Source organism: candidate division WOR-3 bacterium, assembly GCA_029858255.1.
Lineage (GTDB): Bacteria > Hydrothermota > Tepidihabitantia > SM23-42 > SM23-42 > SM23-42.
This window is the reverse complement of the sequence record JAOUFJ010000002.1, coordinates 115344-173014: the sequence shown is the minus strand read 5'-3', so window position 1 is coordinate 173014 and position 57671 is coordinate 115344. Positions and strand designations below refer to the sequence as shown.

At 46.7% G+C, this 57671-nt stretch carries 47 protein-coding genes and 2 tRNA genes (2 of these 49 cut by a window edge); 25 read left to right on the top strand and 24 right to left on the bottom strand.

The features are described 5' to 3' along the window. The 6 genes from lysS to OEV79_01955 form a co-directional block, all read left to right on the top strand. On the top strand, window positions 1-81 hold the 3' end of the coding sequence (lysS, locus tag OEV79_01980; GenBank protein ID MDH4210201.1) for a lysine--tRNA ligase. The gene continues 1359 nt to the left of window position 1, outside the view; the window shows 81 of its 1440 coding nt (coding positions 1360-1440); its start codon lies beyond the left edge, outside the window; it ends in the stop codon at window positions 79-81. A gap of 88 nt (window positions 82-169) precedes the next feature. After that, the gene (locus OEV79_01975; protein MDH4210200.1) at window positions 170-1366 is read left to right on the top strand and encodes an ABC transporter permease; all 1197 of its coding nucleotides are present in this window, start codon (window positions 170-172) and stop codon (window positions 1364-1366) included. Beyond that, the gene (locus tag OEV79_01970) at window positions 1359-2036 is read left to right on the top strand and encodes an ABC transporter ATP-binding protein (GenBank protein MDH4210199.1); all 678 of its coding nucleotides are present in this window, start codon (window positions 1359-1361) and stop codon (window positions 2034-2036) included. The genes OEV79_01975 and OEV79_01970 overlap by 8 nt, the downstream gene beginning before the upstream one ends. Further along, window positions 2026-2499, top strand: coding sequence for a UvrB/UvrC motif-containing protein (locus OEV79_01965; GenBank protein ID MDH4210198.1), 474 nt, complete (start codon window positions 2026-2028; stop codon window positions 2497-2499). The genes OEV79_01970 and OEV79_01965 overlap by 11 nt, the downstream gene beginning before the upstream one ends. Further along, the gene (locus tag OEV79_01960) at window positions 2492-3547 is read left to right on the top strand and encodes a protein arginine kinase (GenBank protein MDH4210197.1); all 1056 of its coding nucleotides are present in this window, start codon (window positions 2492-2494) and stop codon (window positions 3545-3547) included. Before OEV79_01965 ends, OEV79_01960 begins: the two co-directional genes overlap by 8 nt. Window positions 3548-3590: 43 nt before the next feature. Continuing rightward, a complete protein-coding gene (locus tag OEV79_01955; protein ID MDH4210196.1) occupies window positions 3591-4439 on the top strand; it encodes an MBL fold metallo-hydrolase in 849 nt (282 codons plus the stop codon). Between the two features lie 60 nt (window positions 4440-4499). Here the strand turns inward: OEV79_01955 and OEV79_01950 are convergent, their stop codons facing one another. Next, entirely contained in the window at window positions 4500-5333 is an 834-nt protein-coding gene (locus OEV79_01950) for a radical SAM protein (protein MDH4210195.1), read from the bottom strand. A 211-nt stretch (window positions 5334-5544) separates the two neighbouring features. Between OEV79_01950 and OEV79_01945 the strand changes: the two genes are divergently transcribed. The 11 genes from OEV79_01945 (at window position 5545) to OEV79_01895 (ending at window position 15699) form a co-directional block, all read left to right on the top strand. Beyond that, a tRNA-Ile gene (locus OEV79_01945) sits at window positions 5545-5618 on the top strand. 118 nt (window positions 5619-5736) lie between these two features. After that, complete coding sequence (locus tag OEV79_01940; protein MDH4210194.1) at window positions 5737-6177, top strand: hypothetical protein; 441 nt, start codon at window positions 5737-5739, stop codon at window positions 6175-6177. Further along, window positions 6164-7651 (top strand): DHH family phosphoesterase, encoded by a 1488-nt coding sequence (locus OEV79_01935; GenBank protein ID MDH4210193.1) that lies wholly within the window; start codon window positions 6164-6166, stop codon window positions 7649-7651. Before OEV79_01940 ends, OEV79_01935 begins: the two co-directional genes overlap by 14 nt. A 3-nt stretch (window positions 7652-7654) precedes the next feature. Continuing rightward, window positions 7655-8251 carry a GTPase domain-containing protein gene (locus OEV79_01930; GenBank protein ID MDH4210192.1) on the top strand — a complete coding sequence of 199 codons (597 nt, stop codon included), beginning with the start codon at window positions 7655-7657 and terminating at the stop codon, window positions 8249-8251. 63 nt (window positions 8252-8314) lie between these two features. Then, a complete protein-coding gene (locus OEV79_01925; protein ID MDH4210191.1) occupies window positions 8315-9199 on the top strand; it encodes a glycosyltransferase family 2 protein in 885 nt (294 codons plus the stop codon). Then, window positions 9180-10127 (top strand): flippase-like domain-containing protein, encoded by a 948-nt coding sequence (locus tag OEV79_01920; GenBank protein ID MDH4210190.1) that lies wholly within the window; start codon window positions 9180-9182, stop codon window positions 10125-10127. Before OEV79_01925 ends, OEV79_01920 begins: the two co-directional genes overlap by 20 nt. A 42-nt stretch (window positions 10128-10169) precedes the next feature. Then, window positions 10170-11459, top strand: coding sequence for a UDP-glucose/GDP-mannose dehydrogenase family protein (locus OEV79_01915; protein ID MDH4210189.1), 1290 nt, complete (start codon window positions 10170-10172; stop codon window positions 11457-11459). Further along, complete coding sequence (locus OEV79_01910) at window positions 11456-12388, top strand: SDR family oxidoreductase (GenBank protein MDH4210188.1); 933 nt, start codon at window positions 11456-11458, stop codon at window positions 12386-12388. Before OEV79_01915 ends, OEV79_01910 begins: the two co-directional genes overlap by 4 nt. After that, window positions 12381-13220, top strand: coding sequence for a mechanosensitive ion channel family protein (locus OEV79_01905; GenBank protein ID MDH4210187.1), 840 nt, complete (start codon window positions 12381-12383; stop codon window positions 13218-13220). The genes OEV79_01910 and OEV79_01905 overlap by 8 nt, the downstream gene beginning before the upstream one ends. A 61-nt stretch (window positions 13221-13281) precedes the next feature. Continuing rightward, window positions 13282-15336 (top strand): TonB family protein, encoded by a 2055-nt coding sequence (locus OEV79_01900; protein MDH4210186.1) that lies wholly within the window; start codon window positions 13282-13284, stop codon window positions 15334-15336. Window positions 15337-15540: 204 nt separating this feature from the next. Next, entirely contained in the window at window positions 15541-15699 is a 159-nt protein-coding gene (locus OEV79_01895; protein MDH4210185.1) for a hypothetical protein, read from the top strand. A 176-nt stretch (window positions 15700-15875) separates the two neighbouring features. Here OEV79_01895 and OEV79_01890 read toward each other — a convergent pair whose 3' ends face one another. From OEV79_01890 to OEV79_01840, 11 genes are all read right to left on the bottom strand, one after another. Continuing rightward, window positions 15876-17384 (bottom strand): response regulator, encoded by a 1509-nt coding sequence (locus tag OEV79_01890; GenBank protein MDH4210184.1) that lies wholly within the window; start codon window positions 17382-17384, stop codon window positions 15876-15878. Next, window positions 17365-18522, bottom strand: a complete 1158-nt coding sequence (locus OEV79_01885) for a HAMP domain-containing histidine kinase (GenBank protein ID MDH4210183.1) — start codon at window positions 18520-18522, stop codon at window positions 17365-17367. The genes OEV79_01890 and OEV79_01885 overlap by 20 nt, the downstream gene beginning before the upstream one ends. Window positions 18523-18525: 3 nt before the next feature. Then, a complete protein-coding gene (locus tag OEV79_01880; protein MDH4210182.1) occupies window positions 18526-19269 on the bottom strand; it encodes a hypothetical protein in 744 nt (247 codons plus the stop codon). Beyond that, entirely contained in the window at window positions 19266-20480 is a 1215-nt protein-coding gene (gene clpX, locus OEV79_01875; protein MDH4210181.1) for an ATP-dependent Clp protease ATP-binding subunit ClpX, read from the bottom strand. Before clpX ends, OEV79_01880 begins: the two co-directional genes overlap by 4 nt. Then, window positions 20481-21068: an ATP-dependent Clp endopeptidase proteolytic subunit ClpP gene (clpP, locus tag OEV79_01870; GenBank protein ID MDH4210180.1), complete on the bottom strand. Its 588-nt coding sequence runs from the start codon at window positions 21066-21068 to the stop codon at window positions 20481-20483. Continuing rightward, window positions 21043-22254: a trigger factor gene (tig, locus tag OEV79_01865; GenBank protein MDH4210179.1), complete on the bottom strand. Its 1212-nt coding sequence runs from the start codon at window positions 22252-22254 to the stop codon at window positions 21043-21045. Before tig ends, clpP begins: the two co-directional genes overlap by 26 nt. Before the next feature lie 18 nt (window positions 22255-22272). Continuing rightward, a tRNA-Leu gene (locus OEV79_01860) sits at window positions 22273-22355 on the bottom strand. Between the two features lie 160 nt (window positions 22356-22515). Continuing rightward, on the bottom strand, window positions 22516-23427 hold the full coding sequence (locus OEV79_01855) for a CdaR family protein (GenBank protein MDH4210178.1): 912 nt from the start codon (window positions 23425-23427) through the stop codon (window positions 22516-22518). An 89-nt stretch (window positions 23428-23516) separates the two neighbouring features. After that, window positions 23517-24788 carry an SLC13 family permease gene (locus OEV79_01850; protein ID MDH4210177.1) on the bottom strand — a complete coding sequence of 424 codons (1272 nt, stop codon included), beginning with the start codon at window positions 24786-24788 and terminating at the stop codon, window positions 23517-23519. 7 nt (window positions 24789-24795) lie between these two features. Then, on the bottom strand, window positions 24796-25698 hold the full coding sequence (argF, locus tag OEV79_01845) for an ornithine carbamoyltransferase (GenBank protein MDH4210176.1): 903 nt from the start codon (window positions 25696-25698) through the stop codon (window positions 24796-24798). A gap of 157 nt (window positions 25699-25855) precedes the next feature. Continuing rightward, complete coding sequence (locus OEV79_01840) at window positions 25856-26419, bottom strand: flavin reductase family protein (protein ID MDH4210175.1); 564 nt, start codon at window positions 26417-26419, stop codon at window positions 25856-25858. A 122-nt stretch (window positions 26420-26541) separates the two neighbouring features. Here OEV79_01840 and OEV79_01835 point away from each other — a divergent pair, with 122 nt between their 5' ends. The 6 genes from OEV79_01835 (at window position 26542) to OEV79_01810 (ending at window position 33635) form a co-directional block, all read left to right on the top strand. Then, window positions 26542-28461 (top strand): ATP-binding protein, encoded by a 1920-nt coding sequence (locus tag OEV79_01835; protein MDH4210174.1) that lies wholly within the window; start codon window positions 26542-26544, stop codon window positions 28459-28461. A gap of 200 nt (window positions 28462-28661) precedes the next feature. Beyond that, window positions 28662-29813: a KamA family radical SAM protein gene (locus OEV79_01830; protein MDH4210173.1), complete on the top strand. Its 1152-nt coding sequence runs from the start codon at window positions 28662-28664 to the stop codon at window positions 29811-29813. 39 nt (window positions 29814-29852) lie between these two features. Continuing rightward, the gene (locus OEV79_01825; GenBank protein ID MDH4210172.1) at window positions 29853-30536 is read left to right on the top strand and encodes a class I SAM-dependent methyltransferase; all 684 of its coding nucleotides are present in this window, start codon (window positions 29853-29855) and stop codon (window positions 30534-30536) included. Window positions 30537-30684: 148 nt separating this feature from the next. After that, complete coding sequence (locus OEV79_01820; protein MDH4210171.1) at window positions 30685-31239, top strand: manganese efflux pump MntP family protein; 555 nt, start codon at window positions 30685-30687, stop codon at window positions 31237-31239. Window positions 31240-31368: 129 nt separating this feature from the next. Next, complete coding sequence (locus OEV79_01815) at window positions 31369-32733, top strand: TldD/PmbA family protein (protein ID MDH4210170.1); 1365 nt, start codon at window positions 31369-31371, stop codon at window positions 32731-32733. A 38-nt stretch (window positions 32734-32771) separates the two neighbouring features. Then, window positions 32772-33635, top strand: a complete 864-nt coding sequence (locus tag OEV79_01810) for a decaprenyl-phosphate phosphoribosyltransferase (protein ID MDH4210169.1) — start codon at window positions 32772-32774, stop codon at window positions 33633-33635. Window positions 33636-33659: 24 nt separating this feature from the next. Here the strand turns inward: OEV79_01810 and OEV79_01805 are convergent, their stop codons facing one another. From OEV79_01805 to pgsB, 12 genes are all read right to left on the bottom strand, one after another. Continuing rightward, window positions 33660-35162, bottom strand: coding sequence for a M14 family zinc carboxypeptidase (locus OEV79_01805; protein ID MDH4210168.1), 1503 nt, complete (start codon window positions 35160-35162; stop codon window positions 33660-33662). Next, window positions 35159-38221: a C25 family cysteine peptidase gene (locus OEV79_01800; protein ID MDH4210167.1), complete on the bottom strand. Its 3063-nt coding sequence runs from the start codon at window positions 38219-38221 to the stop codon at window positions 35159-35161. The genes OEV79_01805 and OEV79_01800 overlap by 4 nt, the downstream gene beginning before the upstream one ends. 102 nt (window positions 38222-38323) lie before the next feature. Next, the gene (locus tag OEV79_01795) at window positions 38324-41317 is read right to left on the bottom strand and encodes a C25 family cysteine peptidase (protein MDH4210166.1); all 2994 of its coding nucleotides are present in this window, start codon (window positions 41315-41317) and stop codon (window positions 38324-38326) included. A gap of 39 nt (window positions 41318-41356) precedes the next feature. Next, on the bottom strand, window positions 41357-44347 hold the full coding sequence (locus tag OEV79_01790) for a C25 family cysteine peptidase (protein ID MDH4210165.1): 2991 nt from the start codon (window positions 44345-44347) through the stop codon (window positions 41357-41359). Window positions 44348-44367: 20 nt separating this feature from the next. Further along, window positions 44368-45648, bottom strand: coding sequence for a YCF48-related protein (locus tag OEV79_01785; GenBank protein ID MDH4210164.1), 1281 nt, complete (start codon window positions 45646-45648; stop codon window positions 44368-44370). 87 nt (window positions 45649-45735) lie between these two features. Beyond that, window positions 45736-49191 (bottom strand): C25 family cysteine peptidase, encoded by a 3456-nt coding sequence (locus tag OEV79_01780; GenBank protein MDH4210163.1) that lies wholly within the window; start codon window positions 49189-49191, stop codon window positions 45736-45738. Further along, entirely contained in the window at window positions 49191-50144 is a 954-nt protein-coding gene (locus tag OEV79_01775) for a hypothetical protein (protein ID MDH4210162.1), read from the bottom strand. The genes OEV79_01780 and OEV79_01775 overlap by 1 nt, the downstream gene beginning before the upstream one ends. An 8-nt stretch (window positions 50145-50152) precedes the next feature. Then, on the bottom strand, window positions 50153-51145 hold the full coding sequence (locus OEV79_01770) for a hypothetical protein (protein MDH4210161.1): 993 nt from the start codon (window positions 51143-51145) through the stop codon (window positions 50153-50155). Further along, window positions 51142-51972, bottom strand: a complete 831-nt coding sequence (locus OEV79_01765; GenBank protein ID MDH4210160.1) for a hypothetical protein — start codon at window positions 51970-51972, stop codon at window positions 51142-51144. The genes OEV79_01770 and OEV79_01765 overlap by 4 nt, the downstream gene beginning before the upstream one ends. Next, window positions 51965-53041, bottom strand: a complete 1077-nt coding sequence (gene pgsW / locus OEV79_01760) for a poly-gamma-glutamate system protein (protein MDH4210159.1) — start codon at window positions 53039-53041, stop codon at window positions 51965-51967. Before pgsW ends, OEV79_01765 begins: the two co-directional genes overlap by 8 nt. Then, entirely contained in the window at window positions 53038-53460 is a 423-nt protein-coding gene (gene pgsC / locus OEV79_01755; protein MDH4210158.1) for a poly-gamma-glutamate biosynthesis protein PgsC, read from the bottom strand. Before pgsC ends, pgsW begins: the two co-directional genes overlap by 4 nt. Window positions 53461-53486: 26 nt before the next feature. After that, a complete protein-coding gene (gene pgsB / locus OEV79_01750) occupies window positions 53487-54656 on the bottom strand; it encodes a poly-gamma-glutamate synthase PgsB (GenBank protein ID MDH4210157.1) in 1170 nt (389 codons plus the stop codon). Window positions 54657-54759: 103 nt separating this feature from the next. On the opposite strand from pgsB, the gene OEV79_01745 reads away from it, so the two are divergent. Continuing rightward, the gene (locus OEV79_01745; GenBank protein ID MDH4210156.1) at window positions 54760-57156 is read left to right on the top strand and encodes an AAA family ATPase; all 2397 of its coding nucleotides are present in this window, start codon (window positions 54760-54762) and stop codon (window positions 57154-57156) included. 162 nt (window positions 57157-57318) lie between these two features. Next, window positions 57319-57671: the start of a PQQ-binding-like beta-propeller repeat protein gene (locus OEV79_01740; GenBank protein MDH4210155.1), read on the top strand. The gene runs 2539 nt beyond the window's last position; 353 of the gene's 2892 nt are visible here — the first part of the coding sequence; the start codon lies at window positions 57319-57321; its stop codon lies beyond the right edge, outside the window.

Here is a 57671-nt window from a genome sequence, read left to right as displayed (position 1 = left end):
ATGGTTCTCCTCAACCTTCCATCGATCCGCGATGTCATACTCTTTCCGCAATTGCGGAAGGAAACCACGGATAATCCTTGATTGCCTTCAAACGCCCCATCATGTTTTCTACGTGTTCATGTCATATAACCGTCAATTGCCTTAGATTGCCCTTCGGGCCTCGTGTTTAGTGAACACTGAATTCTTTGTCGCACGTCGTTACCTGCTGTCACGCAGGAGAAAATTCCTTTCGTTCTCTACGATAATTGCCATCGGCGGGATTTTCGTCGGTGTTGCCGCGCTCTTGATTACACTTTCGATGATGAACGGTTTCCAGAACGAACTGCGTCGACGGATACTTGGCGGAACACCGCACATTATTGTTCGCAAATACTTCAACGAACCCATTCGCGATTATGGCAGTGTGATGCAAACATTGGAAAAATACGATTTTATTCAAGCCTCGGCGCCATTTGTGTACCAGAAGTCGGTCATCAAATACAGGCAACACCTTGACGGGGTTGTCATAAAGGGTGTTGATGATAAGTTGGAGACGGATATCACCGAGATAGGGCAGAAGATGATCAGTGGAGCCTTCAAACTTGACGGCGGCTGTGTCATCGGAGTTGAACTCGCCCATAGTCTTGGCGTGAGTATTGGCGATTCGCTTGTTATCGCCTTGCCTTTCGGGGATCAACTTGGTTTGGTGCCTCGGGCGAAAAGAGTTATTCTCAACGGTATATTCGATTTTGGTTATTATGATTACAATGCCACTCTAATTTTCATGGATCTGAAGGATGTCCAGTCATTATTCGAAATGGGCAAAAGCATAAGCGGTGTTGCGGTGAAGGTCGATGATATATACAGAGCTCCGCAATATTCCCGGCGTATTGAGAACGACCTTGGCTATCCGTACCGTGCACAAGATTGGATTGAATCCAACCGGTCTGTTTTTGCCGCACTGAAGATAGAAAAAATCATTACTTTTATTGTGTTGGTCTTGATCATAATAGTTGCTGGTTTCAATATTGTGGGCACGCTAATAAATATGGTGAAGAAGAAGACAAAAGAGATAGGAATCATGCGGTCGTTTGGTTTTACTGCCCGGCAGATCATGCGGGTGTTCATATATCATGGTAGCATCATCGGTCTCATCGGGACAACTCTCGGGTTGGCGTTCGCATTTTTCGCGTGTACGATTCTTGATAAGTATCAGGTTTCTTTGCCTGGCGATATCTATTTCATTGAAACACTACCTGTGGAAATGGATGTGAATGACTTCATTATAACTGCAGTGGCAGCGATCTTGATAAGTTTTGTTTCGACCATATACCCGGCAAAAAGAGCGACCGAACTCACCGCCGTTGAGGCATTGCGTAATGAGTGATATCATCCTCGACACCTCCGATCTTAGCAAGACATATTATCTGAAGAACGAGACTATCGATGTTCTCCATGGTGTTGACCTTAAGGTCAAGAAAGGCAGTTTTGTAGTGATTCTCGGCCCTTCGGGGAGCGGCAAATCGACCTTGTTGCATCTAATAAGTGGTCTTGACCGGCCGACCGGCGGGACCGTTGTCTTTGATTCTGTTGATATCACTTCTCACGATGATATTCGTCTATCGCAGGTCAGGAATAAAAAGATGGGATTCGTCTTTCAGTTTCATCACCTTCTATCCGAATTTTCATGTCTGGAAAATGTCGCTTTACCGGCATTGGTCAACGGCGTTACGCCGCCGATCGCGTATCAAAAAGCACTCGATTTGCTGGAGAGATTCGACATCGGAGATAAACAGCACCGTCTACCCGATGAGATCTCCGGTGGGGAGCGTCAGCGAGTGGCAATAGCCAGGGCGATGGTCAATGACCCTCTGATAATCTTCGCTGATGAGCCGACAGGCAATCTCGACGAGGGTAATACGAATAAACTGCTCGAAGTATTTGGCAGTCTAAAAGACGAAGATAGGACGATCGTCCTTGTTACACATTCGTTGGATATTGCGAAGGTGGGCACTCAGGTTTACAGGTTGAAGGAAGGAAGGCTATATGCTGTGTGACGACTGTAAGAACAAGCCGGCCTCGATTTTTTTTAAGGAAGTACTGCCCGATAAAACTGTTGAATTGCATCTCTGCGATGAGTGTGCATCCAAACGAGGACTGCTTGGAACTAAGAAATTATCGCCCCTGGAGATTCTTCAGAAGCTGCTTAGGCAGAAGAGTGCCCAGGACGAAAAAGTGATCTGCCCGAGTTGTTACATGTCTTTGGCTGAATTCAAGAGAGTGGGACGGTTCGGTTGTGCTCAATGCGTTGCTACGTTTGATGATCACATCAGGCATCTAATCAAGCAGATCCATCAGAGCGATCGTCATATAGGCAGGAAGTCTTCTTCCGGCACCAAGGAAGGGTTTGAGATCTACAAGTTACGAGAAGACCTCAAGAAAGCCCTGGACAGTGAAGCGTATGAAGATGCTGCTAAGATAAGGGATAAACTCAAGGGCTATGGTGTCGAAGATGTTTGATAATATCCGCTGGCTGATCCCCTCATCGGACAAAACACTGCCGTGCGGGGAGGAGAGTGAGATCGTCGTGTCATCACGCATAAGAATCGCCCGGAACCTTGACAGTATTCCTTTTGAATTGAAGATGAAACAATCCGATGCTGAATATCTGATCGGTTTGATACGTTCGATAATAGATGGCAAAATAAATGGTGAGTTCCTGAATTTGCGTGAGTTGAAACCGTTGGAGAGAGAATCACTACTCGAATGCCATCTTGTTTCGCCTGGTTTTATCACCAAGGAGAAACCCACAAGCGTATTCATAAGTGAGGGCGGAAATCTTTCAGTGATGATAAATGAAGAAGACCACTTGCGGTTTCAAGGCATCGGTTGCGGCCTGAATTTCACCAATCTCTCAAGCGAAGTGTTCAGAACCGAAGAGTTCATCGGTGACAACGTCAGTTTTGCATATAATGATGGCTATGGTTTTCTTACCTCATGCCTCACCAATATCGGGACGGGGATGAGGGCATCGGTGTTCATGCATCTTCCCGGTCTGGTTTTTACGAATGAGGTCGAGAAGGTATTGAAGGGTGCACTTCAGATAGGTATGACCGTTAGAGGCATTTATGGAGAGGGAAGTGAGATCAGGGGAAGCCTTTTTCAAATATCGAACCAGTATACGATTGGTTTCAAAGAGGATGATCTGCTCGAGAGAATAACGAAACTGGCGAAGATGATTATCGATATTGAGAAAAAAGCTCGTGATGTCATAATGACGAAGGCACGCAGTGAGTTTGAAGACAAGATTTTTCGCAGCGTGGCGATTCTAAGAGCTGCACGGACCATTAACAGTATCGAAGTTCTCAATTTGCTGTCTGCGTTAAGGTTCGGTGTCGGCGTTGGGATTGTCAAAGACATAACACTACAGACGCTCAATGAAATAATGGTCATATCAAGGCCAGCAAACATTCAACTTTATTTCGGCGAGTTATTGGAAGAACAGGACAGGGACATCAGACGCGCCGAATACATTAGAAAACGACTCGGTACTGATGGGCAGTCCTGAGATCGCAGAGTTCATTAACTGACACTTTACCGCAACTTAACGGATGAAAAAAACATCGGGGAAGAAAAGAATAACCGGACCGTCGGCTAATAACAATCTGGAACGTGCCGATACAGACGAGATTGTTTTTCTTGGTACTGGCGGCGCGCGATATGTAATCGCTAAGCAGTTAAGGGCAACTGGTGGTATGTTGTTCAGAATCGGGGGCAGGAATGTGCTCGTTGATCCTGGTCCCGAATCACTGTATCGGCTTCTGACCTACCTGCCAGAATTCAGCCCAGAAAGAATCGACGCCATAATCCTTACACACAAGCACATCGACCACAGTGGGGATGTTAACGTCTATCTCGATGTCATGACCAAGGGCGGTAATAACAGACGTGGTCTTTTGTTGGCTCCTTCTGATGCCTTTGGAGAAGATGGCGTCATTCATAAATACCTTCTCGGATTTCTCGATGAGACCATTATTATCAGAAAGGACCTTAACTTCAGACTTGGAAACCTACAATTCCTATTTCCTGTCAGACATGAGCACCGTGTGGAAACTTACGGATTCAGACTTTCGTATAAGGAACACACCATCTCCTACGTAACAGATACGAAGTATTTCCCAGAACTCATTTCCGCGTATCGGGCGGACGTGATCATAATGAATTTGATTAAGTTGGGGCCCTCTGAGATAGACCATTTATCTGTCGATGATTGTGCCGAAATAATATCCGGGATCAAGCCAAAGGTGGCGATCATCACACATTTCGGCATGACGATGTTAAGAACTGGCCCTTGGAATGTTGCGCGGCAATTGAAAGAAAGAACCGGGATCACCGTGCTGGCGGCAGAGGACGGGAAGCATTATACGATTGAGAAATTGCTTTCCTACGGGGAGTCATGACGATTCCGGTAGATCAACGGTATTTGCACATACGATATCCGGCAACGCTGACAGGGGTGACTAAAAAGCGAATCTGTAGTCTATGCGATATTTCTCTCCGAGACTACGGATCCTTTCCCGCAAGCGCACTTTGTACATTTTCCGGTTTGTATAATACGTATTGAAGGATTCGAATTTGTCAGGAAATTGGTTCTTAACGAGCCTCTGGACATTGCGCCACACCTTTGGGTAAGGATTCAGAGTATCAAACATCACATAATCGGCGCCGGCACTTCTGGCTGCTTTAAAGATATCAGCAATTGCAGTGGGCGAATCAGAGATATAGGGGATGACAGGTGCGACAAATACGCTGGTGTTTATCCCATCCTGACTGAGTGTTCGGAGCGCCTTGAATCTCATTTCTGCTGAAGGCGTGGCCGGCTCAAATACTTTTCTGACCTTCTCTTCCATAGATGTTATTGTGAAACTAACCCTTACCTTGTAAAGCCTACGCAGAACGTCGGCATCACGAATGACGATCGCCGACTTTGTCAAAATGGATACACGATGGCGGTAAGGTATTAATATTTCAAGACATTTTCGAGTTATTTGATATTTTAATTCAAGTGGTTGGTAAGGGTCGCAGACTGTGCCGAATGAGATCCGGCTGCGCTTTTTCAGTCTTTGGAGCTGCTGTGCCAGCACTTCCGGACCGTTCACCTTTGCATCGACAAAGTCACCCCAAGGTTCTGTATGTCCGGTGAATCTCTTCATGAAGACGGCATAGCAGTATTGGCATTTGTGGGCACATCCATAATAGGGGTTAATTGCGTAGTCAATGACTGAAATGCCTGATTTATTGAGTATTGATTTGCATTTGACTTCGTTTACTAACATTGGCTTAGCCTGGGACATTATAAAACAATACGAGTGCTAGTCAAGACGGCCTCACCCGAGTTAATTAGGCCAATGGCTATGGCTGGCCAAGCCAAGTCCTAAATCAGAAATTCTAAATACTAAACAAATACGAATCTCAAAATTCAAATGATCAAAACAGCATCTTCTAGATTTTGAGTGGTTGATTGACAAAACTCTGTTCTTGACTATAATTTGCCGTATGGTAGTGGGGCCTGTAGCTCAGTTGGTTAGAGCAGCTGACTCATAATCAGCGGGTCGGGGGTTCGAGTCCCTCCGGGCCCATTTTCTATGGGTTTTCTTATCTCCTTATCTATCTTGATGATTTCAGAGTTTTGAGTTAGGAATGCTAAAACAGAGTATAGACGACTATCATGGTGGGAAATAGCACAAGGCAAAGCCTATGAATTGGAATGTACATCCTGCCAAGCGGAATCTCAACAAAGCAGTGTTGAGTGCTATTTTCATCGTCGCCTTCGTTGTCATCGTGGCTGTGTTTTACGGTCTTTTCTGGAGTCTCTTTGGTTTCATCATACTCTTCGTATCCGTGCATTCTTATTTCTTCCCAACTGCGTATGATATCAACGATGAGGAGATCATAATAAAGAATATTTTCATGACTCAGAAACGAAAATTATCGGAATTCAGACGGGTTTATGTGGGAAAGAATGGGGTACTTCTCAGCCCGTTTCGCCGCAAGACGTTTCTGAATCAATTCAGGGGCGTGTTCGTACTCATGCCCGAGGAACACGAAGAGATACTGACTTTCCTCCGGGCGCGTATTGAGCCCGACAAGTCAGGGGAAGGTAAATCGCGGGAGTTAGGCAAAAATGTCACTGCGTGATGCCGACAAAATGCTCGTTGAAAAATATGCCACCGATTTTTCGATTCCGCGGGAGGTGGCAGAAATTATTGCCCGACGCTATCCAGAGTATAGCGAGGCAAAAAGGTATCTCTATCCGGATTCTTCACAGCTCCACGATCCTGGTTTGTTGCCGGACATCGCCCGTGCTGCTGAAGAGATCATAACCGCGGCAAAAGGTGGGGAGGGGATACTCATTTACACGCACGACGATGTAGACGGATATACATCGGCCGCAGTCATGTACAAGGCATTGGATGATATTACCAAGGGCAGCGGCGCCGTGCATGTTTACCCGATCATTCGTGAGAAGGATGGTTACGTATTGAATCCTCAGGTTCTTTCTTCGTATCGAGAGAAGGGAGTTAGGTTGCTTCTGACCGTAGATTTTGGCATCAGCAATGAAGAGAACTTTCGTATTGCCGAACAAGAGGGATTGAAGGCGATTATTTGCGACCACCATGAGACTAAGCGCACCGATTTTCCGATTGCTGCAGTGAACCCGAAGCGACAGGATTCACGATATCCTTTCCGGGACCTGGCTGGTGTTGGTGTTGCCTTTAAACTCGCGCAGTTCCTCTATCAGGAGTTTTTCAGCATGAGCGCGAATGAATTCTATGGTTTGAAGAAATCATTCTATCCCATCGTTTGTATCGGCACTTTTGCAGACCGTGTCGCGTTATGTGACGAGAACAGGGTATTCTGTATCCATGGGTTGAGTTTGGTCAATCATGTCGATGAAGCGTGGGCTGTGTGTCTTAGAGAGTATGGTGAGGTCGAAATGCACAGGGTACTCAAAGAAGTCTTGCCGACAATCGGCTCGGCAGCTTATATCGATCCGAGATTGGGTGTCGATTTCTTTGTTGAAAATGATTTGAGTAGGGTCCGAGACATCTACTCTACTCTGAAAGACACGGATCAAAGACGCCGGCAGGAAATTGACAACATGTTCAGTGAGGTGATATCGAGTGCCGAGGTGACGTCGAGGCTGGTTATTTCGCTCGTGCCCCTTTCTAAGCAGCACTTTCTTGGTTCTGTTGCAGCGCGTCTACGCGATTATTTTAAGCGCAATTCTTTGATAATTGGCATAAGAAATGAAAAATGCATAGGTGAATTACGGAGTTGCGATTTCGACCTGTACAAGTTGCTCTACCGGATGCGAAAGTTTTTCCTGGATTTCGGAGGGCATAAGAAAGCGGCTGGTTTTTCGATGGAGAAAAGGTATCTTGAAGTTTTCCTTCGTGAGTTCAAAGAATATGTAGAGCATCAAGCTCCTGATATTTTGGATGACTGTAAATCGATGGAGCCTAAACCCGAGGCTTTCTTGCGTAAATCAGACGTGGCCATGCTCAAGACCCTGGTGCCTTTTGGAGAAGGTAACCCGGCACCGGTCCTGACCGACGGTATTAGTACGTTTACGGTGGATAATTCACTTAATCTTGTTGAAATAACCTGAACTATGGCGAACTTAAACTACGCCAATAAAGAGCTCAACCTCAAGATCGTGTACTACGGGACGAGCCTGGGTGGCAAGACGACCAATTTGCGTTCGATATATGCTAAATTATCGTCTGACCGAAAGGGCCAGATGATGAGTCTTGCAACCGATCTGGACCAAACAATATTCTTTGATTTCCTGCCTATTGATGTGGGTGAGATCAAGGGTTGGAAACTACGGTTCCATCTGTATACGGTACCTGGTCAGGTTTACTATAATGCATCGCGCAGACTGGTTTTGAGAAACGTCGATGGATTGGTTTTTGTGGTCGATTCTCAGCGGGAACGGTTGGAGGAGAACATCGAGAGTATGTACAACCTGCAGGATAATCTGAGAGCGTATGATTTAATCCTGAAGGATATTCCGATGATAATTCAGTACAACAAACGTGATCTACCGAACATCATGGAGATCAAAGAGCTCCAAACACAATTGAATAATGAAGATTATCAGTATTTCGAGAGCGTCGCAATTAGAAACATCGGTATATTAGAGACGCTCAAGAGGATCTGTCAGCTTACCATCATAGCGCTGTCAGATACTTTGCCTGCTGTATGAGAAGTGAAAGCTGTATTTTTGGTTCTCCTCTTGACTAAGTAACGAGATTTCATATAATCAGACATGAAGGTTTCTGTTGTAGTTCCTGCATATAATGAAGCAGTAAACATACCGCTTCTCATCGAGGAATTCGACAAATTTGTTGAAAAGAAGCGAAACTATGAGGTTATCTTAGTCGACGACGGCTCCGAAGACGGAACGTCCGATATATTGAAAAAGCATAAGAGACGTTATTTACGTTGCGTCCGGCATAAAAGGAATATGGGCAAAACGCAAGCTATAATGTCCGGAGCGAAGGCGGCGAAAGGCGATGTCATAGTGATATTTGACGCCGATATGCAATATGACCCAAACGACATTCCCAGATTGATCGCGCTGATCGATAACGGATTCGATATTGCCACAGGTTGGAAACAAGGGAAATACGATAAGAAATTTGTGTCAAATACGTATAATTTATGGGCGAAGAAGCTGTTCGGTCTCGAGGTACACGATATGAACGCGATCAAAGCGGTAAGGAAAGATGTTCTTAACGATATACCGCTGCGCAAGGATTGGCATCGCTTTCTGGTGCCTCTGGCAAAGGAAGCCGGCTACCGGATCGGTGAAATAAAAGTGGACATTCGCCCCCGGAAGTACGGTCTTCCGAAATACCAGCAGAAGTCACGCATTTTAATTGGGTTCTTTGATTTGCTTGCAGTGAAATTTCAGCTGTCTTTCATGAAGAAACCTTTGCTCTATTTTGGCACCATCGGTCTTTTCTCGGTCCTTGCAGGAGTTGCCGTAGGAATTTTGTCGATCGTCCTGAGGCTTTTTGGATATGGCTTTCGTCCTCTCCTGTATCTGGTTATTCTATTAGTTATATCTGGCATCCTTTTCTTTTCACTGGCGCTAATAGGAGAATCGATACGCGCTATACTGGACCATCTTGAAAAACCCAAAGTTTAGAACATTGTTGACGATTGCCCGGGTCGTTGTTGGTTTAGGCCTGATCATATTCCTTTTCTGGGCACTCGATATAAAGGAAATACTGGTAAATATTCGTGGTGTCAGCGGAAGGTATCTTCTTTATGCGTCGGTACCTTATCTTATTTTTATCCTCGTTTCAGCATGGCGCTGGCAAGTGTTGCTTGATTTCAAAAAATTCAACATACCTTTTGGGCGTACGCTGGTGATATACTTTATTTCTCTTTTTTTCAACAACTTTCTACCGACAACAGTCGGCGGTGATATGATGCGTGTAGTATATACAATGAAGGACCGCCGAGCTGATTCACTGGCAACGGTTATCGTCGATCGAATACTGGGTTTTGTCGGTCTGTTCATTTTTGCTCTGATTGCGGTTTTTTATCTGTTAGTAATGAGAAACGATACTGAATTTCTTCCTTTCATGGTAGTTGGACTGAGTATTGTTCTGCTGGTTACATACGTTTTCTTTTCACAAAAAGCTTACAATACTTTCTCACCGCTTATCAGCAGGATGAGGTTATTACAACTCGGTGAGAGGCTCAACCGGTTACATGCGGCAGGAACCGAATTCGGTGGAGCTTGGGGTACGATCGCATTGTGTATTGTTCATTCAGTCATCATACAAACAACACTGGCGATCGCCCCGTTCTTTGTCTTGTTGGGCATGGGGCATACCGAGGTCGGGATCATTCCTTTTTTTCTTTATGTTCCCATCATAAACGTCGTATCCATGATCCCGGTGTCACTTAATGGACTCGGTATACGGGAGAATTCCTATGTTCTTCTATTTTCGCGAGTAGGGCTTGACGGTGAGGTTTCTCTGGCTATGTCGCTATTATCATTTTTTATTATTTTTGTCTATTCCCTCATCGGCGGTGTGTTGTTTCTGTTTTACAGACGGCGTTAAAATTGGATTATTGAACAAGATTATATTGGAAGGAGGATTTTGATGAAGGTGTGCATGATAGGCACGGGTTATGTTGGTCTTGTTTCGGGAACTTGCTTTGCTGAGATCGGTCACGAAGTCATTTGTGTTGATAACGACACAAGTAAAATCGATGTGTTGAAAAACGGCGGTATACCCATCTATGAGCCGGGGCTTGAGGAATTGGTGAAGAAGAACGTGAAAGCCGGCAGGCTCAGTTTCACGAGCAATACTGGTGAAGGTGTCGATAAGTCATTCTTCGTATTCATTGCCGTGGGTACTCCTCCCAAGGATAATGGAGAACCTGATCTGTCGAGCATCGAACAGGTGGCGATAGAGATCGGCGCAGCTATGCGTGATTACAAGATCATAATCGAGAAGAGTACGGTACCCGTACAGACAGGTCAATGGGTACGCATGGTGGTCGAAAGATTTAACAAACACGGTAGCGAGTTCGATGTGGCTTCGAATCCTGAGTTCCTGCGGGAAGGTTCTGCAATAAATGATTTCTTATACGCGGACCGGATCGTTCTGGGTGTTGAAAGCAAACGGGCAGAGGAGAAACTCCTTGAGCTTTACCGTCCCATTGAATCGCCGAAGATAGTCACTGATATAGCGAGTGCCGAGTTGATAAAGCACGCATCAAATTCTTTTCTTTCAACTAAGATATCCTTCATGAACGCGCTTTCGATCATTTGTGAGAGATCGGGTGGCGATGTTACAAAGGTAGCCGAAGGAATGGGGTTGGACAAGAGAATCGGACGTGATTTTTTGAACGCCGGTGCTGGTTTCGGTGGATTCTGTTTTCCCAAGGATCTGAAGGCTTTCATCGGCATATCAGCAAAACTTGGTTATGACTTTCGTCTTTTGAAAGAAGTTGAAAATATCAATGAGGAACAGATGCGCAGGGTCGTCAAGAAGACCGAAGAATTGCTGTGGAATCTCAGGGGCAAGAAGATTGGAGTTTTGGGCCTTGCTTTCAAACCCAACACAGATGACATGAGATTTGCGCCGTCTATTACGATTATTAGCCAATTAATGAGCGAGGGTGCGACCGTCAAAGCGTACGATCCTGTGGCCATGGAAAGAGCAAAGAAAATAATGCCGGATATCGATTATTGTGATAATGCTTATGATGTAGCAGAGGATGTCGATGCGATAGTGCTCGTTACCGAATGGGCGGAATTTGAAAAAATGGATTTACAGAAGGTGAAGAAAGCCATGCGTCAACCAGTATTTGTCGACGGGCGTAATGTATTTCAACCGGAGAAGATGAAGGAGTTGGGGTTCATCTATAGTGGAATAGGCCGATGAAGGTTTTGATAACAGGTGGCGCAGGTTTCATCGGATCACATCTTGTTGATCATTATGTTGCGGCTGGTGATGAGGTGATTGTCATTGACAGTCTGATTACCGGGCGCAGGGAGAACATTGCAGACCACTTGAACAGAGGGAGCATCACTTTTCTCGAGGAAGATGTTTGTAATGTTGATATGATCTCGGATGGGATCGATGTCATTATGCATCTTGCATCGCCCGCCAGTCCGTTTGACTACCTAAGATATCCGATCGAAACAATGCGTACCTCATCAGTGGGGACATTCAACATGCTTGAACTAAGCAGGCGGGAACATGCAAAGTTTCTGCTGGCTTCGACTAGCGAGGTTTATGGCGATCCCGAGCAACACCCACAGAAAGAAGATTACTGGGGAAACGTTAATCCGGTTGGACCGAGAGCGGTATATGATGAAGGGAAGAGATTTGCTGAAGCGCTGACTGCTGCGTATAACCGGGAGCATAAGGTGGAAACAACGATCGTCAGGATATTCAACACCTACGGCGAACGGATGAAGGAAGAAGATGGACGGGTAGTCCCGACTTTCATCAGTCAGGCATTGAAGAACGAGCCGCTGACAATTTTCGGCGATGGCAAACAAACCAGGAGTTTCTGCTACATCAGCGATATGGTTGAGGCCATAACAAAGGCGGTCAAAATTGGATATGCCTATCCGATTAACATTGGTAATCCAAAGGAATACACCATGCTTGAGGTCGCTGATATCATAAAGAAGTTGTGCTTAAGCACATCGGGATTGGAATTCCTGCCACTGCCGGAAAATGACCCTAAGAGGAGAAAACCTGATATAGCGAAAGCAAAAGAGATACTTGGTTGGACCCCCAAGGTCGACCTGAATGCCGGTTTGATCCGGATCATTGAATGGTTCAGGAGGAAAGATGATTGAATGGCTGCAAGCTTTTGGCATTAAGATCGCCATTATCGTCGTTTTGGGATTTGTCGGCTGGTTGTTGTCGACACGTTTAGTTCCTCGTGTTATTAGGCGAACGATTCATTTCAGGATGAGAGACAAACCAGAAATAATGATAAAAACCAGGAGCAAGACGATTTCGCATGTTATAACCAACACAATTGGAATAGTGATTGGTGTGATAGTGCTCTTCACGGTATTGGGACAGATCGGTGTGAATATCGGACCTGCTTTGGCCAGTCTTGGCGTCGTCGGACTGGCTATTAGTTTCGGGGCACAGGGTTTGATAAAGGATGTCTTAAACGGTCTTTTCATATTACTGGAAAATCAGTACGGAATCGGCGATGTTGTAAAGGTGGGAGGTGTCAGCGGTCTAGTTGAGGAGGTCAATCTGCGGCGGACTGTTCTTCGCGATCTTGATGGTATTGTCCACTATATTCCGAACAGCGAGATTTCTATTGCGAGTAATTTCACCAAGGAATACTCCCGCGTGAATTTGAATATCTCAGTTGGTTATGGCGAGGATCTAGAGCGTGTTATCGGTGTCATCAACCGCGTATGCCTTCAGATGTACGAGGAGCCTGACTGGAAAAAGAAAATAATCAAGGCACCACAGGTTCTGAGGGTAGATGCACTTGGCAGTTCAGGCATTGATATCAAGATTCTTGGGGACACAAAGCCGCTCGTGCAGTGGGAAGTCATGGGTGAATTGCGCAAGCGCATAAAAACAGAATTTGACCGGGAAGGTATTGAGATACCGTGGCCCCATATGAAGGTCTTTTTCGGTAATAAGATGGTCGAGAATTAAGTCTCTTGACATAATTCATATCCCCAATATAATTTGATTAGATAGGATGAAGGAGGCTGATATGCGACGTTTGCCAATTGCCACTGTGCTTCTTGTATTCGTGTTTTTTTCCTGCCAGGGTAAGGTCGAAAGATTCGACGGTGAGCCCGGTGGAATTTTGACTGTAGGTACTATGGAAATCCCTGCGGTAATCAGTCCGCTTGAACCGTCGGTATTCACGTCCAATGAAATCCTCGACTTACTTTTCTTGCGCCTCCATGAGATCGATCCGGGAACCGGCAAAATGAGGCCAGTTCTTGCTGAGTCATGGGAATTTTCGGAAGACTTGAAATCAATTACGTATTATTTAAGAAAAGGTGTTGAATGGTGGGATGGGGAACCGGTGACAGCGTATGATGTGCTCTACACTTACGAGCAGATGAAGGAGCCCTCGAATAATTATCCGAATATCAATGCGCTCCGTTTTATTAATAAGGTTGAGGTGCTCGGTGATTACGCGATAAAATTCACATTTGACAAGGTATACGCGGATATTTTGACTGATTCGGACATCATGCCAGTGCCCAGACATATCAACGAACAACTCGGTAGTGAGTTCGGTGCATCGCCTACTGGTAATGGACCTTATCGTGTGGAAGAATGGGTTCGGGGTTCAGTGATGATACTGGTTGCCAACGAAACCTATTATGACGGCCGGCCACCCCTAGATGAGATACGGATCAGGCATTACAGGAGCACAAATGAAATGCTGGAAGATTTTCGGGACGGCGATCTGGAAATGATGTTTAATATTACACCCAGTACTGCAGAAGCAATTAGGAATAATGATAATGTCGGTATCTATTCTGAACCTGGTAGTTCCTATCTTTATATTGGATGGAACCTGACTCATCCGTTTCTGAAGGATGTGCGCGTGCGTAAGGCATTAGCGATGGCTATTGACAGACAGCGGATACTGAGCGACATCTACGGCAGTAGGGGGGAGATTTCATTGGGACCGTTACCCCCATCGTCGTGGGCATATAATTCTGAAGTTCATCCTATTATCTATGATATAGAAGGAGCCCGTTCTCTATTGCGGGAACAGGGTTTCGTGGACTACAATCGTAATAGGGTAATTGACAAGGATCGAACGGACTTTACGGTCAGAATCATCACCAACTCGGAAAACCCTGACCGACTCGCCATATTGCGCTACATTGCAGATGATCTGCAGAAGATTGGTATAAGAGTGATTACGCAGACACTCGCGGCAAATGATTTTGTGAACGTTCTTGTGGACAGGCAATTCGATGGTTTCGTGATGGGCTGGCGCGTCGGTGATAAAATCGACCCGACCCTGTATTGGCATTCAAAAGGTCGGTATAACCTTGTGTCCTATTCCAACGCGCTTGTAGATTCATTAATCGATGCAGGCATTTCCATGCTGGATCGTAATAAGGCAAGAGCCGTCTGGAATGAGTTCCAGAAGGTCGTTTATGAGGAACAACCCTATTCTTTTCTTGTAGTACCTGACAGGATCGCCGCGACTTACAAGCGAGTAAGGGGTATTGACCATGAGGTGCGATTGGCGAACGCAACCGAGTATTGGATCCCTGAAGCAGAACGTAGAGTCAGCCTGGCATCGGCAATTCCTCCAACCGAGACGTCAACAGAAGGGACGTCGGGTGTTACATCTCTGCCAGCTGTCCTCGAAACCACAGGAACGGCCAGGGAGGAACCGCCTTCAGTGATCGCACCTGAGAGACTTCTTGAGGCAGCAGCACAAAGTGATACAGCGGTTGCCGATACCGGGTCCGCGTCGCTTGTGGCCGAGCTGCCGCCCGCACCTCCTAAACCTTCCGTCATCACACGTGCGGAGGCTGTCAGGCGCGTCCAGCCCAAGTATCCTGCTGCCGCTCTCGAGTTTGCAGCTTCTGGTACGATTGTTGTACGAGTTCTCGTTGGTACTAACGGGTCGGTCAAGGATGCTACAATCATCAAGAGTTTTGGCAATCCAGCGTGTGAGCAGGCTGCACTGGCTGCCGCCCGTCAGTGGGAATTCAATCCTGCTACGAAAGACGGCACTTCTTTTGAACAGAGGGTGTCAATTCCTTTCACTTTTGCTCCAGAATAGAAAATCGGGGTCTCTACTTTATTTTTTTGGTAATTTGATATTTCGCCCTCCGGTAGAGACCCCACATTTTTGACAGGCGACATTGGGCGGTTACGGTAACGAAACCCGGGACCTCAAATCCGAAATCCTAATATCGAATTACTAAACAAATTCAAAATCTTAAATACAAATGACATAAACAACGACGTTTTGCCCGTTAATATCGTGGCGCATGGGGAGCCAGATATAATCGGCACCAATAATGACGCAGATGGTTGTTGGGTCGGGACGTTCAAAACGAATCGTGTAACGCTTGACGGTTCGGAGAAGCGATACGGTTTCGTAATCGTTGATCGTATTTCGTATTCGTATTACTTCAGGTAGTGAAAGATACTAGATACGTGCAGGTTCAATATCGTGAATCGAGATCCGGTTTTCCAACGGGAATAACGATACTAACGAGATTAACGAAACTGGCGGTGTGTTATTGTGCCGTGAGACGTCAGACGATGCCGTTGTCCGATTCGTTTTTCGAAACCATTATCCGTGTAACGATCTGTTTATCTTGGTTTCAGTATTCCTACCGGAAGGATCATTTCCTCGGTGGATATACCGCCGTGCTGGAATGTGTACTTGAATTCCCTTTCGTACTCGGTCGGCTTCGTTGGATAGATGAAGTAGTGATCTTCTTTGGCAATGGCAAATCGGACCGAAGGATCTTCACTCGGCAAGCAGATGTCTCCTGGACTGTTCAGGAGCAACGCAGTTTTCTTGTCTACCCTCAAAGCCGGGCCGTATTTGTAGCGAAGGTTTGGCGATATCTCGCGTCCCCCGTAGATAATGGTAGGCCGGCGCACCCTTATGAAACCATGGTCGGTGGTCAGTATGACCCTCCTATCATTGACCAGTAGACTCTTGAATAATTCGAAAATCGGCGACAGGGGGAACCAATATGCCAGTATATTCAGCAGTACACGTTCATCGTCAAGTATACCTTTCATATCGCCTCTGCCGGGAATGGAATGGATAAGCATGTCAAAGAAGTTAATGACTATGATGACTATCTCGGTTGATTCTCCCTTTATTTTTTCAATGCTTCTCTCTATTTCGGAAATTGACGATAGTTTGTAGAAGGAGAAATTAACCCGTAAGTTGTTGCGCTTCAATTGCTCATTGAACAGATCGCGTTCGAATCTGTTCTGCCCTTTCTCATCGTAAGTCCAGTATTGAGGATACAGCTGTACAATATCGAGAGGCAGCAATCCTGCGAATATAGAGTTCCTTGAGTACGGTGTGGCAGTCGGCAGTATCGAATAGTAGTAGTGATTGTTTATCTCATAGTAGTCTTTCAGAAAGGGGATCAACTTCATGTACTGGTCGAGGCGCATCGAATCAAAGATTACAAAGTAGATTGGCCCGTCGTTTAATGTAGGAAAAACAAGGTGCGAGAAGATCTGGTGAGACAAGATGGGTCCTTTGCCTTTGAGAAAACTGGAGTACTGGCTCTCAATGAATTTGGCGAAGCCGGCGTTGCCTTCCCGTTTTTTCTCCTCATGGATCGTCTTAAGATCTTTGCTTCCGAATTCTAAAAGGCGCGTGTCCCATGATACAATATTTCGATAATATTCAATCCAGTCGCTATATCCGGTCGGTTCTATCATTGTCCGTAGCTGGGTTGAATACTCTTCCGCCATTTTTTCTTCGATAATCACGCGGCGTTTTAATGTGCGATTCAATACTGAAAGTAACTGGTTGAAACTGAATGGTTTTGTTATATAGTCATCGACCCAACCGCCATATGCCTGAGTCATCAGATCTTCTTCTTCGCTTTTTGTAACCATTACAACGAGTTGTTGTGAGCTCTCGCTTTTTATTTTTCTAAGCACCTCCAGACCGTCAACTCCGGGCATTATTTCATCTAAGAAAATCAGGTCAAATTGTTCCTTGTTTGCCATATTCACACCGTCTTCTCCGCTGGGTGCTGTTTTCACCTCGTAGCCCTCTTTCTGCAGGAGGTAGATGAATGGTTTCAGCAGATCTATTTCGTCATCAATCCAAAGAATTTTCATTTTTCACTCCCGGTATGTAGATTTCAAAACATGTTCCCTTTGAACTTGTTTCCTTTAGAGATAATTTTCCTTCGTGGTATTCCTCGATGATCCTCTTTGTAAGAACCAGACCCAGTCCCCACCCGTACTTCTTCGTCGTATAACCCGGTTTGAATATGTTCCCGCTGCTTTTGATGCCCCTCCCAGTGTCCGTTATCTCGATAATCGCTCCAGAAGTTTCATATTTTCTGGTTTTAATTGATATTTCACCGGACTGGTCACCAATTGCATCCAACCCGTTTTTCAAAATATTTTCTATTGCCCATCCAAGTAGAACATCATCGAATCTGACTGCGGGCAATCGTCCGTATTTCTCGGTGAATTTTATTTTTGAATGGGCACGTCTCCTTATGTAGTCCACCGAGTTTTTCACCGCGTCGGTTGGGTCTTTCTCAACTAATCGCGGCGGGAGACCGATACGGGAGAATTTCTCGAGAACTTCACGCATCCGCATAGCGTCTTCATGAATCCCCTTGTATACCTCAATATCTATGTTTCCTTTTATCGTCTCAAGCCAGCCAATGAGCGAAGACAAAGGTGTTGCCAGTTGATGAGCCGTTTCTTTTGCGAGGGAATTCCAAATTTTTTCTTCGATGCTCTTGCGGTAAATCAGATAGCCCCAAAAGCCAAGAAAGAGAAAAGCTATCAGAAATACGGTTTCAACAAATGGCAGGATCTGCAGTGATTTGGTGAAGGGGGACAATCCCCAGTGCACGTGGCCGAGTAGTGTCGAATCTGCACCCTGTCGGATCACCATGGGGATTGGTCTTTGCACGCGATCCAGCTTCTCCACGGCTTTGTCCAGGTCTTTTTCTTCTACATTCTTGGATGAATAGGGTGTCCCTTCGGCATCGGTCAGTATCACGGGAAAATCGATCCGCTTGATAACCATTTCGTAGAATAGCTCCAGAAGACGCTCTTCGTCGATACTGGGTCCACGTGCAAATTCTGCGAAGAGGCGTGAAGTCGTTTCCGTTTCCGTTCTTATGCGCTGAATCAGGTAGTTCGAATAAATGTAAGTAACGATGCCTATGAGTGCAATGCCGATCAGGAAGTATATTGCCAGGGCTCTTGAACTCAAGCGGTGTCTGATTATCATGATCTACTTCTTCACTATTTCCTTGTTATGTAGCAAAGCAAATTCGTAGAAAGCATCCTGCTTACCATAATAGGCGTCGGCGATATACAAAACCTTCCAGATTTCTGGATCATCGGGCATTATGTCTTTTCCGACGATAATGCTACCACCATCCCAATCAATCGGGGTGGCTTCGTTGATGAATAGTAACGGACGTGATTTATGGATGTTCTTTTCGGTTGTTTTCAGTTCACGGCTGTAAAAGTGGAACATTTCTTGACCATTTGTTGATTCAATGTCAAAAAATTCCAGCAAGGATGTATAGCTGTCTTTTACAAGGATGTTGTAATAAGGAAAGATGTTTTTGTCAAAGAATGATACCCTCCTCTGGATATTGCCGAGGTAGGGCAGTGATACGTTCGCCGGTTGGTTCAGTTCGATGAGAAAATGGAAATGTCGGTTACCAAGTTGTACGGCCACGCGTTTATAATCCTCTGAGAAGAGGGACGGTTTCTTCTCGTATAGAATTATTTCGAATTGTTTCGTTTTCATAAACGATCGTATGGTTTCAAGGTTCTTTGGCATCAACATAACGACACTTCCAATCTTGCTCAGACCTACCAGAAAAGGCGTCGCTCTGAAGAATTCCGCAGGGCTTCCGGGGACAGATACCAGGTGCCACAATTTTTTCTTTGTCCCGAGGGGTTTAAAAGGGCGGTAAAACCTTTTCTTACTCAGTTTGAGATAGAGCGGCATGAAGATGTTCATAGTGCTTTTTTCCTTTTCTTCGCAATGTATTCCGGGTTTGCTTTTCGTTGCAGGACCTCGCGTGTGATGATGCACTTCTCAACACCCTTCTTATCAGGAAGATGGAACATTACGTCCAGCATATGATTTTCCATTATTGACCTTAGAGCTCTTGCTCCTGTGTTATACTTCAGTGCTTGTTCAGTTAGTTCATCGATCGCATCGTCGGTAAATTCGAGGACCACGCCTTCCATCTGGAAATATCTTGAATACTGTCTCAGCAAGGAGTTCTTTGGCTTGACGAGGATTTCAGCCAGTGCATCCTTTGACAACTTGTGGAGAGTAGCAATCACGGGGACCCGTCCTACGAATTCCGGAAGCAATCCGTACTTCACCAGGTCATCCGGTTCTATAGATTCGATAACCTGGTCGTAGTTGTTTTTTCTGTCATTTGTTATACCCAAAAATCCCATGGCCGAGCGGTCGAGTCTCCTCGAGATTGTTTCCTCGATACCCGTGAATGTCCCGCCCAGGATGAATAATATATTAGATGTGTTGATCCGGATGTACTCCTGTTCAGGATGTTTCCTTCCTCCTTGCGGGGGAACGTTAGCTTCCGTGCCTTCGAGGATTTTTAGAAGAGCCTGCTGCACGCCCTCGCCGGATACATCCCTGGTGATCGATGGCGAGTCGGATTTTCTTGTGATTTTGTCGATCTCATCGAGGTAAATGATGCCGATCTCAGCGTTTTGTATATTGTAGTTCGCAGCCTGGAGTAGCCGGAGCAGAATATTCTCAACATCCTCGCCAACATAACCGGCTTCGGTAAGCGGTGTCGCATCGGAGATGGAAAAAGGCACATGCAGTAAACGGGCAAGTGTCTGTGCGATAAGCGTTTTACCCGTACCGGTGGGACCCATCAGCAATATGTTGCTTTTCTGTATTTCAATATCATTCTTCCTATTTTTGATCCTTTTGTAGTGATTATATACTGAAACCGAGATCGCCTTTTTTGCCCTTTCCTGTCCGATCACGTATTGATCAAGAAAAGATTTGATTTCAGCAGGTTTCGGCAGAATAAAATCACTCAGGGGGGAGAATTCTGTCTCATCTTTCATGATACTGCTGCAAACCTTAATACACTCGTCGCAAATATAAGACCGGTGACCACGAAACATTCTTTTGACCACTGGTTTTGGTCTTTGACAGAACGAACAAACGATACGTGGCACTTATTGTTTCCCCTTGTCGAGGATCTCGTCGATTATGCCATATTTCTTCGCTTCTAGTGCAGACATAAAGTAGTTGCGGTCGGTATCCTTGCCTATCTTGTCCTCTGTCTGCCCGGTGTGCTTCGCGAATAGGTTGTTCAATACTTCCCTGATCGTCAGTACTTCTTTTGCGTGGATAGCAATATCTGATGCCTGTCCCTGAAAGGCTCCCTCTGGTTGATGTATCATCACTCGTGCGTGCGGTAATGCATATCTTTTGCCGGTGGCGCCAGCTGTCAATAGCAGTGCGGCCATGCTTGCCGCCATGCCAATACATATCGTCGAAACTTGGGGCTTAACGAATTGCATTGTATCATATACTGCCAATCCCGATGAGACAATGCCTCCTGGCGAATTAATGTAGAGGTTGATATCCTTTGCAGCATCCTCCGCTGCGAGGAAAAGTAATTGAGCCATTACTAGGTTCGCGATATTATCATCTATCGGCGTTCCGATGAAAATGATCCGTTCTTTGAGAAGGCGGGAGTAGATATCGTATGCACGCTCACCCCGACCGGTTTGCTCAATGACGAACGGTATGGGTATCATCAGCTACCTCCTTTGGAGTCAAAATGCGACTCTTCTCACTGATCTTGGCATTCTTATAGAGGAAGTCCAGTGTTTTTTCCCTGTTAAGAAGACTGCCAAGATATTCAACGACATCGCTACGGTTCTGGTCGTTTAGCTTTATCCCAATCTTTGTAACAAGATCCATTATTTCTGGTTCACCTACCTGGAGGTTCTCTTTTGCAGTGATTTTGTTCAGTATAAGATTAAATCGTATCCTTTTTTCGGCAACGGTCCAGAATCTTTCCTTGTTTGATTCGGAGTCAGGAATACCGTAATCCTTGAGGATTTTTTCGTATTCCTTATTTGTCAGGGTGTCTGGCACCTTGAATTTTATTCTTTCCAGAAGGATCTCAGAGATTGACTCCTTCAAGTCTTCTTCAATCCTTTTTTCTTCCTGTTGCTTGACGCTTTCGAGGATTTTCTTCTTGAGCTCTTCCGCATCGGCCAATTTCAGTTTGCTGGCGAATTCATCATCGATCTTTGGTTGGATTTTCTCCTCGATTTTCTTGACCGAAATCACGTAGTCTTTTTCTTCGATCTTGACCTCTTTTTTTTCTGATGTTTTCATGCCAACGAGCGTTCTGTTCAATTCATCGGGAAGAGAACGATCGCCTATTCGCACGGTCTGGTCAGATTCCTTTCTGGAATTGCCTTTTTCCTTGATTTCTATGTCCATTGTTACGAGGTCGTCTACCACTGCCGGTCGGTCGACCGCCTTTATTGTTGCATGCTGCTCTCTCAATGCGTTCATGCCCTGTTGAAGAAGGAAATCATCAGGAGAAGGTGCTTCTTTGAAAATTTCGATATTTAGGTAGCTATCGACATTAAATTCAGGTATTACTTCAACGTAGAGTGTGATGCTTATTGGGTCGGTATCTTCAATATTCCTGATTTCAGATTGCCCGGCGATCTGCCATTCTTTTTCTCTGACAACGGAGAGATACGCCTGCCTGGCGAGTCTATCCATGGCCTGTGCTTTGAGACTGTCTGCATACTTGCTTCTTATCAAAGTTCTGGGGACACGGCCTTTGCGGAATCCATCGATAGTCAGATCTTTGCGAACACTATCGGTTTCCTCGTTGATGAGTCTTTCGAGCTCGGCGCGGGGAACGGTTATTTCGATTTCCTTAGTTGTATCTGTTTCCTTCAATATTTTGTATTCCAAAGATTTTTCTCCTCAATGTGCGAGGAGGGGGAGTTGAACCCCCATCCCTGTTCGGGGCTGGATCCTAAATCCAGTGCGTCTGCCTGTTCCGCCATCCTCGCGAATGTAATTGCGGCAACAATTCCATCAAAATTATAATCCAAAACCCAAGGATGTCAAGTTTCCCCGGTCTGGGATGCAAAGTAGATACCCTTTTCGCATTCAAACTAGCTATACTGTGTTGGGGTCTAGGCTGAATCTATGAAATATATGTGTGTATTCTCAGTAGATCGTGATCTTGAATTTTTGCGGAACAGATTTCACCGGTGTGACATATTCGGGTGGATCAATCTCGGCTGGCAGCAGGTACTCGCCTGGCCCAAGCTTTGTTAGTTTGACCCTAACTTCGATGTCAGTATTCGATAGTCGATTTATTCGCTCCGTCGTACCCTCAACGATCAAAGTATCGAGGGCATCTCTTTCTGACCTTGCACTTTGTCCAGGTGCGTATATGAGGACCAGTGGTATGTCGGTCAACGTCTTTCTCATGCTTTCTTTAATTATTGTCTTTACCTTGACACTTTTCTTCTTAACGTCAAGCATGGGGGAAGGTATTTCAAGTCTCAGGTCTTTTTCGAAAGAAATGCTTCGATTTCGTACATTCAGCGACTCGGTCATGAGTTCACTGACCTGGTCGAGCACTTCTTGGGGGCCGGTCAGGTCTATTGTATCAAGAACGATCATATCGCTGATCGCGTATCCCTTTTTTAAAGTACCCTTTATCGGAACTCGCACCGCGATCGTTTTCATGATCTTTCGATCAATTGATACTGCTAACGCAGGTTTGTCAAAATCAACTCTGAGAGGTCCGTAGCCCACTGGTATTTTTAGGTCTTTTGTAGATATCTCAAATTGCCCGCTTTCCTTTTCCCTCAGGTCACACTGTGCCTTTGGCGGAGCAGCCCATATACTGAAAAGAGCACCACCACGACCGGAAAAAGTCACTTTGATACTGGACACTGAATCTACAATGATGAGAGTGTCAGACAGGTTGGTGTACACTACCTTTATCTGCTTTTGATATGAGTAGTTGTTGCCGATCGCCACGTATATCCATAGGCCGAAGGCGAATATAGTAGCGAATATTTTTCTCATTGGATCCCGCGTGATATAGGATATGATATTATACAGCATCGAGAAAATTATATATATCAGTGGTCATAAATCAAGTAGTATATCCAAAACAAGGGCGATCATGATCGGTGGCAGCGATGACAATTGTGCTACGCCCAGAATATCCAGACAAAGATTGCTCCTGCGGCGACTGCGAAAATTGAGAAGGGGAGGCCTATCCTTATGAAATCATAAAAGTTCACAGCATGGCCATGTTTCTTTAGTAGCCCTACACCAACAATATTTGCTGATGCTCCGATCGGTGTTATATTTCCACCGACGGTCGTTCCGATTATTGCACCGAACAGCAGAAGGTGCACCGGGTATCCATATGACGAGGCAAGCATCGGTATTATGCCGACCAGAGCGGTAAAATAGGGGACATTGTCAACAAACGCCGAGATGAAAACCGAAAACACCACCAGGATAAGATAGGTCACTACCAGATTACCTGAAGTCAATTTGCCTACAGCATGGGCAAGGAAAGTGGTAGTTTCAGTTTCGGTCAATGAGCCGACAATGCCGAATATTGCAGCCAGAAAAAAAAGGGTTTCCCAATCCATGTCTCTGAGTATGTGAAATGTCTTGATCTTAGCAGAAAAGAAGCTCCAGGCTATGCCGATGGCACCAAAGATCAGGCACACAAGACCACCCAGATAGTCCATGAATCCACCAAAGAATGATGCGATAGCAAGAGCCAGGATTAGACCGATAAGCAGAAAACCAGGGAATTTGCTGACGATTTTCTCCGGGCGGATAGGCTGGATGGGCTCCTTGTGTTTTCTAAAGAGAAAATACAGAACGATGAGTGAAACGATCGCGGCAACCTCGACTGCGAAGAAAAGGCCAGGTCGTCCATTGAAGAAGAAGAAGTCGTTAAACGTCATACGTGTATAACTTGCAAGTATCATGCTGGGTGGGTCACCAACCAGCGTTGCTGTACCCTGGAGATTCGAGGAGAGGCAGATACCGAGGATGAAGGGTACTGGTGAAACCTTTAGTTTGCGGGAAACCTCAAATGCAATCGGTGCTACGATCATAACAGTAGCTACATTCTCGACAAATGCCGAAATTACGCCACTGAAGGCCGAGAGCCAGATTATCGCCCAGACAAGATTCTTCGACCGGTCGATGATTATTTCTGCAAGATATGCTGGTATTCTTGAGTGTATGAATAGTTCAGCGACAACGAGGCTGCCCCAGAATATGCCGAGTATATTCCAGTTAATATACTGGAGCAGTTTGGGAGGAGACAGGATGCCGAAAATTAATATGAAACCAATCCCGATCCAGGCTATGAGAAATTTGTACTTGTGGAATGAAATTATCGCGACATAGGTGATTACGAAGATTATGAGACAGAGTATCTGTTGGGCCGACATAACGTGATTAGCGTTGTTGAACGAGCCAGGCCATTATGCTTTTCTGAACATGCAGTCTGTTCTCCGCTTCATCGAACACAATCGAATGCGGTCCGTCAATTACTTCATCGGTAATTTCCTCACCACGGTGTGCAGGCAGACAATGCATTACGAGATACTCTTTTTTCGCGTGCGTCAGCAGTTCGGCGTTGAGCTGAAACCTATTGAATATCTTTTTCCTCTGGGCAGCCTCTTTTTCCTGTCCCATGGAAGCCCATACATCGGTGTATACGATATCGGCATCGGTCACTGCGTCACGTGGATCAGTCGTCAGGGTCGTGGTCCTTGCCTTCGCGGTATAGTCATTGTTCGGCTCATAACCAGCTGGTGTTGCGATCTTGAGTCTGAAGCCGAGTACTATGGAAGCTGCCACGAATGAATTACATACGTTGTTACCATCGCCCACGTACGCAAGGGTGATATTGTCGAGGTGTTCCTTCTTTTCGATTATGGTGAAAAGGTCGGCCATGACCTGGCATGGATGCTCCAGATCAGAAAGGCCGTTAATTACCGGTATCATTGCATTTTCTGCCAAATCTTCAACCGTTTTATGAGCAAAGACACGGGCCATGACCATGTCAACCCAGCGGGAAAGGTTATGAGCAGCGTCAGGCACAGATTCGCGTTTTCCCAGCTGGATATCAGAAGGTGCAAGGTATATTGCGTGTCCGCCAAGCTGCGTCATGCCTGTTTCAAATGTCACCCTGGTTCTCAGGGAGGGTTTTTCAAAGACCATGGCCAGGGTTTTGTCTTTGAGAATACGATGTTCCACTCCTTTCTTCTGCGAATCTTTAAGGGTCTTCGCGAGCTCAAATATATCGAAAATCTCGTCTTTCGTCAGATCGAACATGGTGAGAAAGTCTCTTTTCATTATGCCTCCGTGCTATATATTATCGATTTTCTAGTGTTAGTCAATTATGTGATGTTGTGTTTTTTGCTAGCTAAATCGATCAGCGTGGGTTTGTCCGGTTTGTTTGCCGGGCAAACGGGAGAAGTGCTGATTTCCATTTAGTGTAGTCTTGAGCGACCTATGTTTTTAACCGTTTGCCAATATGCATCGCTCGTCCGATACTTTTGCCCATTTCCCAATAACAGTTGTCATACATTGAATAGAGGATCGGTTTGATTTTTGCTATGTCAGGATGTTCGTGGGTTAATACCGCGTCATCTGCATAGGTTTTGACGATTTCGCCCACGAACACCTCATGCGTCGCGAATTGAAGTGTTTGTATGACCCGACACTCAGCAGTGAGCGGGCATTCCTGAATCATCGGTGCGTTCTTCAATTCACCGTAGAATACGTCGAATACTTTTGATTTATCATGGTCATAGCCAGAGACAACACTGCAGTAGTCAGTGGCCTCGATCAGTTGTGTCGTCGGGATGTTGATACTGAATGTTTTATTCTTGTATATGCCTTTATTAGTATAATGTGCTTTGTTGAGGATGACAGCAATGGTCGGTGGTTTGAAATTGACCATACTGAACCATACCACAGTTAGAAAATTGGGTTTGTTCTCTACTTCTGCACCGACAATCATAACCGGCATCGGGTAGACTGGTATTTTAGATGCAATTTTTTTCTTGGCCATTATATTACCTCCTTGCTTTAATTGATTGCAGCACTGTCCGATTATACCTTTGATTGCTGCAATTGCAAGGCGTTCTTACTAGACATCTAGTTGACTTCATTGCATCTTTTGGTTATTATGAAATGGAAATGGGTAAAGGCATGAAGCGTTATTTTTTGTTGGCAATTATACTTCTATTGCTGCTTGGAACTTTTTTGACACTCGGCTTGATTAGTGGCCGAAGGATAATGCTCGATCTGATCAAAGAACAGGCACGTTCCTTCCTCTCGGTTATTGCCTCGACCCAGGAGAATTTGATCTTTGCAGAAGCCCGCCTGGAGGATGAACTCATCAATAAGTTGATCGGCGCTTGTAGTGCGCTCGATGCCGACCTGACAACAACAAATACCGCAAATGTGAGACTGAGTTTTGGTTTTCGCTCGGTCGCGGTGTTCAGTAGGAGCACCAGAAAAATGATCATGGCTTCGGGAACGCCGTTTCTTATCAGCGATAGAATATTCGAACAAGCTGAGCCGATATCTTTTGAGTATTTTGATGTTGGGAACGAAACACTCATGCGGTTTGTTTACGTGATTACCGAACGTATATATCAGATCGAACTACCCGCTGAGGGTATCAAAGAATTTCGCACTGAATATGGTATTAATAAGATCATAAGTCAAATGGCGGCAAATCCGATGTTGAATTACCTTGTGCTTCAGGACACCGAAGGCATATTATTTGCCACGCCCAATGTTGAGACGATAAGTAGGATTGAAGATGATCCGGAGCTGGTCAAGGTTATTGAAAACAGGACTGAGACCAGCCGCATCGAGGAATTCAATGATAAGAATGTGCTTGAGTTGGTCCGCCCGTTTATCATCGAGGACGAGATGGTTGGTATCTTCAGAATTGGGATAAGCCTCGATAGCTATTATCGGCATGTTAGGAGGACAGAAGGGCAGCTTATCGCTCTGTTCGTGATCATATTCGGCGCGAGTTTTTTTCTGATTCTCTGGCTGATGAACTATCAATCTTACGCAAATATCAAAGATCTGTTCCATAAGACCCTCGGAGCAGTAGAGGATGGTGTATTGTTGATCGACCAAAAGAAGGCGATCAGTGCAGTTAACGAGATGTTCTGCACACTGTCTGCCTTCGGTGAGGATTTCCTCGTCGGTAACAACTATGACAGAGTATTCTCTGATGATCCTTTTGATATCGAAAAAGTGATGAAGGAGGGCAAGAAGATCGCCGATGAGAAGCGGGTTTTTGGCAGGGACATCCGATATGCAGCATATCCGCTATTCGATGATCGACAAAGAATTTCGGGAGCTATTACCATACTGCACGACGTTACGAAAATACGGGAGTTTGAGAGGGAGAGGGAAGAGGCAGAGCGGCTTGTTTTCCTCGGTAATCTGGTAGCGAATCTCGCTCATGAGATAAAGAACCCGTTGAACGGTCTGTCGATTGGAATACAGAGGTTGACCAAAGAATTTCCCAATGAGGACGCTGACTATATGCGCATTACGGAGAGCCTGAAGCATGAGATAGAGGTTCTTACGAAAACGGTCAATGATTTCTTGATGCTTGCAAGACCAAGGATGAGAGAAAAGACGTCGTTCAGCATTGCCGGGATTCTGAGGGATATGGAACCGTTGGTAGAGAACAATATTCGGGAGCAGAACATAGACATGAAGAAGAACGTTGAGACTGACACAAATCTTGTTGGTAGTCCGGACGATTTTAGAAGGGCTATTTTGAACATCGTGCTGAATGCCATCGACGCGGTGGGTTCGGTGAAGGACCGTAAACCAAGAATTGATATCAGTCTGACCGGGTCTCGAGGAGGAATAAGGCTCATTGTCGCTGATAACGGCATCGGTATGGACGAAGAAGAAAAAAAGCGTGTATTCAGTCCATATTATAGCACGAAGAAAAGTGGAACTGGTCTGGGCTTGTATATAGCACAAAAAATAATCAAGGATCACGGTGGTAATATCAGCATAACAAGTCATAAGAACACTGGAACTGTTTTTGAGATGACTTTCCGATCGTGACCGTGATCCAAGTGCATGTCGTCCCGACTTTGAAGGACATGTACGTCCTGTAGCATAATATCACTCCCAATTTGATAATTTGGTCAATATGTAATGCTTTAGAGCATTGACACGATGCTTTATATTGTTTATAATAAACGTACGTAAAATTTCTTTCGCACTAGTATGGATCATAGAGCGTAAGTATGCCAGGAAATGAGGTGACCATATTGATTAGAGCAAATACAAACCGCGAGAAGATACCTGTCGACGATGTGTGGCGTCGCGAGCTAAGAGAAAGCGTACGAAGTGTGGAGCATTTGGATAGACACCTTAGACTTTCTCAACGGGAAAAAAGACAGATCTCAGATGTCATTGAGAGACATCCCATGCGTATCACCCATCATTATCTTTCTCTCGTTAATCGGAATGATCCTGATGATCCGATAAGGAAGATGATCGTGCCGTCGGCCGAGGAGTTCAATCTTCTTGGACAGTATGATACAAGCGGTGAGTTGTCCAACACAAAAATGCCTGGACTTCAACACAAGTATGCGCAGACGGCACTGATACTCGCGACAAACCGCTGTGCCACCTACTGCCGTTATTGTTTCAGGAAGAGGTTGATCGGATTGGAAACTGGTGAAATACTGAAACGGTTCAATGATGCGGTAAAATATATTGAAAAGCATACTGAGATCACCAATGTCTTGATAAGCGGTGGCGATCCATTGATTCTTACCACGGATATTATTGAACGTTTCTTGCAGAAACTCTCTGCTATCGACCATCTCAATTTCATCAGGTTTGGCACAAAGATTACAGTCGCGTTGCCAGATAGGATTCTTCAGGATAAGCACCTTATTGCATTGTTCAGGTATTATGCACTACGTAAGAAGAGGATCATTGTGGTAGCGCATATAAATCACCCCCGTGAGATTTCGGAGAAGACCATAGCCGCGGTTAAGGCTCTTGAGCGTGCCTCGGTTACGGTTAGCAACCAGACCGTTCTCCTTAAAGGCGTGAACGATACACCAGACGTGCTGGCTGCCCTTCAGAAGGAATTACTGAGGGTGGGTATACAACCGTACTATGTATTCCAATGCCGACCGGTGAAGCGTGTGAAACACAACTTTCAGCTGCTACTTCACAAAGGACTGCAGGTAGTCGAGAACGCGAAGAAGATGCTAGATGGTCCAAGCAAGCGGTTCAGATACGTCATGTCTCACAGAACCGGGAAGATCGAGATATTGGGTCTTCTGGATGGCTACATGTACTTCAGATACCATCAGGCTAAGGACCCGGATAATCTGGGCAAATTCTTCAAACGCAGGCTTGTAGCGACAGCCGGCTGGCTCGACGAATTGGAATAGCCACATCAGAGATACGAAGACCTTCCTTTCAAGGGTTCGATGATTGGATACTACCGGGATAAATTGTCTGGTACTCGATTGAGACGCTGCTATGACTTGGCGCCGCCGCGCATCCGGCAGTATCTGGTGTCTGAGATGGGTTATGTAGCACGCCACATAGCACCCGGCGATAGCGTGCTTGAACTAGGGTGCGGATACGGACGTGTTCTGCAATACCTGTCGGCAAGGTCCGGAGCAATATACGGTGTAGATATATCAGTTTCGAATATTGAATATGCTCTGCGTTTCATGCAGGGGTATGGCAATTGTCACCTGGCAGTTATGGATGCAATGAGAATGGGATTTGCCGACAATTCATTTGAACATGTATTTTGTATCCAGAATGGTATCTCTGCATTTCATGTCGATGAGAAAGAACTTGTACGCGAGAGCCTCCGCGTAGTAAAAGAAAATGGAAAAATATTTTTTTCCAGTTATTCACCAAAAATATGGGCAGATCGTCTGTGTTGGTTTGAACTGCAAGCCCAAGAAGGGTTGATCGGTGAGATTGATCTCGATAAGACGCGTGACGGTCTCATCGTCTGCAAGGACGGCTTCGCAGCGACGACGGTTGTTCCCGAGCAGTTTCGTGCTATTGTGAAAGATCTGCCGGTTGGTATTCACATCGAAGAAGTCGATGAGTCGAGTCTATTTTTCGTGTTGACTCCCCGGAACACATCGTAGTAAATCGAAAATCGCACTATTTGATATTTGTTGACAGTCATAAAATGCAATGTATAATCCACCTTGTATTCGAATCGGACATTGAATCCAATCTTTTAGGTAAGGCAGATTTAGATGTGATTAGACAACATGGCATTATTTTTTATTTATGAACATATATGTGACATTTTTCATGGCTATTGGGCTTGCCCTCGATGCATTTGCCGTTGCTATTAGCAGCGGTATTGTTGCCACCCGGGTACGATTAAGGCATGCTCTAAGGATAGGTATATTCTTTGGTTTTTTTCAGGCCGGCATGCCCTTAATAGGTTGGGCGGCGGGTTCATTATTCAGGAACATCATAAGCGGCATCGATCACTGGGTTTCTTTCATTCTGCTCTGCTTCATCGGGTTACACATGATATACGAGTCCTTGCAGACTGAATCCCAGCGGTCCGGTACTAATCCACTTGATTTTCATATTCTTTTGCTCCTTTCCATTGCGACGAGTATTGATGCCCTGGCAGCGGGTGTCAGTTTAGCATTATTAGATGCGGCCATCTTACGTACTGTACTCATTATTGGCGCAGTTACCTTCTTGCTCTCTTTTATCGGATATTACCTTGGTGATAAATTGGGTATATTTTTCAAAGCTCGGATAAGGGTCGTTGGTGGTTTAATGTTAATACTGATTGGTGTGAAGATACTCATCGAACATCTCTAGTAGTCACGACAGATACCAGTAATCGAACAATAGGCATTAATATTAATGCTCGCATGGGTATAAATATTGATTGACTTAGATGGGATTCCATATAGAATATGACATGCATTATCACAGAAAAGGAGTTGTATGATTGGAAAAAGAGAAGCCAGAAGAATCGTTAATTTTGTGAAAGATAACTCAAAGGCCGATCAGGTTGAGGTGTCTATCTTGAATCATGAACAAGCCCTTACTCGTTTTGCGAACAACTATATCCATCAGAATGTCAGTGAGTCCAACAGTAGTATTTCAATTCGGGTCGTACTCGGGAAAAAGCTTGGTATTGCTTCAACTAATTCTCTCGACCTTAAGAAGATACGCGAAACCGTTGCCTGGGCTGAGAGGATCGCCCACCATCAAAGAGAAAATAAGGATTTCGTATCACTGCCAAAAGCCCCTTCAAGCAAGTACCGCGTGCTCAAATCCAGTGTGAAAAGTACTGGGTCATTTTCTGAGCGTGATCGTGCGAGAGCTGTTGGAGTGATCGTGGGCATTGCCCGACAGAATGATCTCGATGCTTTTGGTTCCGTTTCGAATGGTAGTGCAGAGATATGTGTTGGAAATTCGTTAGGTATTTTTGCCTATTCGGTCTGCGGTGATATTTTCACCAATATTGTCATGTCAACCGGTAACTCAACTGGATATGCTCAGATCGGTGCCCGTGATGTTCGAGATGTTGATTTCAAAAAACTGGCAGAAATTGCAGCAAAGAAAGCATTGCTCTCAAGAGATCCCGTGGACCTCAGTCCGGGTAGCTATACCACGATATTCGAGCCGCTTGCCGCTAGCGAGTTCATTGATTACATGTCATTTTATGCATTTAATGGTAAGATATTTCAGGAAGAGCGTTCTTATCTAACCGGAAAATTGGGTTCGAAGATCGTTGATGATAGGATTACGGTGGTCGATGATCCTTTCGCCAGGAATGGGTTTACGTTTCCTTTTGATTTTGAAGGTGTTCCAAAAAAACGTCTTGTGCTCATCGACAAAGGCGTTGCCGAAAACGTGGTCTATGACTCACTTGCGGCGTATAAAGAGAAGAAGAAATCGACCGGGCATGCACTTGGCGCGCCCAACCCGTTCGGCCCTATACCCTTGAACATCGTAATGAAGCCTGGTGGGAAAAGTGTAGATGAGATGATTCGGGAGACTGATCACGGCATATTGGTGACGCGTTTTCACTACACCAACATAATCGATCCTCACAAACTGATCTTTACCGGAATGACGAGAGATGGTACTTTTCTCATAGAGAACGGTAAACTCACAAAGGGTGTAAAGAATTTGAGATTCACCGAGAATATCATCGATGTTATGAATAGAGTACACAGTATTTCGAATCGTCCGGAATTGGTTGCGGGTGATCCGGGTTATGGACCGCGTTTCGCGACCGGCACAGTAGTCCCCGCATTGAAGGTACGTGACTTTACTTTCACAAGTGCCACAGATTTCTAAGTAAATTCCGATTCTCAGGTGGAGGAGGGTTATTGATAGTGTATGTTAGATTGCTACGCCCGCGGCAGTGGTTAAAGAATGTTTTTGTATTTGCCGGGCTCATCTTCAGTCGACACTTTTTCATTCCTGAGAGCGTTGAGAAAAGTATTATTGCTTTCATAGTTTTCTCTTTGCTGAGTAGCAGCGGATATATCATAAACGATATAATTGACTACAGAGAGGACCTGCAGCACCCAGCCAAATCAAAGCGCCCGATTGCGGCCGGCAGGATAAAGAGGTTGCCGGCGGGCGCTATTGCTATTGTGCTAATGTTCGTATCTCTCGCCGGCAGTTATTCTCTCGGCACTAATTTTTTTATTGTTTGCTGCATTTACGGTCTGCTAATGCTGGTTTATTCTTTCGGAGTGAAGCAGATAGTGATACTCGATGTATTGTTCGTGGCATTTGGATATGTCTTGAGAGCAATTGCCGGCGCGGTGGTGATAGATGTGGAAATATCGTCATGGCTACTGCTTTGTACCTTGTTGATAGCACTCTTTCTCGCGGTCGCGAAGCGACGGACAGAGATCGTTCTTCTTGGTGAAGATGCAGCAAAACATCGCAAAATATTGTCACAATATTCACTGCCACTCTTGAACCAGATGATCGCCGTTGTCACTGCTGCATGCATAGTTGCCTATTGTCTGTACACGCTCGCGCCTGAAACCGTTACCAAGTTCGGTACAAAAAACTTGATCTTTACGATACCTTTCGTGATCTACGGTATATTCAGGTATCTATACATAACATACCAGAAGCAGGAGACGGATATTCCAGAAAGGGTGCTGTTCAGCGACCTGCCTCTTCAGTTGTGTCTTGTTTCCTGGGTTCTTGCATGCGTGTTGATTATCGCGTTTGTCTGAAAATAGAGAGATTTATTTCTATTTCTAATTCACCGAACCCTTGATCAGAACGACCTTCTGTATTGTTTGGTTTCCTTCATTCTCTCCCAATAGCCAGTAAATACCTTCGGCAACGGCACGGTTTTGCTCGTCCACGCCCTGCCAGATCATACGACGATCTGGATTTTCAAAATTCTTCACCAGACGTCCGGTTACATCGTATACAGCCAGTGAAGTAAGCGCCATCCCGTCGTCGAGTTCAATGAATACGTTGTTACTGCTGGGATTCGGACGCACCTTGATTTTTTTTTGAAGGACCGGTGCCGGCATTTCACCTCCGGTCCTGCTCATCATTATATCGAATTCGGTCATTTGTCCGTCAATGATTTGCATATCATCGTAGTATACAGGGGCGTAACCGTGTTTGCGTATTTCGATATCATATATTCCTGGCTTCAATATTCTCAGGAAACGGCCATATACGGCGTCGCTCCTGCGTGGAGGCAAGTTCGGGTCGTAGTAGTTGTGGATAATGACCTCGGCAGTCAACGGCTCGCCGGTCAATGAATCGTATATGTGGCCCGTTATACCACATTCCGATACTCTTTCCAATAGATAGTATGCTCCCGGGAGATTTCTCTGACAGAGGTCATCCACCATCGATCCCGGTGGTATCGTTGTCGTGCATACCTCGATGCAGTATGTGAAAATACCGCAAACACCGTAGAGCCAGTTTCTTGCGCGGCCGTCGAGTCCCTGACCGGGCAGCGCGCTATAGTAGCCAATACCCGAGTCCCTTATTATCCGCTTGGAGATCGTATCAGCGATAGTCCTGATGAATGGAAAGTCGGGCGAGTATCCACCCTCCCAGTCCCACGGGAAGTACACTACCTCGGTCAAACCATAGCGTGCCGAGTGGTAGGTGATACAGAATGTAAAGTTGTTTGTGAACGCGAGGTCTCTTATCGCGCGTGTTTCATTTTCAGAAAAAGAGTATGGACCTATATAGAATTCCGAAGTGGGATCAGTGCTCCCGCCCTCGGTCCAGTAAAAGTCGTAATTACGATTCAGGTCAACACCGTCATATGCCAGTTCGAAGAACCCGCTATTGTTATTATCACGTTTGTTGTCACGCCAGGTAGTATCCCGCCACACAGTCTCCGGGGGAGCCATGACCACACTCTGACCATCGGGATTCATCAGTGGAACGAACCATATTTCACGATTGTCGACCCAGTAAGTGACCGTCGAATCGGTGCCGTAATTGCTGGTCAGTTCAGATATCATATACATGCAGATCTCAATGCCCAGTATCTCTTCGGCATGATGGCATCCGATATAGAGCACCGCCGGTTCGTCCTCGTCCTCGACCGGATTGTCCGATATCTTCAGTCCGAACAAAGGAACAGAATCGAATGATGAATAGCCTATGGTATCGAGCATCGTTATACCGGGATAGTTTCTGGCAATTGAGTCCAATTCATGTGCGACTTCATCACGTGTATGATAGCGTGGGTCGAGCGTCAGAAAAAAGAGCAGCCAGATCATTTAACCAGGATCACCTTAGCCCTTTCTTTGATGCCCTGGGAATCAAGAGCTATGAAGTAGATACCATTGGCAACGCGCCGTCCGATATCATCGGTTCCGTCCCAGCTAATAGATGACTGGTATGCATTAGCCGACAGCAATCCAGAGAAGTCTTTTACCATTCTCCCGGTCACATCATATATTTTCAAAGTAGCATTCTCGTGGGTCGCGTATCCTGCGTAAGGTATGGTATAATTAATGTCGGTCGAGAGTTTGAAGGGATTGGGACAAATGTTGAGACTAACAACACCGAGCATGCCGGTTTTCTGTTCTTCAACTCCTGGGGAACCGTACAAGTAGAACGTGAAGTAATCAGATTTGTGATAAGCACCGCTGTTGCAGCTAATATAAAGGACAAAACCGATCGTCGTATCTGATGGCGTGGTGCTGATCTCGACGACATATGGGTCGCCGTAGTTGGCCGCGACCGATCCCTGAGAGATCAATCCGAACTCTGCGGTGCTGTCCGTAATGCTGGCGTCGGGGTCACCAGTTCTGAGAATTGTCGTAACATTGTTTGCCGCGGCGTTGCCGCTGTTCATTAGTTGTAAGTAGATTTGTATTGTTTCGCCGGGGTCGATGATGCCGTTATTATTGCCGCCGGTCGAATCTTCGAACGAAAAGTCTACAGTATGTAGCCATATGCCTGCCGGGGTCTTCGTGGTTATCAGTAATGCACGCCCGTTCTGCAAGGGTGCCGCGTTCGGGTGGTAGCTATTGTTGTAGACGTACTGGAGGCCGCGCGTTTCGGTATGATCTTCGATGCCAACCGTATTCGAACTTGCATTCATTACCGTATCATAGAGAAAGAGGATTTCTCCGTCACCGGTCGGTGTAGTGTAGTACTGCGGATCTAGTAGTTGCACCTGGAATGTCTCTCGCTGGGTCTGGGGAACAGTACCCCAGTGTCCGATACTACGGAATTCTACTATGTAACGATGATTGGTCGTATCGTAAGCATAGTACACATCACCTGAGCCAGAATCGACCGTGGGATCTAAGTCGTCCCAGAAAGCAGCGAGCAGTCTTCTCGGACCACCGGCCGCGGGTATCTGTGTGTTAACACCAAAGCGGTGGGTCGATACTCCCATTTCGAGAAAGCCATTGGAACACATACCGACAGCATTATAGCTCAAGCCATAGAACGGAAAGGTGAATGGTAGGGAATATGTCACCGTATCGGCATCCTCATCGCTTATCTCAGGCACGATAGCCATTGTGCCGTCATACCAGTCAAATGTCGGAGCATAACCGGTCAGGGTATCAGTATCATCGTAGATATAGTAGCCGTATTCGTCTGGGCCAACCCAGGTGCCTGATGCGGTATTCGTGATGATTATAGAGAAGTTGCTTATCCATTCATTGCTTCCCGAATCTGTCATCAGGAGTCGGAGAACCGCGATGTGACCATCAGGGCAGATGTTCGATATGGCGATTGCATACGGACTGATGTTGCTGGCCGAATCCTGCGGTTGTATGTCACCATAGTAGGAAACGCTGTCGATGATCGAAACGAATTCATCGTCCGACCGTAATGTTGCACTGACACCGGTCGCTGCCATCAGACCGATGTTCGCTATCGTCGCTGTTAACAGTATGGTTTCTCCATTTTCCGGTATTCCATTATTATTGCCGAGCGAATCGTTGAGAATATGACTCTGATACTGGAGATATGCATTATCGCCGACGATTTCGATCGTCCCTTCATGCGGTATCAAATTCCGTCCGGTCACGGTTATGTCCATTTGTCCCGGATGCATGGTCGGCAGCTGCAAGACTATCTGACCGTTGTTGTCTGTAATGCCGTACGAGTATACTGTCGTATCGAGGACTGCGCATACCAGTGCCGAATCGATCGGTCCGCCGTTGCTCAGGGTGACGGTCACCAATAGAGTTTCATCCTCAGCAGCCAATGAAGGAACATGTGCTACATCGATTGACCTGGGCGTTGCCGTCCAGATATTCATTTCCGGATCACCGAGCGTCGCGAACCCCTGGTAGTCCTGCGTATCACTGTAGAGGTTGTACAGGTTCAATCTTCCGCCTTCGCAAGCTTCGCCAAACGTTCTCTGTCCATTGGTAAATATCGCGGTGAAAAAACCTCTCGCGACTGCGCTTCTTATTTGAGCGACGTGGCTTCTGACCGTCGTCGTGGCAAAATAGCCGGATGCACCGCGTGGAGTCGTTGGCGTTCCGGTCAGGAGCCAGCGCTCCGCTGTTGCCGGTGTTGAGCCGGTGCCGATGGTAGAACATGTTATAGAAAGGACGATCGGCAGCATGCTACCATTTGCAGTATTATCAGGGTTGACACCGAATGGTCCCCACCAGTTGCCAACGCCCTGGCCCCGGAACTGCACGAAGCCCACGCCGTTGTTCACTGATTGGATAACATCGTTGTAATTATCACCGAGCAAGGTGGATAACGTGTCCATTCTATTGTATCCGTTCGCCAGCATCAGGTTGTAAGCATGCCGGCTGTCGCCCCAGTAAATGTAGTCGTCAGTACCTGGCACTGGAGGATACGTAAGGCCATCTTCCGCAACGATAAGACACGCGTTGCGCATCCATGCTGTGTCACCCATGTAGGGTGTGCGTTCGTATAGTAGTATTTTGTTCACAACGGTCTGAGCCTCGGTAGTATTATGCACGGTCAATCTGCCGAGGAGTATTTCGTTATAGATATCGGTGTTCATGTTCATGTAGGGGTGATCTGAGTATGTATATGGATATGTCTGTCCCCACGGTATTAGATCCGGGGAGCCGACGAGCAGAACGAATTCCGGTCGTATCTGCCAGTTGTTGAAACCGTACGTGATGTAACTCTTTATCTGTGTCGAGGTCGTGCCGATCTCTGAGAATTTGACAACCTTTGTTCTCATACCCTTTTTGTGTTTCCACTGGGCAAGGGGTTGGATATCGTTGTAGAAATTATCGTGGGTGATAATGAGGTATTTCGCCCCGATTTCCTGTGCTTGGGCACCCAGCATCAGTATAAAAATACAAAAAATGAACTTCTTCATAGCCTTCTCCTTCTATTGGTCTGTGATTGTAAGACACTTCCTATTAGCTTTATTATACGCTGAAAACGGGTTTCAGTCAATAGGAAATAAGGCTGAAGGCGGTTAGCGGAGAATTATGGCTTTTAGGGCGTTATTAATGTCTGCTGTTTGCAGCCGTACGAAATAGATGCCGGCGGGTACTTTCCGGGCTCTGTCGTCGAGCCCTTTCCAGAAAAAGGCTTGCTGCGCATCCTCGAGCACGGTATTGTCGACCAGCGTACAGACACAACGGCCGGACACGTCGTAGATCTTGAGCGTGATCTTTTCGGCGGTCAGCCCCTGCAAATTGATGTTAAGACCGTACCGCGATGGGTTAGGATTTATGAACAATGTTGGTGTCGAGTGGCGGCTGATAAAATTCTGCTCTTCGGCTACGCCGGTAGGAGGGACGCCGAAGTAATTCATTATGGCGGTAATGAGGTCGGCCTTGGTCGATGGCGCAACAGTGTCGACCAGCCCGCTCAGTTCAAAAGAGAGCCCGACGGTACGGTTGTTTGCCGCGACGCCGCAGCCGTAGTTGCTGTTCACTTTTTTGAAGAGCAGCTGCGAACCCCCGGTCGAATCGATATAGTCGATCATGGTCGCTTCGCCTCCATAACTGAACGCCATGTTCTGGGTGAAGGTTCCAGTGCATCCGGTGACGCCGGTGAACGTGCCCATCGAATTGTATATCGCGAGGATGCCGAAGAGCGGACCGAAATCATACCCGTGGCTGACCAGCGGACTGTACCAGACATCCCCACCCTCAAGATAAGCGTTACCAGTGGTTGACGAAAGATAGTCAGCGATGTCCAATGCAGCCTGGCTTGTATCCAGTATTGTATAGGTTAGCGGATAAACCCCGGTGCAAATGAACAGTGATTTGTACAGTGACAGAATGGAGCGGGGAAAAACGGGACTGTACTCACCGAGAAATCCGAGCGAATCAAGGATTTCATGTATTAACGGTCCGCTTGAGTGATTCGGATCCGGATCCCATACCAGATAGTCCTTTTTTCCAACATATATCATAAGACTGAACGTATCCTGCTGTACGCCAGAGGTGATTTCGAGAGTCAATTCGACCAGATGCCACGTCGGGGTCTGTGGGTCAGTGACAATCACAAAGGGATCTGAAAGATTTGAGCCGACTCCGCTGTCTGGTTCGATCGTACCGAATGAGGATACTGAATCGATTACTGTTAAAAGAGTATCAAGGCTGTGTATGCGTCCGGCAACACTGTCAGCACAGGTGCTTCCCAGATTCTGCAGCTCAATTACCAGCGTATCTGTACTTCCTGGTATCGTAGCAATTGAGTGTGGGGGAAAGTAGAAATCATGAAGGATGAGCATTGGGGCGTACACTGTAGTACTCAAGTATGAATTCCAGACCGCGGTAGTAACGTCGGAGACAGCAAGTTCCAGAGAAATCTGGTGTAGGTCAGGACAATCGGCTGCGACAATGATATTGTATCCGTCGAAGGTTGAAAATGCAGAATCCATGAATGCAATATCACCGAAGTTCTTGACAGTATCTTCCAAAGAGAAAAATGGGTCTGGGGCTGTTTTGCGTAAGACTGCCATAACGCTGCGGGCCGTGTCATCACCCCAATTTCTCAACCAGACCGGGATCTCGATATCCTCACCGGGGTCGATGATCGAATCGTTATTTCCTCCGATCGAATCTTCTATGCTGAATGAGTGAAGAAGAACATAAGGACTTCCCGTGTGAAACACGGTAGCCTGGCCACTGTAGCTCAAAAGATTTCTGCCGGTTACTGTTATAACAATGGTGTCGCCTGGAACAGGTACTGTATCGATAAGATTGATATTTCCGTTATCATCTGTTCGTCCCCATTTGTAGAAGGACGAATCATTGACTGCCATCGCACAGACCAATGCTGATTCGACAGGTGTAGAGCAATACTCGACGTGTACGCTTACCGTGCAGATGCCTGCGAAGAATTGGTCGTCGTGTGTCACCTCTATTTGGCGAGGCGTTGCAGTCCATAAATTCATATCCGGGTCACCGAGGCAGGTCCAACTATGATACTCGAGCTGATTTCCGAACAGCGCATAGTAGTTCAACCGTCCAGCCTCAGCAGCCCTGCCCAGGGTTGTCAGGCTATCACAAAATATGCTATGCAGTGTTCCTTGTGCGAGCGCGCTTCGCATTTCTGCTGCCAGATATAGTGATGTGGATGTGCCATAAAAACCGACGGTTCCTTTTGGTTCCTGAGGCGTACCTGCGTTGAGCCAACGCTGTCCAATGCCCTCGATTGTTGTACATGTTGCTGATAGGATGACCGGTAATTCAAAACCATTGGACATATTTTCAGGCTCGATGTTATTAAAAGGCCAGGTCCAAACAGTTACACCTTCACCTCTGTATAGAATATACGATCTTCCGCTATTGATTGCATTGATAACGTCGGCGCTGCCGTTACCGAAGCTACGCGCGAACGAATCGATGTGAACAAATCCTGCATTGTTCATTAGGGCGTGTGCATAGTGAGCGTCAGCCCAGTAGACCGAGTCGCCAGGTATCCCTCCCATATCTTCGTTGACTATTGTAGTCCCCTTTCGGAACCACAGGGGGTCTTCTAAATACGGCGTTTTTTCGTATCCCAGCACCTTCGCCACAATCGTCTTCACATCCATGGTGTCATACACCCAGAACCGGCCGGGAATGATATCGTTACGGAAATCTCCCAGGATATTGGTGTAGTAATTATCGCTGTATACATAGACCGCGAGTGTGATTCGTGGAAACGGGATCTGGTATTTGTTGCCAACGAGGAGTAAATATTCCGGTTTTATTTCCCATGAATAATATGCATTTGCCACATAGGATCTGATCTGAGCAGAATCGCTTCCTGTCTCTGATGTTCTCACGATTTTGGCCTTGAGTCCCTTTTGTGTTTTCCACTCAGCAAGCGGTACGAGCGCGTCATAGTAGTCGTCGTGTGTTATTATAAGATAACGTGCTCCAGTACCCTGACCATAGCATACGTTTATGAATAGAATTAACAAGAGGAAAAACAAGGATACTATAGTGTGCTGCTTAGCATCCAGCATGGTGTACCTCAAATACTCCTATTATTATCTACAAATTCCTTAATCAATCAATACAATCTTTTGTGCCGTTTCGTATTCGGGAGCACTCAGCCGTACGAAGTAGACGCCGGCCGGCACTTTCCGGGCTCTGTCGTCGAGCCCTTTCCACAAAAATGCTTGCTGTGGGTCAATGGGCATGGCGTTGTCGATCAGCGTACGGATGCAGCGACCGGACACATCATATACCTTGAGCGTGATTTTCTCCGCTGGTAATCCCTGCAGGTTGATATTGAAGCCGTGGCGCGAAGGGTTAGGATTGACAAGCAGCATCGGTGTCGAGTGGCGGCTGAAATCTTGTTCTTCAACAACACCGGTAGGGGGGACGCCGAAATATTCCATGATCGCGGCGATCAGTTCGGCCTTGGTCGATGGCGCAACAGTGTCGACCAGCCCGCTCAGTTCAAAAGAGAGCCCGACGGTGCGGTTGTCTGCCGCGACGCCGCAGCCGTAGTTGCTGCCAGTTTTTTTGAAGAGCAGTTGTGAACCGCCAATCGAATCGATATAGTCGATCATGGTCGCTTCGCCCTGATAACCGAATGCCATGTTCTGGGTGAAGGTGCCGGTGCAGCCGATAACGCCGGTGAACATGCCGATCGAATTGTATACCGGGTCGATGCCGAAGAGTGGGCCGAAATCATAACCGTGGCTGACGAGCGGATTGTACCAGACATCACCACCCTCAAGATAAACATTACCACTTGCCTGCTCGATATAGTCTTCGATCTCATTGCCACTTTGACTGGTATCGATGATCAGGTAGTTTTCTGGATAGACACCTGTACAGACAAAGAGTGATTTGTAGAGCGAGAGAAGTCCGTATGGAAACGCCGTGGCATATTCACCGCTGAAACCAAGTGAAGCGAGTAATCCATCGATCGACGGGCCGCTTGAGTGGTTCATGTCCGGGTCCCAGATAAGATAATCTTTTTGTCCTACATGGATAGTGAAATCATGGTCCACCGTGTAAACGCCTACGGCAACGTTCAGTGTGATTGTCGTTGAATAACCGGTCGGGCAATTAGCCGCAGTACTGATGATAAAAGGGTCTGATGTATTGGAACCGATACTGTCGGGAAGTATCGTGGTAAAATTAACGACCGTGTCGATGATCGTCACGAGGGAATCGCTGCATGATATTCTGCCAACGGGATTTGAAGCCACGTATGAACCTGTGTTCAGCAGCTCGACGAATAATTGACTCGTAGCGCCAGAGTTTATGTATTTGACGTGCTGGTCGAAGTAATAATCGTGATATAATATTACTGGTGAATGGACGACGAACCCGAGATCCGACAGCCACGTGGTTTTCCCTGCATCGCTGATGCGCATACGCAGGTCTATTCCTTGTAGGTCGGGGCAATCTGCATCGATCACTACGTTGTAGCCATCGGGGTATATATACACAGATTCATATGGTGCGATGTTACCGAAATATTTAATAGTATCGTACAGCGTGCAAGATGCGCTGGGTGCAGTTTTCTCGATTATTGCGGAAACACCGATTGCTGTCGCATTACCCCAGTTCTTTATGCAGAAGGGTATCTCAATATCCTCACCGGGATTGGCTATACCGTCTCCGTTACCACCCAAAGAATCGAGAAGACGGAACGAGTACAGGCTCACATATGGTCCATTCAAGAAGAATACAGGGCGGCCATTATGGTATGGTTTTAGATTTCGTCCGGTCACCGTAATAAAGACCGAATCACCTGGAATATTGAGTGTGTCGATAAACTGTATGCCGCCGAGATAGTCCGTGTAACCGTAGTGATAGAATGAACTGTCTAACTTCGCCATCGCACAGACGAGCGCACCCTGGACCGGAGCCGAGCCGCTCTGGACATAAACGGTCGTCGTGCAGATCCCGGTATGGAAATACATGTTATGTCCAACGAGGATATTTCTCGGTGTGGTTGTCCACATCGACATTTCCGGATCACCAAGAAGCATCCAGCTGTGATATTCGATAAGGTCATTGAACTGCGCGTAATATTCAAGCCGTCCGGCTTCTGCTGATGCACCGAGTGATCCGGTATCACTGAACAGGCATTCGGTTGTGGCACGGCACAATGCACTCCGCATTTCCGCAGCCTCGAATAGTGAAGTGGTTGTGCCAAAGAATCCGATTATTCCCCTTGGCTGTGATTGTGTTCCGGCCAAGGTCCAGTCCCGGCCGATTCCTTCGATCGTTGCGCAGGTTGCTGAAAGGACAACGGGCATTCTGTAACCATTGTTCATCTGCCAAGAGAATATACCGGCGAATGGCCACAGCCAGTCACCGCCGCCGATCCCTCGGTATAGAATGTATGTCCGTCCTTCGTTTATGGCATTGAGTACATCCAGGCTGTCGTCGCCAAGTATATAGGAGAAAGAATCGATGTGTGCGAAATTCGCATCGAACATCTGCTGGTGAGCGAAACGCGCGTCTGCCCAGTACAAGGCAGCCGAAGACGGTTGACCTTGCTCCCATTCATTGACGATCGTTGCACCCCTTCTGAACCATAAAGAGTCGGACGACAGATCGGGATTCCTCTCATACCCAAGGATCTTGGCCACGACCGTCTTGGCTTGTATGGTGTCGGAAACCCATAGACGGCCGTGGTACAGCTCATTATGAAAATCTCCTTCGACGTTTGCATAATAGTTATCACTGTACGAAGCAAGACCCCCCGCGTGAACGAACCGTGGGAATGGCACTTGATATTTGTTACCTACAATGAGTATGTACTCTGGTCTGATTTGCCAGGTAATGTATGCGTTCACGATGTAGTTTTTTATGTCGGTCGAATCAGCGCCTGTCTCGGAGAGCGGGACTATTCTCGCCTTCATGCCCTTTTGCGTTTTCCACGTTGCCAGCGGTTGTAGGGCACTGTAGTAGCTGTCGTGTGTGATGATTAGATAGCGCGCGCCAGTTTGCTGCGCGAACATAAAGGAAGCAGATAGTGCTAAGAATACCAGCAGTACGGCGTATTTTCTAATACACGTAGCCACCTCCCATTTTGGAACCCAGGTTATTCGAGCAGCACCAATTTCTCGGTTGCGGTCTGCTCGCGCGTAGTGAGTCTCACAAAATATATGCCGGCAGGGACACGTAAACCCTGATTACCTGTACCATCCCATAACACCCACGATCCTTGATACCCGACACTGGATACTGGATCGAATGATTTGACCAGGCGGCCGCCAGCGTCGTAGATCTCTATATCAATTCGTTCTGCGCCGTTTACCATACCAAAATTGATGACGCTCGTGCTTGAAAAGGGATTTGGCTTTGCGGTGAGTGCAATTTGTTCAGGGGTAGCAGTATTCAGTTCTTGAATGCCGACCCTCAGCCAATCCTGTCCGCCGTTTGTCGTCCGTAGAATGTGATCATAGCCGCATGCAAGTCCGTTTAAGTGATCAATAAAATCGACATCGAAGAGCGTGCTGTCTGCAGGACTGGTTTGTGTAGTCCAGGTATTACCACCGTCCGTGGTGTGTATCATGGAACCGGATTTGCCGACAGCCCAACCCTCAAGTTCGACAAAATCGACTGCTCTCAGGTAATATACATCTGCGGGAACACTTATGGGATTCCATGTTGTTCCACCATTCGTCGTTTTCCAGACAATGGGTTCATAAGTGCCATCAACTCCGCCGACAACTATGCCTTCATTGATATTGAAGAAGTGTATGTCAAAGAAATCCTCGTAACCGGCCGCGTGGTAGCCATCAAGTGTATCCCAGAATATACCGCCGTCATCTGTAGCGACGATATAACCCTGTCCGGTCGCTATCGAGTCGGGCCAGCCTGCGCATATCCATCCATCCCATTGATTCACAAACGACACGCCGTAGTACTCTGCCTGGTACCAGTCGGTGAATATACGCTCCCAGAGCTGTCCACCATTAGTGGTGCGCGCAAGTGCGCCGTCACCGCCGACCGACCAGCCGATGTTCTGATTGTAGAATTCTATGCGAGTTCCGTATTTGGAGAATCCTGCTTCCTGCCGCTCCCAGATATTACCTCCATCGCTCGTACCGAGAATTTCGCCGGCATGTAGGTTGTGTTTTCCGGTTGTCCATGCATGTGAACCATCGTAGCATGTGACATCCCAAAATCTGCGTGCGATCGTATCTGGCGGCACTTCCTGCGGTGCCCATGTCGAACCACCGTCGCTCGTGTGAATGATCAACGTCGTATCAAGGCAGACGATCCAGCCGTTGACGTTGTCGGGTGCCAATGTGCATCCGTGGTAATTGATGGCAAATGCTGTCGAAGTAAGTGCCACTAGTAGAATCAAACCTCTCATAATACCCCCTTATGTAATCTGTGGCTGTCACTTAATTGTCACAGACAAACTCACAAGACGAAATTTTCTTTATCAGCTGAAATAGTCTTAATCTACGAGGATTACTTTTCTGGATATGTTGTACCTATGATCCTGTAAGACAATGAAATAGATGCCTGCAGGCACTCTTCTGCTCCATGTATCGGTACGGTTCCACTTGACTGATGAAGGATGACCGATTACAGATAGCTGACTTGAAAGATCCTGGACAACGCGTCCTGCCACATCATAGACTCTTAAGATTGCCTGTCTGTTATCAGTTATCTGGTATCTGATATCAACGAGTTTGGAGGACGGATTCGGTGATATACTGAGCATATTGCCATGGTTTGTTCTGGTGCTAAATTCGGATATGCCGGTGAATGAATCTGGAGGGTTGGTTGTGAATTTGATCGCCCGACCGTTCGTCAATGGTGCTGCAGCAGAAGGGTAGACGTTGGCATAGGTGTACTCTATCCCGGTCGTATGATCAAAATCCTCAATGCCTACTGTAGCATAATTATGCCAGCCATCATCATTTGTGATATTCAAGTATTGGAAAAGTATCTCTCCATCACCCGTCTCTGTGGAGTAGTATTGAGGGTCATAGAGTATGACTTCGAACGTTTGTAGTTCAGACGGTGTTGGAGTGGTGGGGTCGTGAATATGCTGGATCCGTGAATGCTCAACGACAAAACGATGACCGGCTGCATCATGCCAGTAGCAAACATTGCCGCTTGAATCCGTTGCGGTTGGATCCAGGTCATCCCAGAATGGCGCAATGAGCAGCGGCGGTCCTCCTGCAGCCGGTATGTGCCAGTTGTACATATCGGCCACGATTGTCGAATCCATTGCGATATATCCGTCGGAACTTATTGATACACGATTATACCAGTTTCCGTAAAATTTGAAGCTGAATGGCAATTGTACGGTTTTCGTTTCGTCGGCCGCGAGGCTTATCGTATCACCTGGACCTCCATGAGCAGGATCGATCTCCACCCAGCTATAGGTTGGCGCATCAGGATAATCCGTGTCCGTGTTGTCATAGGCGAAATATCCATAGTCATCAGGGCCGAGCGGTTCGGTTGAGTCAACGATGCCAATGGTCAATCTGAATCCGGTTGTGTCCACGAAGCCGTTGTTCCCTGTGACAATAAGTGCGAAACGTACAATGGTGCCCGGTGTGAGGTTCGAATTTGCCGCCAGAGTGAAATAGTTCGAGCTGTTCGTGGCAGTATCACCGACCGCGATATTCCCGAAGAATCCCATGGAATCGCTCACGATCAAACCGCTATTCGCTGATCTGAGTATCCCTGATACATTGCTTGCCTCGAGCCCGCCATTATTTTCTATGCACAACATGAAATCGCATGTCTCTCCGGGTTCGAGTACGCCGTTGCCGTCCATCACTTGATTCCATTTATAGATCACATTAGGTGACTTGACTGTGATCCACACGCTTCCTGACCAATTACCCTGTGCCGATGAAATATCGAGGTTGAATTTCAGGACATGATCGTTACGAATTCCTGACGCAACGTTGAATGTGAATGGGGAAGCGGTTGCAGTCGCTCCCGGATTGATATTAGGATATGATTTGACAGAATCGGTCATTGTGATGTTCACATCCTCTGTGGACAACCGCGCCGAAACACCTGTTGCCGTAGTTGAAGTGCCGTAGTTCTTCAGTGTTACATTGAGACTTATTGGTTCTCCCGGATTCACCTGGCCATTGTTATTCCCGCCCGGATCGCTGATGGTGTGGCTGAAATAGTCTACATACACCGATGAATTATTGACCGTGCAATATCCTCTATAGGGTTTATAGTTTGTTTTTGTTACGGTCACGAAAAGCGTATCCTGGGTACTTGTTGAAAAATTGAAATCGACGTAACCTGCCGCATCGGTGAAGGCTATTTCTTTTATTTCATTCGACTTGTGTAAACTGACCATCGCGTCCTCAACCGGTTGCGCCCCAGAATTCATCACCGTGATCGAGAGGAAATTCGCGCCCACCGGTATTGAAGTTGTGTGAGCAACCTGGAAAGTGTCCGGGATGTCAGTCCAGACACTCATTGATGGATCGCCCAGCAGATTGAATGAGTGGAAATAAAACGAGCTGCCCGAAAGGATCGTCGTATCGTCCGGGAAATTAGTATAAACTTCCATTTTGCCTCGGTACAACGCAGGCCCCAGCTCTGCTATCTTATCTTTTGCAAATGCCCAATATACACCGTAATCAAGGCAGTTATTCCAGCGACTATGGGTCGAAGGCGAAGCCGATCCGAAGAATCCCACTGCGCCTTTGGGAGTCACGGGATTACCAGCCCTCAGCCATGCTTCGCCAAAACATGTGCTGTAGCCGAAAGAGCCCGTGTAACAGGTGATACTGGTAACAATAGGTAACATCCCGCCGTTGTTCAATGCGTATACATCGTCGTTCCTGAAGTTGGGCCAGGGCCAGCCATCGACATCACCTTCGCCTGAGCGGTAATTAACGAAAATCACACCTTGATTTATCGCATTGGTGATACCTGAAGCGGGCATGGGATAAAATACAGTGTCTACTGCATTGAAACCGTAATCGAGCAGTCTATCCCTTACCCAGCGTTTGGTCGGGAGCGGCGTGGTCATGAATCCAGGTTGGTTCGCGCCGACCATCAGTGCCCGTTTGAACCATGCCGCATTCGATGTCGGAGGATTGGTTTCATAGCCAATGATTTTCGCGATCATAGTGTTCAACTCGAGTTCAGTTGCAGCCGGTAGACGTCCGACTAAAAGTTCTGAAAAGAAATCATCGCCAGTTATTAACGTGTAGGGATGGTCAGTCAATGAAGGATTCGAAGATGCTGCGGGAATATAGCCTACGTCGCCGACTAATAACACATATTCAGGACGTGGCGACCATGTGTTGTATGCATTAGCGATGTAATTCCTGATTTCGGTTGCACTGCTTCCTGTTAGGGACAGTGGACGGACCTCGACACGCCAGCCTTTCTGCTCCTTCCAGCGTACAAGCGGCGACAACTCGTCGAGAAATCCGTCTGGGGCAATGATAAGATATCCTGCTGGCGGCATATTACCTGTTTCGCGAAGATTAAGAATGAGCCCGGCGTATGCTTTCACCAAAGATGGTGGTAGTTCAAGCTCTTTGGAGCTCGGGTCGATAGCCACTGTTATTTCGACGGATTCGCAATAGACCTTGTGGGTGTTATTTAAGTATGACGGATAAATGATGATTGGGTACAGTTTAGCATTACCTGTGTGTATTGGTTCGGCGATCTCAACTGGGCTGTACTTGTGTAAACCTGAAGGGCTTTCGTTCACAATCGAATCGATAGTGGTAATCCGGTAGTCAATGAATGGCTCGTGTTCTGCGATGACAAATCGGGTGATTGCCAACTGCTCAAGTTTGCTGTTTTCAGAAAAACTTACTCGGAACTGTAGTTTTGTTGCCGATGATTCTGTCATGACAACTTGGTTGTAAGCGTATCCAGCACAAAGAGCCAGCAATAATGCCGTCATTATTCCTCCTCGACGATTATCAACAGTCCCAAATCGCGGTCGGCAACAAAGATTGTGTCATTTCGAACGGCAATACCGTTTGCATATGAAACGTCGAGACTTCCGTAAAGAACCGGATCTTCCGGGTTGCTGACATCGATGACGAAAAGACCTCCATCACCGTCGGCAACGTATGCCTTGTCTCCAGAGACACAGACTTCATTAGCATAGTCACGTGTGTCGAATTCGCCAACGATTACCGGATGGGCGGGGTCGGCTATGTCAATGATTATCAACCCTGCCCGGCCGTCAGCAACGTAGGCTTGATTCCCATTGATAAAGAGACTTCGAGCGTTTGCTGGAGTGTCTATCCAGCCGACAGGTAGTGTGTCGGGGCTAGCTAGATTGAATATCCACATTCCCATTTGTTCGCAACTCAGGTAAGCAAGTGTGTCAACCATTTGCAGAGCTATTACGTCGCCGTAGGTCTTCAGTCTTCTGGTATACGATTGAAAGGTGATGTCCCAAACATAGAACCAATACCCGGCAGCGATGTATACATACGCCGTATCGGCAGCTGGAGCTACGACATCGTAAGCAGAAAATGACCCATCCTGTACTAAAGAATACGGTGAGGTTGGGTCGGCAATACTGAGCACAAGGAGTCCGCCGCCCAACGGTGACATAGCAACATAGGCGAAGGTATCTCTCACCGCAACGGCGTTGGCATCCCAACCGTATGGTACATAATTACCAATAACACTTGTGGATTCAGGATTGCTTATATCGACGATCTGCAGACCGCCCTGTCCATCCGCCACGTAGGCAAGGTCGCCGACAAGTTCGACTTTCTCTGCGTATCCAGGCAATGGACATTCACCTATGATAGTGAAGATTGTTTCCGGTTCAACCTCGGGACGGCCGCAAAATGAAAGAACCAAAAAAACTAAGAAAAGGAACTTCAGATATTTCACGTAACCCCCTAATAATAGAATTCAAAACCTGCGCCAACTCTATATCTGGTATAGTCTTTGATCCTATCGATATCCGAGAGGATTTCGGACGTTGCGTTCCTCCACTGGCGCATCAACGTAAGCTTCAACTGGAGACCGGTCATCAGGCGCGAATAGGTTGTCAACATCACCCGGTGCCTGTGATCACGGCGTCCGAAATGAAGCGAGTCCTCACTAGTTGAAGTAACATAATTTCTGAGACCATAATCGTATGACAGATTCATTGTTGTGGGTAAGGCGACGACCATTTGAGCAGAAAAGTCCCCGCTGAGCGAATGTTGGTAGAATGAACCGTCTGGTGTCAGGTCAATGTTTGATGTTGTTGCATCGGCCGAATCCGTATATGAATTTCTGAATTCGTAGCCAAAGGCAAAATCCAAATGTCTGTGTATTTTCTTTTCTATGCCAAACGATAGAATGTGACCGCTGGCATCGTAACGATTGAATTCTGTGATGTAATCATCCCATCTATGGCCGTAACCTGCAGTCAGAGTGATGTCATGGGCGGTCATGAAAGACAATTTCCCGCTCGCGGTATGGTATGTAGCCTCACATCCGATGTAATCCGTGCTTCCGCCGTAGGGGTCACGGTAGTATCGTATCAGATAACCGGGTATGACCTGGTATGATACCTTGGCCGCGTATCTACCCAGTGATTGCCTGAGTCCGAACGTGTATCTTTGAAAATTCTTCTGTCTGTTAAGCAGGTAGTTGTCGGAGTTCAAATTGACGCTGAACGTGGTGGTACGTTTGCCAAAGAATTTGTTTCTGACCAGTAAAGCGAAGTCGAAGGAAGTGATCAGGTCATCATAAGTGTCAAACGGGAATCGATACGGACGTATACCATCCAGGAACTCGTCAATGTATTCCTGAGAATATGCATAGATGTTGTTGTCGTAGGTCGCATCGACGTCGAAATTGTATGAATAATCCCAGAGTGTGAACAGTATGAATAAGATCATTTTTCCTCGACCAGGAACCTCAAAGCGGCGCTTTCGGCGATGGTGCCGGCCAAGCTGAAGCGGAGCAGATGCGTTCCTGCACTCAAGTTGACGTGAAAACTGCGGGCATTCGACGGCACGATGTTCTTTCTGTCCTTGTATGTGATCATTTGTGACTTGTAGCACTTCAATGGAAATCTCTCGCTCTTGCCATTGTCTTCGACAGTGAGTGTATAATTCTGATCGCCGATCATTTTTTCATCATAGTTGAGTCTGGCTATTACACGCAGGCGTTGTGGTCCGTTTAAACGCACCGTGACAGTACCATTATTTGTTAACTCGTAGTACTTCACTATTCTTTCTTCTTCGATCGCCTCGATGATCGCGTTGTATTCAGCGGCGGTAATTTCTTCCCAGCGCTTCGGCGACTCGTAGGCGAATTTGACCAGTATCGTATCCTGGGGTGATGACCAGTGGGTCAATTTATAATGGTTCAGACCCTCTGGTACTTCAATGTAGAAAGACCGCCACTTGCTCAGAGTTCTTCCTTTCTTGTCCTTTGACACGCTCGATTCGTCTGATTCGAGGGTCATAATTTCTTCGTCGATTTCATTTTTCTGTAGTATCACCTTATAGATCTCGCTGCCCAGGCTGCCCTTGGGCCAGACGATCCTGGTGTATACCCTCAGGTACGTCGGCCCCTCGACCGAGAACGAAAGCGGCTGGTTCTTAACCAGCAGCAGGTACTCATCAGTTTTCTTAGTGACTATCTCAATTTCCCATTTCTTGTAAGGTTCTATCTTCTGCAATTGAGAAAAAAGGCAGAGAGCCATCACAAGATTAACCATTTCTTCTCCTTTTTAGATAATAATCGACATCAAAACGCAGCACGATAAACAAAATGACTGCCAGAATGAGGGTCGCCACTATGGCGATGGCAACCGAGTATTTGTATTCATAGTACAGACGTCCTTCTCCTGGTTTGGGTAACGGAATCGGCGACACCCCGAGACCGTTGTTCTGTGCCAGGGTGTTTATATCATTTAGGTTGATGACAGGAATACCTGATTGCGAGAAGAGTGCGATCAATCCATTACCTGCCCGTATCGAATACGGTCTGATCAACCCACCATCTGTTGCTGAACCGGCGAGAGCCGTCGCTCTCTCTCCGACATTTATGAAGATCTTTATGTTGCCGAGCGAGTTGAATTTTTCCATCTTTTTCTCAATGACTTCATCCAGATTTCTGGCTTCTATCATTGGGACGGTATTCCTCATCGCAGCCTGTTCAACGATCTCCCGTCCTGCCGGACTCAAGCCGCGGCCGACATCGTCCTCACCGCCCAGTGATGCAGCAATAGTTCTCGATTTAAGAATACCACGCTCGACGAGTATGTTTTCCATGTCCAGATATGTGAGTTCAGGGTAGTTGGCACCCCACATCGACGCGCTCACCGACGTGATGATGACCGGTTTGAGCCCCAGCGCCTCGGTCGCGCTGACCACACTGATGTTAAGTGCCGGCAGCGAGCCCGAAAGTGAAACACCAACCAGATCATCCTTCCTGGCGCCGGCTTCTTTTAGCAGCTTGACGACCAGGGCGGCCAGGTTAGGGTTGGTCGATGTCAATTTAGCATCGAGATCGCCACGTTCCGTGGTGATAGGTGAATACTGGAGTCCGATGATGCCGGTTTCGTTCGGGTCGTTGATCCGGTCGATAGGGATCCCCATGCGCACTACGGTATCTTTAATGACAGCGAACGCCCGGTTTGCCTTCTCGGCTGCACTCAATTTCTCGCTGTGGTATTCTGTCTGGACTTTTGCTTTTGAATTCAACTCAACGATCATCAAGAGAATGGTGATCGTCGTCACAATGAGGAGTGATAAAATCGATATCTTGCCTTCGCGTTTCTTCATGGTAATACCATCCCGTTATGAACGATGATAATGATCAGCCGCACCAGACTCGAAACGATGATCATGGCTGAAAGCGTTGGGATAATACCCTGCCGGGCAATCCAGTAGGCGATCAAGCCGGGTATCACGAAACCGACCGTCTGAATGTCCATGCTGAATTCATTAAAGTTTATTGTGGGTGAAATGCGCGTCAGATATGCAATGAGGTAGCCGATCAAGATCGATATGATCAACAATCTGCGGCCGTAAATTATTATGTAAGAAGAAAGCAATTTGATTATTAAATAGGTAATCAATCCAGCGAGTATAGTTGCGATGACCTGCACCGGGTGGTGCAGCACAAGAGCGATGTAGCCAGGCACGACAATACCACCCGCAGCGAGTCCAATGGTCTCGGTTAAGATGAGACTCAAGAACATTCCTATCCCAACGGATTCAATTAGTATCATCTGTTCCTTTCACGAAGTAAGAATCGGTTCATCATTTCTTCACCATAACCCACCGTATTGCCCATCGCAAAAATAAAGCTGTTATTCGATACCGCATTGGTCACGGCCTGTACCACTTCATCGGGAGTTCTCCCGCCGATATCGAGAATTTTTTCGCGCGCGGTTGTCTTGTAGAGTTTTCGCGCGAGAATTTCGGTACCGCTGCCGGTTAGTATGTAGCGGTCAGCTGGCATGCTTTCCTTGATAAGCTTTGCCATCTGGAACGAGCGGTCGATCCTGTCATTTCGGCAATTCACGAGGATATTTATCTCCGGGTAGTTCTTATCTACCATCTGCCATATCATGTGGGTCGAATCGGGATCATTGGCTGCCATGGCATTGATCAGCGTGACCGATTTGCTGTTCAGTGACAGTAAATGTTTTCGCAGAACACCTGGGTCAGGGGATGCAGAGAGCATGGCTTTTAGTGCATCTTGCGCATCTACTCCAAATCTTTTGCATACGTCAAGAGCCAGCGCAACGTTTGCTTTGTGTTCGATATAATGGAAATCGGCGATTGTGGTGTCCGGGACACTGTTTGCATCCGAAAAGGTCACATTTATTCCCTTCATGCGTAGCATCTTTTGATGATCTTCTAATATGCTTTTATCGCCGACAAACAATATTGCGTTGCTCGGTATGGCATTGAGAAAATGTCCGGCAATGTCTCTGAGCGAAGGTCCCATAACATCGAGATGGTCAGCACGAACATTGGTGATCACGACCGCGTTTGGCTTGACGATCTGCACTGCCTCCGAATATTGCAGATCAGGCCTCAACGCCATGCATTCGAGCACGATCGCATCTGGTCTTTCGGCGGTTGCTTTTCTGAATATCTTGACTTGTTCCCGGATATTCGGCATACCGAGGCGCATAACCGGTTGCTCGTTTCGGTTGTCGGTGATGAAACTGGCCCTTGTGCCTGTCGTCTTTGCTATAACTTTCTTGCCGCCACCCCTGAGCCCGGCGGCAATCAATCGCGTAACGGACGATTTTCCGCGACTTCCGTTCACCCATATGCGGACCGGTATGGATCTAACCCGTTTCTCATGATTGACCTTTTCAATTCTGAGAAAGAGTATATAGAGCCCTATTAATGCTAAGACAGCATAAATTCCTAAAAACATATTAAATCCAAGTATACACATAATAGTATCCATGTCAACGAGGTAGGACATTGTTTTAAACCGAAATATAAACGATTTTTGCCTTTTTTTGTCTAAATTCTGTATGAGATTTGACAGATTTACGCAGAAAGCTCAGGATGCCTTGTCAAGTGCTCAGGAGCTTCTTGATGAGTACAATCATCAGGAGCTGGACGTTGAGCATATCTTCATTGCGCTGCTGAGACAGGAAGATGGACTGGTCCCTAAGATTCTTCACCGCCTCGACGTGGTGCCAGATCTTGTTCAGCGCAGATTGGAGAATTCGCTCGAAAAGCGGCCCAAGTTGTACGGCGGTGCTACTGCACAGATCTACATTACCCCGAGAACCAAGAAGATGCTGGCTCTGGCGCGTGCTGAGGCAGAGCGCATGAAAGATGAATATGTTGGTTCAGAGCACATGCTGCTGGCAATATCAGAGGAGCGTGAGGGGGAGACCGCGGCGGTTTTACGCGAATTTGCCATAACCAAAGAGAAGATATATCAGGCCTTGCAGGGGATGCGTGGTTCGCAGAGAGTGATAGACCAGGATGCAGAGAACAAGTACATGGCTTTGGAGAGGTTTACACGTGATATAACGGCTCTTGCCAAACAAGGAAAACTGGATCCGGTGATCGGAAGGGACGATGAAATAAAGCGTTTGATACAAGTACTTTCACGTCGAACGAAGAACAACCCCGTACTCATTGGAGATGCCGGCGTTGGCAAAACGGCCATAATCGAAGGTTTGGCGCAGAGAATCGTGGACAAGAACGTTCCCGAGATTCTCAAAGACAAACGAATACTCGCTCTTGACATGGGTGCTCTGGTCGCCGGTTCAAAGTACCGGGGGGAATTCGAAGAACGGCTTAAAACGGTCATGGATGAGATCAAAAAGGGAAAAGGAGAAATAATTCTGTTTATCGATGAGCTGCATACGATCGTAGGAGCTGGCGCTGCCGAGGGCGCAATTGATGCGTCCAACATGTTAAAGCCCGCTCTGGCGCGCGGTGAATTACAGTGCATAGGTGCTACTACGCTCAATGAATACCGTAAGAATATCGAGAAAGATGCCGCTCTGGAGAGAAGATTCGCACCGGTCTTTGTAGGTGAACCCTCGGTCGAGGACACGATAAAGATACTGGAAGGTTTGAAGAGCAGGTATGAATCGCATCACGGTGTTATCATTGACACGAGCGCTATCGAAGCGGCGGCAAAACTATCTGACCGGTATATTACCGAGCGTTTTCTGCCTGATAAGGCCATTGATTTGATCGATGAGGCATGCGCGCGTGCTCGTATTGAGGTATATTCGATGCCCGATGACCTCAAAGAAATGGAGAAGCGTTTAGAACAACTCACGGTCGAGGGTAAGCAAGCTGTGGATATGCGTAACTATGAGAAAGCTGCTGAGCTGCGTGATGAGTCTGAAAAGATGCAGAAGGAGTACAGACAGAAGAGGGGAGAATGGATGAAGCAGCGCGGCATAGATGACAAGGTCACGGCCGACGATATCGCGCATATTGTGTCAAGTTGGACCGGGATCCCTGTTTCGCGAATGATGGAATCGGAAATGGACAAACTCCTCAAGATGGAGGAACGTATACACATGCGTCTCGTAGACCAGGAAGATGCTGTGGTTGCTGTGAGTGATGCAATACGTCGTTCGCGTGCTGGTCTGAAAGACCCGAACAGGCCGATCGGTTCTTTCATTTTTCTAGGACCGACCGGTGTTGGTAAGACGGAATTAAGCAAGTCTCTGGCCCAATTCCTATTCGACACTGAAGAAGCGATGGTTCGCATCGATATGACCGAATATCAGGAGAAACATACGGTATCAAGATTGATCGGCGCGCCTCCAGGATATGTTGGTTATGAAGAGGGTGGTCAGCTTACCGAGGCAGTGAGGCGTCGTCCCTACCGTGTGATACTCTTCGATGAGTTTGAAAAGGCGCATCCAGATGTCTTCAACGTACTCCTGCAGATGCTCGATGACGGCCGTTTGACCGATGGCCAGGGTAGAACCGTCGATTTCAAGAATACGATAATAATCATGACCTCGAATCTGGGGAGCGAAGTGATCACCGAAAGTCTGCAGCGTGGGAAATTCGACTATGAGCAGAGCAAGAAAGATGTATTTCAGATACTGCAGCGAAGTGTCAAGCCAGAATTCCTCAATCGTATCGATGAAGTGATAGTTTTCAAACCCCTTGGATTCGATGAAATCAAGGGCATTGTTGAGCGGGAGTTAAAGAAGATTATGAAGAATATTATAGAGTTCGGATACAAGCTCCATTTCTCCGAAGGGGTCAAGGATCATCTCGCACACGAGGGTTTTGATCCTGTATACGGGGCCAGGCCGTTGCGCAGGGCGATCCAGAGGCTGGTCGAGAATCCCTTGTCCAAAGCTATCCTGGCCAAGAGTTTCAAGAAAGGTGCCGCGATAAAAGTAGATGTTGAAAAGGGTGAAATTGTATTTAGTTAGACGTCCTATACATCAACTGGTTCTCTAGTACCCCTCCATTTATGGAGGGGAAGAATGGAGGGGTAAGTTAATTGCCCCGCAGTTTACGAGCACCGAAGCGATCCGAATTTAATTGACTTGCGCATGTAAATTAGTATAATCCAGCAGTCGAGGAGGGCATTCATGAGACAACTTATCTTTGTATTACTAATTGCGTGGACTGCGCTGTCTGCGCAGACCGTGATTAATGCGATCACCGCACCCGCGAATGCTTCGGGTCTTGCCTGGGATGGCAGCTATATATGGTGCGGCGCGTATGGTGTGAACGGTGATACAGTATACAAGTTGGACCCGAGTAATGGTAATATACTCAAGAGATTGAGATGGCGGTTGAGCGCGGATTGCTATGGTCTTGCATTTGACCAGGGTGACCTCTGGATCAGTGACCAGTTGAGCGGAACTGATTCGATATACAGGATCGATACCATAACCGGTGCGCGTCTACATGCTTTTCCTGCCCACAAGGAATACATGGC

Excerpts from the sequence above, each read along its gene's own strand:
- OEV79_01970 (MDH4210199.1), top strand. The coding sequence starts at position 1,359 with ATGAGTGATATCATCCTCGACACCTCCGATCTTAGCAAGACATATTAT.
- OEV79_01965 (MDH4210198.1), top strand. The coding sequence starts at position 2,026 with ATGCTGTGTGACGACTGTAAGAACAAGCCGGCCTCGATTTTTTTTAAG.
- OEV79_01960 (MDH4210197.1), top strand. The coding sequence starts at position 2,492 with ATGTTTGATAATATCCGCTGGCTGATCCCCTCATCGGACAAAACACTG.
- OEV79_01955 (MDH4210196.1), top strand. The coding sequence starts at position 3,591 with ATGAAAAAAACATCGGGGAAGAAAAGAATAACCGGACCGTCGGCTAAT.
- OEV79_01950 (MDH4210195.1), bottom strand. The coding sequence starts at position 5,333 with ATGTCCCAGGCTAAGCCAATGTTAGTAAACGAAGTCAAATGCAAATCA.
- OEV79_01940 (MDH4210194.1), top strand. The coding sequence starts at position 5,737 with ATGAATTGGAATGTACATCCTGCCAAGCGGAATCTCAACAAAGCAGTG.
- OEV79_01935 (MDH4210193.1), top strand. The coding sequence starts at position 6,164 with ATGTCACTGCGTGATGCCGACAAAATGCTCGTTGAAAAATATGCCACC.
- OEV79_01930 (MDH4210192.1), top strand. The coding sequence starts at position 7,655 with ATGGCGAACTTAAACTACGCCAATAAAGAGCTCAACCTCAAGATCGTG.
- OEV79_01925 (MDH4210191.1), top strand. The coding sequence starts at position 8,315 with ATGAAGGTTTCTGTTGTAGTTCCTGCATATAATGAAGCAGTAAACATA.
- OEV79_01915 (MDH4210189.1), top strand. The coding sequence starts at position 10,170 with ATGAAGGTGTGCATGATAGGCACGGGTTATGTTGGTCTTGTTTCGGGA.
- OEV79_01910 (MDH4210188.1), top strand. The coding sequence starts at position 11,456 with ATGAAGGTTTTGATAACAGGTGGCGCAGGTTTCATCGGATCACATCTT.
- OEV79_01905 (MDH4210187.1), top strand. The coding sequence starts at position 12,381 with ATGATTGAATGGCTGCAAGCTTTTGGCATTAAGATCGCCATTATCGTC.
- OEV79_01900 (MDH4210186.1), top strand. The coding sequence starts at position 13,282 with ATGCGACGTTTGCCAATTGCCACTGTGCTTCTTGTATTCGTGTTTTTT.
- OEV79_01890 (MDH4210184.1), bottom strand. The coding sequence starts at position 17,384 with ATGAAAATTCTTTGGATTGATGACGAAATAGATCTGCTGAAACCATTC.
- OEV79_01885 (MDH4210183.1), bottom strand. The coding sequence starts at position 18,522 with ATGATAATCAGACACCGCTTGAGTTCAAGAGCCCTGGCAATATACTTC.
- OEV79_01880 (MDH4210182.1), bottom strand. The coding sequence starts at position 19,269 with ATGAACATCTTCATGCCGCTCTATCTCAAACTGAGTAAGAAAAGGTTT.
- clpP (MDH4210180.1), bottom strand. The coding sequence starts at position 21,068 with ATGATACCCATACCGTTCGTCATTGAGCAAACCGGTCGGGGTGAGCGT.
- OEV79_01855 (MDH4210178.1), bottom strand. The coding sequence starts at position 23,427 with ATGCTGTATAATATCATATCCTATATCACGCGGGATCCAATGAGAAAA.
- OEV79_01850 (MDH4210177.1), bottom strand. The coding sequence starts at position 24,788 with ATGTCGGCCCAACAGATACTCTGTCTCATAATCTTCGTAATCACCTAT.
- argF (MDH4210176.1), bottom strand. The coding sequence starts at position 25,698 with ATGAAAAGAGACTTTCTCACCATGTTCGATCTGACGAAAGACGAGATT.
- OEV79_01840 (MDH4210175.1), bottom strand. The coding sequence starts at position 26,419 with ATGGCCAAGAAAAAAATTGCATCTAAAATACCAGTCTACCCGATGCCG.
- OEV79_01835 (MDH4210174.1), top strand. The coding sequence starts at position 26,542 with ATGGAAATGGGTAAAGGCATGAAGCGTTATTTTTTGTTGGCAATTATA.
- OEV79_01825 (MDH4210172.1), top strand. The coding sequence starts at position 29,853 with ATGATTGGATACTACCGGGATAAATTGTCTGGTACTCGATTGAGACGC.
- OEV79_01820 (MDH4210171.1), top strand. The coding sequence starts at position 30,685 with ATGAACATATATGTGACATTTTTCATGGCTATTGGGCTTGCCCTCGAT.
- OEV79_01815 (MDH4210170.1), top strand. The coding sequence starts at position 31,369 with ATGATTGGAAAAAGAGAAGCCAGAAGAATCGTTAATTTTGTGAAAGAT.
- OEV79_01805 (MDH4210168.1), bottom strand. The coding sequence starts at position 35,162 with ATGATCTGGCTGCTCTTTTTTCTGACGCTCGACCCACGCTATCATACA.
- OEV79_01800 (MDH4210167.1), bottom strand. The coding sequence starts at position 38,221 with ATGAAGAAGTTCATTTTTTGTATTTTTATACTGATGCTGGGTGCCCAA.
- OEV79_01795 (MDH4210166.1), bottom strand. The coding sequence starts at position 41,317 with ATGCTGGATGCTAAGCAGCACACTATAGTATCCTTGTTTTTCCTCTTG.
- OEV79_01785 (MDH4210164.1), bottom strand. The coding sequence starts at position 45,648 with ATGAGAGGTTTGATTCTACTAGTGGCACTTACTTCGACAGCATTTGCC.
- OEV79_01780 (MDH4210163.1), bottom strand. The coding sequence starts at position 49,191 with ATGACGGCATTATTGCTGGCTCTTTGTGCTGGATACGCTTACAACCAA.
- OEV79_01770 (MDH4210161.1), bottom strand. The coding sequence starts at position 51,145 with ATGATCTTATTCATACTGTTCACACTCTGGGATTATTCATACAATTTC.
- OEV79_01765 (MDH4210160.1), bottom strand. The coding sequence starts at position 51,972 with ATGGTTAATCTTGTGATGGCTCTCTGCCTTTTTTCTCAATTGCAGAAG.
- pgsW (MDH4210159.1), bottom strand. The coding sequence starts at position 53,041 with ATGAAGAAACGCGAAGGCAAGATATCGATTTTATCACTCCTCATTGTG.
- pgsC (MDH4210158.1), bottom strand. The coding sequence starts at position 53,460 with ATGTTCTTGAGTCTCATCTTAACCGAGACCATTGGACTCGCTGCGGGT.
- pgsB (MDH4210157.1), bottom strand. The coding sequence starts at position 54,656 with ATGTTTTTAGGAATTTATGCTGTCTTAGCATTAATAGGGCTCTATATA.
- OEV79_01745 (MDH4210156.1), top strand. The coding sequence starts at position 54,760 with ATGAGATTTGACAGATTTACGCAGAAAGCTCAGGATGCCTTGTCAAGT.